The organism is Deltaproteobacteria bacterium (genome assembly GCA_026388415.1).
Taxonomy (GTDB): domain Bacteria; phylum Desulfobacterota; class Syntrophia; order Syntrophales; family JACQWR01; genus JAPLJV01.
This window is the reverse complement of record JAPLJV010000017.1, coordinates 1-57671: the sequence shown is the minus strand read 5'-3', so window position 1 is coordinate 57671 and position 57671 is coordinate 1. Positions and strand designations below refer to the sequence as shown.

Here is a 57671-nt window from a genome sequence, read left to right as displayed (position 1 = left end):
TTGAAGATCCCCGAGCTCAAGGCCCTGGCTTATGTCATGGATGATTTTGATTGTAATCCTTGGAAGGCGCCTGAACCGAAGAAGAAAGAAGAAAAGCGGGTGCCGTGGGCATTCTGAGCAATGGCAGGAGACCGTTGAAATTGCACCAGACGGCTTACGCTTTGCCGAGTGTACGCTGTTATCTCCCCTTTGGGGATAGGGTTTGGTAGGTCCCGGGGAAGATTTCGCGCCCTGGGGGAGATTTGAAGGGATCTGAGGCCTTCCATGGATACAGAGAAACGTTATTCAGAGATCAAACAGCGAATCTCGGCAATCCATAAACAAATTGAGAAGCAGGGTAAAGAAATCGACCTGTTCTTGAAGATAGTGCGGGGTGCCGTTTTATATTTTGCGGTTCCGGTACTCGTTCTCAGCATCTTAGCCACCATTGCCAAAGCGTTATGGCGATAGCGATAATAGACAGCGCCGCCGACCATTTGGCGATCATGAGCATCTTGTCTGTTTGTTTTACAAGTGTTTCGGTTTCTTTTACCAGCGTCTCGGTCATTGTGAGCATTTCGTCTTCACGTTCTCTTTTGCGGCGCTCTAAGTCGCATATGCCGTCACAATACTCATCGCACCCGGGGCGGAGAGCGTAGGTTCTTTTAATTGCGTCATCGTGTGAGAGTTTGGGAAAATCTATGTTGCCCATAAGAGGAACCCTCATGGAGGAAAAAACAATGATTGAGTTTGTTACTTCTTGGGAAGTTGATTAACGACCCTCTCAACAGCATCAAGTTTCCGGAGAAGCTCCTCCACATTGCTTGAGAGCCTGCGCATGGCCTCATAATGCTCGTATTGTTCTGTATCCTTTGGATGAAGATCGCGCAACTTGAAAAAGATATTTGACGCAACAAACATAGTTCAATCCTTTCTTTGATGAAGGGCTTTCAGTAATTGACCATGGCAGCCCTCAGTTAAGGGTTATTTCTTGGGTTTGATATGACCGTGCTCTTTCAGCCATTCAATTATGATCATCTCGCATTCTTGCGACAGGGTCCTATAACCCTCGTCAGCGAGTTTTTGAAGGAGTTGCTTGATTTCTACCGATGTACGAAAGCCGATATATTCATCTTTTGCCATGTTTCTTTTTTTCATAAATGCATGTCCTTTGCAATGATAAATAATGTTTGACACTGTATATCATAAGTGCTATCAGCTAACAAAACAACTCTTCGAAACCATAGGCCCATGAAAACTATAACAGCAATAAGAACCCTTGAGTTTCTTTCAGCCGTGAGGCTGGAAGCTGGTCCTATGGCCAGGGAGAAAGCTCAGGGGTTTTTTGTTTATGGAGGTGTGAAGATGAAAAAGGAAACAGAAATGGTTAATGATGTCATGGAATGTTTATTGGATACAATAGAGAAAATCGAAAAAAACCGACGGAAATTAAGCGTGATTAAGGATCATTTCTTCATACCGCCGGGCTGCGACGGTTGGCATGAACCTGAATATCCGGTATTATTTGTAATGGGAGTGGATACGATACTGGGCGAAATCCTTCAAGAAAGTACAGATGCAAGTGACGCCCTCTCGGGTGTGCTTAGGCGCCTTGAATCAAATGTAAAGACGGTGGAGGTGACGGCATGAAAAAGGGAAAAGCAATTGAGCAGAGCGAAAAAGTCGAGGTCGATGTCACGGACAATCTAAATAGGTGTGCGTGGAAGCTTCAGGGAGTGGCCGGGTTGTTTTTTGCCCACGACGACGGAGGAAAGGATCTATCCCGCGATGAGGTGAACGGGATTTCTTTCCTTCTCGAACAGATCGCCGGCGACATCCTGGCGAACACGGAAAACCTTTAGGAGGTGATAGCATGAGCGGGAAAGTTGAAAAAACCGAGGGGCTTTTTAATGAAATATCGGATGAAACCAAAGGTGAACTTGAATCAGCATTATTTCAGCTTCATGGGCTTGCGGGCCTTTTACAAGCGGCTGCTGGAGATTACGATAGCATAATATTAGACGTTACTAATCCACTTGAAACCCTGGCAGATATTATCAGGGAAAAAACCGCTTTTTGCCTTAAAGCTTTGGGTAGTATTTAAACGCGCCAACCAGGGGCCGGAAACAATACCCCACGGATAGGCGCCGGCGCCATCAGATGAAACGACCGGGTAGCACTGAAAAGCTGCCCGGTTTTCATTTACCCGTTAATGGTCGGAAAAGCATCATGATTTTCCTTGACAGGCCCGATAGATAAGCCTACGTTTCGTACGTTGCTTCTACACTTGCACCTCTTCTCACCTCTCTTCTGTTACCTAAAACCCCATACTCGTAGGGGTATGCCGTGTAAAACGTGTGACTTGTCGGTTCAAGTCCGACCGTGGGAGTGCTGTAAGAGAGATAGGTACGCATCAACGGATGAACTAAAAAAAGGCGATCCCCTGGCTATCATGGCCGGGGTTTTTTATGGCCTAAAATTAAAAAAGCGGGACAGGAGCGGGACAAAATGACCGATAAAAGAAAAAGGGGAGGGGCTTTCAGACTGCTTGTGAAACCGCAAGTATTCGTTTTTCTTCTGGTGCCGGAGCCCGGAATCGAACCGGGATGCCCGTGCGAGCGGGGGATTTTGAGTCCCCTGCGTCTACCTGTTTCACCACTCCGGCACGGGGCGGATTATATAGAGGGAGCGCTAAATGTCAAGAAAATTCTGTTGACAAGGCTGGAAGCTCTGTGTTAAGGGGCGCACAAATTCGGAACACAAGCGAACTGGGGTTGTAGCTCAGCTGGGAGAGCGCTTGAATGGCATTCAAGAGGTCACGAGTTCGATCCTCGTCAGCTCCACCAAGTGAATGAACGGGTTAACGGATAACGCTAACCCGTTTTTGTTATTTATGTTATAATCGTCAAAATAGTTCAGAAGTCAGGAAGGGTTGAAGGAAAAAGTTATTATGAACAGCAATGAGAAAAAAGTCAGGAATATCGGTATCAGCGCCCACATAGATTCGGGTAAAACCACCCTTACGGAGCGCATCCTCTTTTACACCAAGCGCATCCATGCCATTCACGATGTCAAGGGCAAGGATGGCGTCGGCGCCACCATGGATTCCATGGAACTGGAGAAGGAACGTGGCATTACCATTGCTTCGGCGGCCACCTTTTGTGAATGGTTAGGCCATGAAATCAACATCATTGATACACCCGGTCACGTTGACTTCACGATCGAGGTGGAGCGGTCCCTGCGGGTGCTGGACGGAGCGATCCTGGTTTTATGTTCAGTGGGCGGCGTACAATCACAGTCAATTACCGTTGATCAGCAGATGAAGAGGTACAAGGTTCCCTGCATCGCTTTCATCAATAAATGCGACCGCAGCGGGGCCAATCCCGAACGGGTCATCGCGCAGCTCCGGTCCAAGCTGGGGCACAATGCCATTGCTTTGCAGTTGCCGATTGGTCTGGAGACCGACTTTACCGGGGTGGTTGATCTCGTAGCGCTCAAGGCCTATTACTTTGACGGGGAAAACGGTGAGAGGGTTCGCATTGAGGCCGTCCCGGAGGCCATGATGGCCGAGGCAAAGGCCAAAAGAGAAGAATTAATTGACACGGTCTCCCTTTATTCGGATGAACTTACCGAGGCCATCCTGGCGGAGGAAGAAATAACCGTGGCAATGATCCTTACTGCAGTGCGCAACGGGACGCTGGCGCGCAAGCTTACCCCGGTGCTGCTGGGCTCTGCTTACAAGAACAAAGGCGTGCAGCCGCTATTGGATATGGTCAACCTGTTGCTTCCCTGCCCTTCCGATGTGGAGAATGTGGCCTTGGACAGGGACAACAATGAAGCGCAGGTAGTCCTGGCCAGTGACTCCGATAAGCCGCTGGTAGCCCTCGCCTTTAAGCTGGAAGACGGGCAATACGGGCAGCTTACCTACATCCGCGTTTACCAGGGGCACCTGGCTAAAGGCGCCACGATCATCAACTCCCGCACCGGCAAGAAGGTCAAGATCGGCCGCTTAGCGCGGATGCATGCCGATCAGATGGAAGAGATTGATGCCATTCCCGCCGGTTACATCGGCGCTCTTTTTGGCATTGAATGTGCGTCCGGAGATACCTTTCTCTCGCCGGAAGTGAACTATACCATGACCTCCATGTTTGTTCCCAAGCCCGTTATTTCGCTCGCCATTGTTCCCAAGGACAACAAGTCGGAGACCAACATGTCCAAGGCCTTGAACCGGTTTACCAAAGAAGACCCCACGTTTCGCAGTTATGTAGACGGGGAAACGAATGAGACCATCATTGAAGGCATGGGCGAGTTGCATCTGGAGGTTTACGTGGAGCGCATGCGCCGTGAATACGGGGCCGAGGTAACCACCGGCAATCCTCGCGTGGCCTATCGGGAAACCATCACCCAGCGGGCGGAATTTAACTATACGCACAAGAAACAAACCGGCGGTTCCGGCCAGTACGGCCGCGTGGCCGGCTACCTCGAACCTACCTCCGAGGCGGATTTCGTTTTTGAAAATAAGGTTTATGGCGGTTCCATTCCCACCCAGTTTATTGCGGCCTGTGAGAAGGGCTTCCGGCAGTGCCTGGCCAAGGGGCCGAAACTCGAATTTCCCGTGACGGGGATCAAGGTTGTCATTAACGATGGGGCATCGCACGCCGTTGATTCATCCGATATTGCCTTCCAGCAGGCGGCGCGCGGTGGCTTTCGCGAAGGCTACATGAAGGCCAAGCCGGTTGTCCAGGAACCGATCATGAAGGTCGTGGTGGAAACGCCGACGGAGTTCCAGGGCGCTGCCATGGGGCTGTTGAATCAAAGGCGCGGGATGATCGTGGGCGCCCAGGACGAAGGCGTCATGACGGTCGTCGAAGCACAGATTCCTCTGGCGGAAATGTTCGGATTTTCCACCATTTTGAGATCAGCTACGCAGGGTAAGGCCCAGTTTACCATGGAGTTTGATCATTACCGGCTGGTTCCCCAGTCCATTGCGGAAAAGATTGCCGAAGAGGTTGCGGCCCGGAAGAAAAGCGCCGCTTAACAATAACCATAGGAGTAGCCGTATGCTGAAGAATAATCTGATGCTTTTGAGTCCTTTCCGGGTAATGGGATATGATAGCGAGAACATCATCCCGGAAGGAGGATTGGGCGCCGTGGCAGCTCAGGTCGGCGTAGGGAAAACGGCCCTTTTGGTGCAATTGGCCCTGAACGCCATGATGAGAGACCAGAAGGTCCTCCACATCAGCCTGCAAGATCCGGTAAATAAAGTAAGCCTCTGGTATCATGAGCTATTTAATAACATTGCCCAGCAGGCGCAGGTGGCCGAAAGCGCGGAGACCTGGGAGGCGATCCTGCCCAACCGCTTCATCATGACCTTCAAGGTGGAGGGTTTCAACTTCCCGAAGCTGAAAGAAAGATTAACCGATCTGATGGTGCAGAATATTTTTGTGCCCCAGATTATCATCATTGATGGTTTGAAGTTTGACGAAGACGTGCGGGAGACTATTGTCGCCCTGCAGGCTATGGCGAAAAGACATGCGATGCGTCTCTGGTTCACCATCCACGTGCATGGGTATGAAGAATTGACCATAGATGAAATGCCGGCCGGCCTGTTGCCCTTGGCGGATCTGTTTGATGTCATTTTTAAGCTGCAGCCGGAGAAAGGGGAGATCTGCATCAAACCCCTGAGATCCGAGGCAACGGGGTCGCCAGCGCTTTTCCTTGATGCGGCAACCATGCTCATTAAAGACCCCGATAGAGGGCCCAAAAAGCTGTAGATCAAGGTGAGGTGGCTGCACAGGGTGCCCGGAGGGTGAATGCCGATTTACGAATATCTGGCCCTGGATAATGGGGGCAGTAAAATAAAAGGCGTTGTAGATGCTGCCTCCGCAGTCGCCGCCCGGCAGAAATTGCGGGATAGCAGCATTTACCCGGTCGAACTTAATGAAACGGAGAGCAAGGGCAGGGGGAAATCTGCCCCATCTGGCAGGAGCGGGCTTTTTGGCAAGGTCCGGTTAAAAGATATCTCCATCATGACCCGCCAATTATCTACCCTGCTGAGCGCGGGATTGCCCCTCGTGCCATCGCTTACCACCCTTGTTTCCCAGACTACGCATCCCCAACTGAAAAAAACCCTGGCCAGGATCAAGGAAGAGGTCAACGAGGGCAATAGCCTTGCTGCCGGCATGTCTCTGTTTCCGCAAATCTTTTCTCCTTTTTACATCAACATGGTGAAGGCCGGCGAGGCTTCGGGGATGATAAATCTGGTCCTCGAAAGATTGGCCGATTTCAATGAAAGTCAGCAGGCGCTAAGATCAAAAATCAGGGCTGCCCTGGCTTACCCCCTGATCATGTTTTTGATCGGCGCCCTGGTAATCTTTTTTCTGGTCACATTCGTCGTACCCAATATTACCCAGATATTTGAAGAGATGCATCAGACTCTGCCGCTGGTTACCATAGTGCTCATTGCCGTCAGCAGTTTCCTGAAATCTTTCTGGTGGCTCCTGGCCGGACTCGTCGGGATCGCCTTTTTCACTGTTCAATATACGCTGTTGAGGACAGAAAAAGGTAAGTATCTCTGGGATAAAATCAAGTTCAAGGCACCTGTTATTGGGATTCTGAATCAGAAGATTGCGGTGGCCAGGTTCAGCCGCACCCTGGGCACCTTGCTGCAAAGCGGTGTGCCGCTCTTGACGTCATTGGAAATTGTGGCTAATGTGGTAAACAATCGCCTCATGGCCGATGCCATCAGGCAGGCTGCCAAGGATGTGGAGGAGGGGCAGAGTTTATCTCTACCTTTAAGGAAAAACAAGCTTTTCCCGCCGCTGGCGAGCGAGATGATCGCTGTGGGCGAGCAAAGCGGCACCGTGGAAATAATGCTGCAACGGATTGCTGACGCCTTTGAAACGGAGACGTCGGCCAGCATCATGACCATGACCTCGCTTTTGGAACCGCTGATGATCCTGGTAATGGGATTTATGGTTGGTTTTATCGTAATTTCGGTGCTTTTGCCTATCTTTGAGATGAACCAGTTGGTAAAATAACGATGACCGGCAATATTTGTAACCCATAGGAGAGGGGAAATGGCAGCAAAAAGCAGCAGGAACGAGCGCGGTTTTACCCTGATTGAGCTGATGGTGGTCATTGTGATCCTGGGTATCCTGGCCGGCCTCATCATTCCCAGAATCATGGGGCGGCCTGATGAGGCGCGCGCCGCCAAGGCCCGGATGCAGATTGAAAGCCTGGAAACGGCTCTGAAACTTTATAAGCTCGATAACGGCAATTATCCCACCACCGAGCAGGGCTTGCAGGCTTTGGTACAGGCGCCGGCCGCAGGCGGGCTGGCCAAAAACTGGCGGCAGGGCGGTTATCTGGAGAAGGGCAAGGTTCCCAAAGACCCCTGGGATAGCGATTTTGTCTATATCTCGCCCGGCGTGCATGGTGATTTTGATCTCAGTTGCCTGGGCGCCGACAGTGAAGCGGGGGGAGAGGGCAAAAACAAGGACATCAACAACTGGGAAGTAGATTGAACCGGCACGGCTACACCCTGATAGAATTAGCCTTGGTCGTTTTCCTGCTGGGGTTGATGCTTTTTCTGGCCGCGCCCAGGGTCCGCGACGGTTTGATTAACGACGCGCTTTCAACCTCGGTGCGCAGGACAATCGGCGTCGTGCGGGGATTGCGGGCTGATGCCGTGCGGGAACAACTTGATTATGTCCTGCAATTGGACTTGCAAAACAATGCCTTCTGGACTTACAGCCTGGATATGACCCCGGAAAAGCGACAGGAAAGAAAAAAGTCAGCTTATTATTTACCTGCGGGCGTTAAAATTGCCGATATTGACCAGCCCGGTCTCGGGAAAAAAACGGATGGCGATGCCACGGTAAAATTCTATAAACAAGGCCACATCCAACCGACAGTTATTCATCTGGCCAGGGATAACCGTTACGCTACCATCGTGCTGGCACCTTTTTTGGCCACCATCAAGACATACGAGAAATATGTCGAATTCACCCCCGAGGGTGACGAGAAACAATAAAGTTGCCCTTTTTCTGTATTTCTTTTCTGTATTTCTCTTGACAAATTGGATTAGTTCTATTATGTAGCTACTTGATTGTGCCGGAAGAGAGAAATCGCGCTCATTTGATCTTCCCGGAGGGAGAAGTCGTATCTGCCCCTGTTGCTGTTTGCCGCACCCTAAATCAATGTGCCTTGAGTTAAGTATATATTGAGAGACGTTATGACCGACATTCCCCGGATGATAGTGGTAGAACCAGCGGCTGAGCAAAGTAAGCACCGGGCCGCCGGTATCTTCGTGCGCAAAGAGAAGCAGCCCGACATCGCTGCCATCAAAGAACGCCTGATAGAGATTCGCCGCGCAACGCGGGATAACCATGCTGAATTGCTGGCTCTCCTGCAAGGGACCCTGAGCCGATACGGCAAGGTGATGGTGACCACGGCGGGTGATGCCAAGGAAGCCGCCTCTCACATCAGGAGTATTGCCGCCGGGATAAATATTGTTTCCCTGAACAAATCGAATGTCGTGGTCAATGAACTCCGACCGGAGCTGGAGAAGGCTGGTTTCACGAGCTACCTCCGCTATTTCCGAGAGTTTCAGCATTTTGAAGCAGGGACATTTCAGAAACAGGTGCAAGACTACTGGTCACTGCCGGGCGTGCATGGCCGGGGACTGGTGGAATCTTTTGCAGCGCAGCAAACAATCGGTACTGGTCACGCCAGAGCGGCTCGTAATTATCTGGCGATCCTCGGTGTCAATGCCATCTCAGCCGATGATGGCGCCGTTTTCTTCCTGCAGCACATGTCGAATATCTCCAAAGACCTGGAACAGGCGCAAAAGGTGGTCTTGATTGTCAGTCTGGAGAAGATCCTGAAGGATAGCGAGGAGGCGCTTTTTCATACGCGGTGCATGGGCATCTTTGGCCTCGAGAGCATCCTTCTGGACCTTATGCCCCGGGAGGCGGAAAAATTTGATTTTGACAGCCTGCCGGTTCTCCCGGACAACCCTGATCTGGAGCTGCATGTAATTATCTTTGATAACGGACGCAGTCGGATCCTGGAAAATGTTTACAAGGATCTCTTCCTCTGCATTGATTGCCGGGCCTGTGCCCGTCAGTGCCCCATTGGGCAGCAACTGGCCATGGAAGAGGGCATGGTTTACAGTCCGAAAAATTACCTCTGGGGATTCCTCAATGGGTGGCTGCCTGCCGTGGATGCATGCCTGCATTGCGGTAGATGCGAGGTGGAATGCCCGGTGGATATTGACATCCCGACGCTGATCTGGAAGTCACAGTTCGAACATTACGCCAGACATGCGCGGAGTATAAAGAAAAGGATGCTCGACGACCCGGAGCTCCTTGCTAAGTTGGGTTCACTGTCCGCTCCCTTGTCGAACCGGCTGACGAACCTGGCCATTACCAAGTTCTTCATGCAGCTTTTCACCGGGGTGCACCGCGATGCCCATTTACCGACTTTTCACCGCATAACATTTAAAGACTGGTTCAAAGGAAGCAGGAGTGGCCAATAAGATAATCTACTTTACGGGATGTTTTTCCAATTATTACAGCCCGGCGATGGGCAAAGCCCTCGTTCACGTTATGGAGAAAAACGGCTTTGAGGTCATCGTGCCGGACCAGAAATGCTGCGGCATGCCGATGATGGCTAACGGCAACCTGGCAGGAGCCAGCAAGAATTACAATTACATCGTCAAATCCCTCAAGGAGGCTGCATTCCCCGATTCCGACATCGTTACTACCTGCCCGAGCTGCAACATGATGCTGCGTAAAGAAGGCCTGCCTTTTTTTGACAGCGAAGAGGCGCGTTTCGTGGCTGACCATATTTACGACGCCGGCGAATATCTCTGGCGGCTGCACGGTGAGGGAAGGCTGAATACGGATTTTAACGCCATGCCTTTAAAGGTTTTTTACCACAATCCCTGCCATCTGAAAGTGCAGAACATTATTGATGCGCCCGTGCGGCTCTTGCAGTTGATACCCGGCCTGACCATAGTGAAGACCAACATCAATTGCTGCGGCATGGGAGGTTCATACGGTATGAAGAAGGTAAATTTTGCCCGTTCCACAGCAATCGCGGGCAAGGTTTGGGAAGAGGCCAAAGCCTCCGGCGCTGAAATTGCGGTGACGGAATGCGGGGGCTGCGGTTTGCAGATTGAGGCTGGTACGGGGATGAAGGTTGTCCATCCCATGGAGCTTTTGAGTCGGGCCTACCAAGGTTCATCCAAATAATACTTCTAAAGAATGGAGGAAAAAGAATGGCAGAAGACAAAATGTCAACAGCGGAAAGTCTCAGGTCAACAAGGACATATGGACAGGTAAGGTGCCATAATCCGAGTTGCACCGCCAGAATAACCCCGCCGCCCGGGCAAAAAGTGGTCAAGTGCGAGCTGTGCGGTTCTGAGTGGCGCATATTCTGGGTCAATGCAGGTTTGCCCCGCATACAAGGCCCCGTATGGGAGACGAGCCAGAAGCTGGCGCAGGAGATCCTGGCAAAGGGACCTAAAAAGAAGAAGAAGGAGGAAAAATAACATGGCTTTAGACAGAAAATTAGCTGTAGTAGACCTGACGACAGGTGTAATCGAAAAAAAGGTTATTCCCCTGGCGGTCAGAAAAGCTTTCCTTGGCGGCAGAGGGCTTGCCTCATATTTACTGTATAAATATGCAAAGCCGGGTTGCGACCCCTTAGGCCCTGACAACGTGGTAATATTCAGTGCCGGCGTCTTAGGCGGAACTTTGGCATCGGCGCCTGCCAGAACGGATGTCATGTGTAAAAACCCCCTCACCAATCTGCTGGGAAGTGGCAATATGGGAGGCTTCTTCGCTCCGGAGCTGCGGTGGGCTGGATTTGATCATATCGTGGTGAAGGGCAAAGCTGCCAAGCCCGTCTATCTATGGGTGCACAACGGTGAGATAGAGATCAAAGACGCGAAAAACCTCTGGGGAAAATCGGTTACGGAAGCCCAGTGGGCGGTACGGGAAGAGTTAGGCGATCCCGATATCAAGTGCGCTGTATGCGGTGTGGCCGGCGAGAACCTCGTCAGATACGCCAATGTCATGACGGGCATCAAAAACGCTAACGGACGAGGCGGAGGCGGTTGCGTAATGGGCTCGAAGAAGCTGAAACTCGTGGCGGCCCGTGGTACCATGGACATCAAGATCGCCCATCCCAAAGAGGCACTGGAATTCGACAAGCGGTTCATTGAACAGATCGCGAGTGCGAAAGTTAACCAGACCCAGGGTGCATTGGGAACGCCTTTCATCTGGGGGGCGACAAACTCCTGGGGTGGCATCAGAACAAATAATTTCCAGTACAACCAGCTCCTCTACGCCGACGATGTCGAGCCGGAACACGTGGATGAGGTTTCCAAGGAAACAGTCGGCGAGCACAACATGACGGCCTGTTTCGGTTGTCAGGTACATTGCCGGGCAAAATACAAGATTCCCCACAGCGCGCTGGCGGAGAAATTCGGCGTGGTAGGAAAGTACGAAGAAGGTCCGGAATACACATCTCAAGGCGCTTTCTGCGGCGAACCCGGATGCACGAAACTCGAAACGCTTCTGATCGGTAACCACCTGGTGGATCAGTTCGGCGTGGATAACCTCGAGATTGGCAGCCTCATCTCCTGGGCCATGGAGCTCTACGAAGAAGGTATCCTCACCAGCAAGGACACCGGCGGGCTTGACTTGCGCTTCGGCAACGATGAAGCCCTGCTCGAGATGGTTCATCATATCTGCAAGAGAGACACCCCGTTAGGCGACCTGCTGGCCGAAGGCGGCATCAGGGCGTCCGAGAAGATCGGCAAGAATTCATTCAAATACCTTATTCATGTCAAGGGCATGAGCAATCTTCATTCCGATGAAAGGGCAACACCGGGGCTGGCATTAAACATCGCTACGGCGTCCAGGGGTTCCGACCACCTCCGGAGCCGTCCGGCCATTGACCTTTACCATCTCCCCCAGGACGTCATGAGGAAGATATACGGCAGTCCGATTCCCTACGACGGACCATTAAGCTCGGATCACCGGGAGTATATCGGCAAACCGTGGCAGGTGTTCTGGCACGAAAACTGTTATATGGGCGTGGATTGTCTCGGCATCTGCAAGTATCACACAACATTCCTGGGTGCGACCTTGCCGAATTTCGAAGACTGGTCCAAGGTGCTGTATTACAACACCGGGCTGGAAATGACGCCTGCGGATATCTGGTATGTAGCCGAACGGTGCAATATGATTGAGAAACTGTTCAATATCCGGGAAGGATACAAGAAGGACGATCCCCACAAGGGCGACGTTCTCGCCGACCGGTATCACGATGAACCGGCCCGGCGCGGGGCGCCTGACGTAATAGGCTCAGTCATTGAAAGGGACAAATTCCTGAAGATGAGAGCGGAGTTTTATCAGCATAAGGGATGCGATGAAAACGGCATACCCAAACCTGAGACGCTCAAGCGGCTTGGTCTCGACAACTTTGACAAGGAGCCCTCAAGAATATAGGAGGCCAGAGAATATAGGAGGAATTGAATGGAAACAAAAGTTCTCATGATCAATCATGAAAAATGCACGGGCTGCAGAAGATGCGAGCTCGTATGTTCAGTGTGGCACGACGGCGTGTCAAATCCCGCCAGGTCACGTATAAAAGTGGAAAAATGGGAATGGGAAGGTCTCTATATACCAATGGCCTGCCGGCAGTGCGTGGACGCTCCCTGCCTGAACGTCTGCCCCGTGAAAGCGATTTCCCGGGACGAGGAATTGGGCAAGGTACACATTGACCATGACCTCTGCATCGTCTGCCGCTCCTGTGTGGCTGTGTGTCCCTTCGGCGCCATGAACTTCAATCCCTGGGATAAAAAGGTCTTCAAGTGCGACCTTTGCGACGGTGACCCCCAGTGCGTGAGGTTCTGCGATGTAAAAGCGGTTGATTTCGTTGAGCCGGCAAAAGAAAGCCTCGTGAAGAAGAGAGACGCGGCGTTTAAGATATCGGAAGCCAAAAAACTTGGCGATACAATACGGTATGAGGGATAATTAGCCAGTACCAATAAATAATCCCGGCGGTTTATTACCCAAGTGACTGGGCAATAAACCGCCGGGACTCCAACCATCAGGGAAACCGTTTTTTTGATCTACCGTCTACTCCTCTACCGGCCAGTCCGGGCCAGCGATTTAACCCAGCCGCACATCTAAGACTTGATGTACTCTGTGCCTTGTTTACCGAACCAATCAACTGGGTTTACCTGAGCTACCGCTTACGGATGTTACGTCAATATCTGGTGAATGTCAGATTTTTATTAAACACGCTTAAGTCGTGCAAATACAAGTCATCGGTTTCGATAGGCGGGCCAGATGATTGAATTCCGATTGAAACGTAGTAAAGCTTCGGATTTTTCTCTACGTCATAAGATACGAGTATATGATTATTCCCGCAAATTATTGTTGCCACTTTGGCACCACTATGATATATCGCTCGGTCAGGGAGGAAATGATTATGGAAACTGCGCAGGCAAAGAATAATGGGATGGCCGATGATCGGATCACGGCCAGGGTGCCTCACTCCACACGGAGAATCATAGAACGCGCAGCGGCAGTTTATGGAGCGACGATCAGCCAGTTTGTCGTTCAAGCCTCCGTGGAGCGGGCAAATGAAGTCTTGCACAGTATGGAAATGGTTAAACTATCGTCACGGGATGCGCAGATTTTCATTGATTCATTGACCAGACCGCCGGTGCCGAACAAAAAACTGCAGGAAGCTTTTCGCGCCCATAAGCGCCTTGTCGAATCCCGAGATTGAGATGACAGCGAATTTAATCATTTGCCTGCTGGATACCAATCACCATGACCGCGATGCCTTCGACTGTGGAGAACCGGCCCTCAACGAGTATTTACAAAAGATGGCACGCCAGCATTTGAAAAAGGGGATCGCCAATACCTATGTATTGGTAAACCAGTCAGAGTCTCAGAGAATCCTGGGATTCTTTACACTCTCTTTTTTGGAGGTGGACTTGTCAGAAGTACCGGAAAAATACGGGAAGAAACTTCCAAGGCTACATCTCCCCGCAGTTAAACTGGGCAGACTGGCCGTTGACAAAAGCTGCCAGGGCAAGAATTATGGCAGACTTCTCCTGGTTGATGCCATGCGACGGGTGGCCGCTGCCATCAGGAATACCGCAGGCGTTGTTGGATTGTTCGTAAATGCGAAGAATCAGAATGTTGCAGCTTTCTACGAAAAGTTCGGATTTATCCCGCTGAGGTACAATCTTTTTTCCCTGATGATCCCCCAGCAAACAATTCTTGGATTATTTCCTGATAAAACCCCTTCCGGACATCCCGGAGAAAGCCTTTGTTATTCTCAAGCTCGAGAGAATCAGGATCGCCTTTAACAAAGACCAGCAGTTTCTGAGCGGTTGGATGTACCTCGATGCAAGCAAAATTTTTGATCCGCTTGAAGGCAAAATAGAACAGCATGGTTTTCAATCAGGGTCTGTAGAGATTTTTCGATGTCGGCGGAGGTACCCACGATTTCATTGACCTTATCTCCGTTAAGTTGGGATATTTTGATATCACTCATAATGATGACTCCTGCGATTGTTTTAAAAATGCCATGGCTGCCTCTTCATTCTTTTCAATCGCGATCTCGACGGCTCGTTTCGCCTGATCCAGGAGGAAGTGGGCTCGTTTGCGGGCGGCTAAGCTTTGTTCAACAAGATCAACAAAAGATTGCTGCCATCTAAGGTTTCCTATCGGAATGCAAATATTTTCGATTGCTTCTATAGTTAGGTTCATTTGCACGCCGCCGGTGCTTTTTTGATGCACCTGCAACTGACCGGCAAGTGAGTTAATGAATAGCGACATAAATTCTGGATGGATAACCTTACGATCCGGACGTGTACGTATAAAATAACTGCCGAATACGGCGTTATTAAATGGTTCTGTAATCGGTACGGCAAGGCCAAGGGTACCGCTTCTGGAAACGAGTACATCTCCGAGGGATACTCGATCCGAAATGCTAGACGCCTGGGTCTTTGAAATATATTGTACCGATTGAGGATTGAAACGTTTGTTGTCAAGATCGGCTATACGTAAAAATGGAATACCCTCAGCCTCATAAACAAGCTTTTCCGACGTACCGTATTTCAGTGGTTCGGAAAAATATTTAATTGGCCGTAGGTCCACGCTATTTACTATTGACAGCTTTCGGATTAGTTCATCGTATTTAGGTTGAAAATGTTCCGCATCCAAACGTCCGGCGGCACAGACATCGCCGGCCTTGCGTTCATAGGTCAAAACTTCCGGCGGCTGCCAATCCTCAAGGCCGAGAGCGCGGAGGAGTGTTTGTTCGGCATGCCGGTAGTACCTGATACTGTTATCAAGAAATATTTTTGCTCCATGGACACTCTTTTCTATGGCCTCCTCAAGCTCAACGGGAAATCTTGGGATATTTATCTGATCCATGTCCTCCAGTAAAAGGCCCATTTGCACAGCGCCCCGCGTGAGGCGGTGTATTTGATATTGTCCGTACCGAGACTTGAGAAAAACTGATAGATAACCAGATTTGATAGTTTGAGGACGAAGAATTGCCAGCTTGCAACTACATGTTGCCTCGGATTCTGAACTGACAAGGCTTAACTCACCGATTGTACCGACTATGGAAAGCAGAGCATCACCCTTACGCAGGTGAGAACGCCTCATATAAGGTAAGGCAAATGCCTGATAAGGTATATAAACGGGCTGCGCCTGTTCTATAAAGAAGTGCCCGGTAGCGTCCTGACCGCGATAGTAGGGAATCCCTTCTTCTTGAAATTCATCGCTGATGCTGAAATGATTGCCATCTGAAATGCTGGCCACTTTCGTTAGCGCTTCCGTTTGTATTTGTTTTAAGCATCCGGCAACATCCAGAAACGATTTGCCAAAGAACTCCGCATCTATCCTCATAGTTCGTTCAAGTTCCGATAGATGTATCTCCGCTACTTCCAGCCCCTCCAACAAAGCCCTGTACTTGGCCTCGTCAAAGGGGCTTGTCAAAAAAAACTTAGGCCCTCTTTCTTGGCAAATTCGGCGAAGGCCTCGGTGATGCCGTCCTGGGTCAGGCCGTCGTGATTGAACAGGTCGTGTTGGACGATCCAATGGCCGTGGGCGTCCCGGACCCGTTCTTTGGTCTCGATGGGCATGACCATGTTCAGGGATTTTTCAACTTTATCCAAACCGCCGAAATCGTTTTCAATGCCTTCCAGATTCATCGTTGCGTTTTGGCCGCCTTCCTTGATCCTGTAGATGGTGGCCCTCTTTACGGTGCCATATTTTTTCAGGAAATCAGGGCGATCATACTTGTTTAACGTGCTTTTGTTTGACGTTTCGTCCGTCTCGAAGATGGAAACCTTTGGCCTTTCGACAAAGATCTTGTCGCCCGAAGAATCCTTGGAAGGCAGCTTCTGGGTGGCGAAGAAGATATTGTAATCTTGAACCCGAGGACAGAGGGGACCGGCGGCGGGATCGTCATTCCACTTCTGGACGAACAGGACGCTGGTCTTCGTGCCTGTGTGGGGTTTGAAAGTGCTCGGATGGAGGCCCACGACGGCCAGGATGCGGCACTTTTCCGCGATGAACTCACGCACCCTCTTGTCGCTTGCATTGTTGAACCGGCCTTGCGGCAAAACAATGGCCATGCGCCCGCCGGGCCTCAGAAAATCAAGGTTACGTTCGATAAACAGCAGGTCGCGACCAACGGCGTTCTCCAGTTTTCCCTGAGAGCCGTCCTTACTGAGCTTGTGGGCAAGTTCATAGGAGGACAGCATGTCCGTCTGTTTAATATCCCCGGCAAAGGGCGGATTCGCCATCAAAATATCAAACTGGAAGGCCCGGAAACCATCTTTTGACGCGCGCAGCTTGCGGATCTTTTTCCAGCCCTCGTTGTAGGTGTCCACCCAGTCCTGCTGCTTGATCGTTTCGTCCCACTTGCGCCAATCCAGGGTGTTGAGGTGGAGGACGTTGGTCTGGCCGTCACCGGCGATGAGGTTCAGGCAGCGGGCGACACGGACGCTTTTCTCATCAAAGTCTACGGCAAAGACCTTGTCACGGACATAATCCTTACAGCGTTGCGGCTTTTCTTCCATCGTAAAGAGGTGGGACGCCTCAATCCCTTCATCCACCATAATTTGCCGCCAGACATGAAAGATGCCATGCACGGTGAAGCCGGCAGAGCCGCAGGCAGGATCGATCAGCGTTTCGTCCTCCTTGGGGTTAAGCATCCTCACACACATGTCGATAACCCAGCGCGGTGTGAAATATTGTCCCTTCTCTCCCTTGGCCGACTTCGTGACCAGATACTCAAAGGCGTCGTCAATGACATCGAGGTTGGAGTTGAAGAGCTTCCATTCTTCCAGGGAACCGACGCAGACCTGAAGATGATCGGGTGTGAGCTTGATCTTTTCGTCATCGGGAAAGACGCCTTCCCACTCCTTTCTGGCATCATCAAAGAGATTCTGGATGTTGGCCTTGAGCTGGGCGGCCGTATTGGCGTTGCGGAAGCGCAGATATTTGTAATGGCCGCGATAACAGGCCAGTTCGTCATACAGCTTGGTGAAAATGAGTTTGAAGACCTCCTCAAACACATCCACGCCGGCATTGGCCAAAACTTCATCTTCCATATCTTCGATAAGCTGACGAAGCGATCGGGCGCGCAGCCCATCCTTTTCACGGGCCTGTTCTTTATCGATAAGCGTCTGGATGGTCCACGGCTGTCCGATGATGTCGTCAATGATTTGCGAGCTTGTGGGGATGTCAGGAATCTCAATAAAATAATTAGGATTTTTTCGATGCCAGACGATGATTTGGGCCCCATCGCTCCAAAGGGCAAGGGGGGCGCCCGTGGCATGGGTATAGGATTTGAGCTGTTCTTTTCCGCCTTTCGCGGTGGGCTGTTTTACTTCGATGATCAGATAGGGAACGGTGGGCCGGTCGGCGTCAAAGATCACTATATCGGCCCTTTTCGACGTATCTCTGCCGAAGGTGATGGGATACTCGACGGCCAAGCGGGAGAGGGAATAACCATAGTCCAATAGGAGGCGTTGAATCCACAATTGCCGGACAACTTCCTCCGGCTTGACCTGGATCTCCTTCCCCCGTACCGGGCATTTGAGATAGTTTTTGCCGTTCTTCTCCAGCAGGCCGGCTTCAACGGCCTTGATCGTTTTGACGTTGAATAAACTTAATGATGACAAGGCCTTTGCGGTGTTCAGCGTATCGGTAAGTTTCATTGGGTTGGACCTCTCAGGGGGAAACAAGCCAGTTCCCTTTCCTGCATGGTTACATGATAGGATGGCCGTTTATGCAGCAGGGCCGAAAGTAACAAAAAAAGGAAATAGATTCAATGTAGATCTTTAATATTTTAAAACGTCACCGATCTTGAGTCTGCCTGAGCATTACACAAGGAAAGCTGCGACACAAAAGCATCAACCTCGTTTATTGAGTTCAATAAATAACCAGTGATCAAGAGAGATTATTTCTCGGGATCGGCAACATATCCTGGTAAAAATTTCATAAATTGCATGATCTTGCCCGCATCCGTTCCGAATACTCTCTTGACCCGGTAATGTTACTCGGTCAGATGATCTGGCTGATATGCATGGCCTTGAATTTGTGGCCACTGTTATGCGCTGCCTTGGTAAGCTGGATCAGGCAGCCGGGGCAGGCGGTCACAACGATGCCGGCGCCCGTTGCCTCGATGTGTTGCTGTTTCTTCGCGAGGATGTTTGCTGCAATACCGGGATAATCCATATGGAATGATCCTGCCCCGCCGCAGCAGGTGTCGGCTGCGTCCATCTCGACGAAAGTTCCGGCCGCTTGCAGGAGATTGCGCGGCTGCTTCCTGATGCCCTGACCTCTCACGAGATGGCAGGGGTCATGATAAGTGAAGGTGACGTCCACGTGCTGCCGCGGTCGGTAGCCGACGCCGTCCAAGTATTCCGTCAGGTCCATCGCCTTGCGGCTGAAGGCGGCGGCCCGCTCTTGCCAGTCCGGATCGTCGTCAAGATATGAACCGATGTGCTTGAGCGTGCCGCTGCAGCTCGCGCAGTCGCTCACGACGACGTCATAGTCCTCGTAAAGCCGGATGTTTTCTTTGGCGAGGGACAGGAACTCATTGCGCATACCGTGGGCGAGGTGCGGCAGCCCGCAGCACACATTATCCTTTATTATTAATGGTGTGGTGGCCTGTAGAATTTTACGCGTCTCGGCGGAAGCCGCGGGGAACATCATCCGCATGCCGCATCCCTGGAAATAAGCCACTTTTGTCGTTGCCGTGACAGCCACGCTGGTGGGCGGCGCCTGCCATCCGAGGGCGGCCGGTCCAGCGAAAGCCGCCAGGAATTGCACCCGAGTATACTCTTCCGGCACAACGCCGTAGGGAAGCAAGTTGTTGAGGGAAAACCTGCGCAGGAGCGCAAGCGTGCCGGCCGCGAGCTTCACTAAGGAGCGATTCTTGAGGATACCGCCCAAGGCCCTGTATTTTACGTTCTTCCCTCCGGCCCGGTTCATGAGGTACTGGCGCAGGTTGATCATCGCCTCGTCAGTCCTGATCCTGTTCGGGCATGATTCAACGCAGGCCTGACACAACAGGCAGAAATTCACCACCGCGAGCACCTCCGGCGTCGGCTCGACGCCACCCTCAGCCAGGGCCCGCGTCAGCGCGTTCTTGCCCCTCGCACTCGCGGTTTCGACGTCCCGTGCTCCGAAGAGGGGGCAGACAGGCAGACAGGCACCACAGCGATCACACTGGCTGACCGTCATTTGCGCTTTTTGCAGCAATTTGTTGTCTGTTTTCTCTCCCGTCATCACCATATTTTTCCGGGGTTCAAGATACCCTTCGGGTCGAGTGCCTGCTTGATGGCTTTCAGGGTTTGCACACCGGCAACGCCCAGGGCCTGGGAGAGATACGACTGCTTGGTGACGCCGATACCGTGTTCGCCGGAGAGTGTTCCGCCCACGGCCAGGGCCGCCGCAAAAATCTCGTCCACTGCCTGGTGGACTCGCTCGGCCTCTTCCTGGTTGCTCAGGTCGCAGAGGACCGACGGATGAAGGTTGCCGTCGCCTGCATGGCCGTAAACAGCGATAATAAGCTTGAATTTTTCGGCGATGGCGCGGATGCGGCGCACTACTTCGGGGAAGGCGTCGCGGGGGACGGAAATGTCTTCGCCGAGCCGGTTGGGCGCGAGGCCGGCGACGGCCGAACTTAATCCCCGCCGGATGGCCCACAGCTCGTCGGCCTCCTGTGGCGACCGGGCTAAACGGAACTCGAGGGATCCGCACTCTCTGGCTATAGCCTCGATCCGTCCGGCCTGCCTGGCGAGAACATCGTCTTCGTCGCCGTCAATTTCGATGACGATGCAGGCTTCGCCGGCCGGGGCGAAGTCGCTTTGTCCATGCCGCGCCACAGCGTCGAGACAAATCTTGTCCATGATTTCGGCGGCGGAGGGCACGATTCCCGCGTGCAGCATCTTATGAATCATCATGCAACCGTCGTCGAGGGATTGAAACATAATCCGGAGCGTGCCGCGCCGCTTCGGCATGGCAATGAGTTTGAGCAACACATTGGTGATGATGCCGAGGGTCCCTTCGGAGCCCGTCAAGAGGCTCGTCAGATCGTAACCGGTAACGTTTTTTATCGCCTTGCCGCCGGTTTGGAGTACCGTACCGTCGGCCATAACTACTTCGAGGCCCATAACGTAATCGCCGGTCACACCGTACTTGACGGCCCGCATACCGCCGGCGTTCTCCGCTACGTTGCCGCCGAGGGTGGAAACCTTCCAGCTCGCCGGGTCAGGTGGATAGAAGAGACCTTGGGCGGCGCAGCAGTTGTAGAGATCGAAAGTGCGAACCCCGGCCTCGGCAGTGACCATCATGTTTTTTTCATCCAATTCGATGATTTTCGTCATGCGGTCGAGGGAAAGGGCAATGCCGCCCCTCAGGGGTACGCTGCCGCCCGTGCGGCCAGTGGCAGCGCCCCGCGGCGTGACGGGAAGGGCGTGTTCGTAAGCGATGGCCATCACTTGCGATACTTCCGCCGTCGTCAGCGGCCGCACAACGAGGTCCGGCCTATGCGCCGGCAGCAGCGGCATAAATGAGGCGTCATAAGAATAGGAAAAGCGGTCCACATCGGACTCGAGAACATTTACCGGTCCTACGATAGTGCGGATTTCTTTCTTGATTTCCGGGGTGATCATTGGTTTATTATTGCAGCAGACGTCCCAACCGGTTCCATCTGACACTTATATCCTCGTTGTTCCATGACCAGTATATGATAAAAGCCTTGCCCAGCACATCGCGCTGTTCAACAAAACCCCAGAAGCGGCTGTCGTAACTCTGGTCCCGGTTGTCTCCCATCACAAAAAGGCTCCCTGGCGGAACAGTCTTGGGACCAAAGTTATCACGGGGCTGGGCTGCGCCCGGAATGACCATGTCGTCCACATAGACCCCATAGCTGTCTTTATAAGGCATACTGTTTAGATAGATTTTCTTGTCCTTGATCTCTATCGTGTCGCCGCTCACGCCGATTACCCGCTTGACAAAATCCTTGGAACGATCTTCCGGATAGATGAAGACGACGATATCCCCGCGCTTCGGGTCACTGATCGGGATCAGCATCTTTCTGATAATGGGTATCTTGATTCCGTAGATGAATTTGGTTACCAATAGATGGTCGCCAATCTGCAGGGTCGGCTTCATGGAGCCGGAGGGAATCTTGAACGCCTGAATAATAAACGTGCGGATAAAGAAGGCGATCACCACAGCGATGACAATCGCCTCTACGTATTCACGTAATTTTGATTTTACATCCATCTTGCTTCAATCCTTTGGTGAAATCAGGAATAGATACTTAAAAGTGTAACGATAGCCATGACTAAGGCGCAGGAGCCTTTCGCAAATATGGCCGCCGCCGAGGTCAGCATTGTGCGTGCCGAAGTACGGTGTACGGGCTTCCGCTTGCTTTGCCGGATCAGCTCCACCATGAAAAAGCCGGCAAAACCGCCTAAAAATATCCCCAGCAGCGTTCCGAGTCCCCAAAGCAGCGGAGTCAGACACATTGCGCCCAGCAGGCCACCGGCCAGAGAAGCCAGGATACCGGACAACGAAGGTCCGAAGCGGATTTTATTCTTAAATTCTACGGTAAAACCTATCCCTTCGGCGACGATCGAAAGCAGTATTAAAAGCACGATCGTCCCCACGCCAATTGTATGAAAGCCCGTCAGCAAGGCATAAAAAAACACGCTGCCCAGGATGAGAATTGTGCCGGGCAGACCGATTACGGCGCCATAAATGCCGGCAAAAAGCAGCAGGATGAAAATGGTTAAGCCGGCTAATTCCAGAGGCGGCACGCTTATTTTCTCCTCATCTTGGAAGGGCTTATCTTTTCCCAGGCCAGGACGATCGGGGTCGCTATGAAAATGGAAGAATAGGTCCCCACAAAGACTCCTACCATCATGGCAAAGGCAAAGTCGTGGATGACCTCTCCGCCCAGGAAAAATAAAATGACGACGACGATAAAGACCGTGAGGGAAGTAAGAATGGTTCTGCTTAAGGTTTCGTTAATGCTGCCGTTGATAATCTCGCCGAAATCTTTTTTGCTGCTTTTCCGGAGATTTTCCCTGATCCGGTCGCAAACGACGATGGTGTCGTTGATGGAATAGCCGATGATAGTTAGGAGGGCCGCCACGATCGTTAAAGTGAATTCTTTATCCAGCAGGGAAAGCGCGCCAATGGTAAGGATGACATCATGGATGAGGGCGACGATCCCGCCCACGGCGTAACGGAATTCAAACCGCCAGGCGATATAAATCAGCATGCCGATCCAGGAAAAGACGATTGCCAGGACCGCCTTCTGGGTGAGATCCTTGCCTACCTTTGGTCCCACGACTTCCACCCGTCGAATGTCAATGCTTCCTTTACCGTAAGCGCTGCTTAGGGCTTCCTCAATACGGGTGGATAGTCCTTTGAGATCGGTACTCGATTCTGCCGTGCGGATCACCACTTCCCGGTCACTGAACTGCTGGATAATACTGCTTCCCAGTTTGATCGTATCCAGTGCTTGCCGTAGCTTTTCCGTCGTCGTTGCCTGCTGGAATTTTACCTGCACCAGGGTGCCGCCCGCAAAGTCAATGCCCAAATTCAAACCGCCGTGCAGGATTACCGAGGCAAAACTGATGACGATTCCGGTGATGGAGATGGCAAACCAAAGCTTCATGTTGCCCACAAAGTTGATATTAATAGATTGTTTTATAATTTCCATGCAGGTCTCCTCAAGCACTGCCCCTCAAAGGCAGCTTGTTTATACGCTGATCGTCTGGATTTTTTTGTTCCAGATGAAATAATCAAAGATGATCCTCGTGACAAAGATAGCGGTAAACATGCTCACCACGATACCGATGCTGAGGGTGACCGCAAAACCTTTGACCGGTCCCGTGCCGAACTGAAACAGGAACAGTGCGGCAATCAGGGTGGTGACATTGGAATCCAGGATGGTCGTAAAGGCCTTGCTGTAGCCGGCTTCAATGGCGGCGCGAGCGGTCTTCCCCCCCCGCAGCTCTTCCCGGATGCGTTCAAAGATCAGCACGTTGGCGTCTACCGCCATACCGATGGTCAGCACGATGCCGGCAATGCCGGGTATGGTCAGGGTGGCGCGAAAGGCCGCCAGGGCGCCCAGGAGAATGATGATGTTCATCATCAGGGCGGTGTTCGCAACCAGACCGGACAGCTTGTAATATACCACCATGAAGATGATGACCAAAACCGCGCCGATAATGGTAGACCATACGCCCTTTTCGATGGAATCCTGCCCGAGGGAAGGTCCGACAGTCCTCTCCTCAAGGATATTTACGGGGGCAGGCAGCGCGCCGGCCCTCAGCACGATGGCCAGGTCCTTGGCCTCATCAATGGTGAAGGAGCCCGTAATCTGGGCTTGACCGCCGGCAATCCTTTCCTGGATCACAGGCGCCGAGTGCACCGTGCCGTCCAGGACGATGGCCATGCGTTTTTTTACGTTTTCTCCCGTAATACGTTCAAAGTCAGTGGCGCCTTGGGGATTGAACTTGATTCCTACATAGGATTCCCCAAAACGGTCGCTGATCTTGACCTGGGCGCTTTCCAGGGATTCGCCAGTCAGCAGGGTTTTGGTTTTCAGCAGGTAGGGGACACTGTTCTTGCGGCCCGTTTCCCTGTCCTGACTGAGACCGTAAACAATGGCGCTTCCTTCGGGGATGTTTCCCTTCAGGGCTTCATCCAGACTTTGTTCGTCGTTTACCATTTTGAATTCCAGCAAGGCCGTTTTGCCGATCAGGTTTTTAGCCCGGGCCGTGTCCTTGACGCCCGGCAGTTGCACGATAATGCGATCCATCCCCTCGGGGATAATCTCCGGTTCCGAAACACCGAATTGATCAACCCGGTTGCGGATCGTCTCGAGGCTTTGTTCGACGGCCAGCTTCTTGATTTCCGCTACCCGCCTGGGCCTGAACCGCAGGGTGGCCGTTTCTTTGCCGGCCGTGGTTTGCGAAGCGGCAATCTCCAGATCGGGAAAATGTTCCTTGAGAATATTCTCCATGGCGCCGCCCGGCGCTCCATCCTGCATCTCGATGACAATATTGCCTTGCTTGCGCTCCAGGCTCCGGAAACGGACCTTATTTTCCATCAGCGTTTCCTTGAGATTATTCGTTGTTCTTTCCAGGGTGCTTTCCACGGCTTTTTCCGTGTCCACCTCAAGGACTAAGTGCGTACCACCCTGCAGGTCAAGGCCCAGATGGATCTTTTCCTTGGTCAGGTGTTCTTTCCAGAAGGCGGGAAGGTTGTCCGTCAAGGAAGGCAGCAGGTAAAAGATCGCCACCAGGCAAATGGCTGCGGCCAAGGCTGACCTCAATTTTATGCTCTTAAACATGGATTACCCCTATTCTTTGGCTGCCTTTTGCAGGATTGAGACGACGAAGCTTCTGGAGACCTTTACCCGTACCTTATCAGCTATCTCCATGGTTACGACTGTATCGGTAAGACCGGTGATCTTCCCCTGCAGTCCGCCGGAGGTTAGTATTACGTCACCATAAGTAAGGTTGGTAAGCATTTCTTTGAGTTCTTTCTGTTTCTTTTGTTGCGGTCTGATGATCAGAAAATAGAAAATGGCGAAAAGAACGGCCATCATGACGAAAAAACTGGGATCCGCGCCCCCCGCCCCAAATCCGCCCCCCCCGCCCATGGCGTAAGCTGTACTTAGCAATGTTGTATCCTCCTTGTTATTTTAAAAACTCTTTGCTGAACTCCCCGTAACGGTCCTCGCTGATCGCGGCCCTGATATTTTCCATCAGACGCATATAGTATCTGACGTTGTGAATGGTGCACAGGATCATGGCCAGGATCTCCTTAGCTACAAACAGATGCCTCAGATACGCCCGCGAATAGTTGCGGCAGGCATAACAATCACAGGCTGGATCAACGGGGCCTTCATCATTCCGATAACGGGCGTTCCTTATAACAACCTTTTTCTCATTTGTAAATAGCAATCCGTGGCGGGCGCAGCGGGTCGGAATTACGCAATCAAACATGTCAATCCCCTGACCTGCGCAGCATACGATGTCTTCCGGAGTGCCGGCGCCCATCAGGTATCTCGGACTTTTTTCGGGCAACAGCGGCGTAATCTCCCGAACCAGGTCAAACATGATCTCTTTCGGCTCGCCGACGCTTAATCCCCCCAAGGCATAACCGTCAAAACCGATCCCTATCAGCTCTGCCACCGCACGCTGTCTTAATTCCCGGTAGCAGCCTCCCTGCACGATGCCGAAAAGCGCCTGCTGTCCATCTTTTTTCGCGGCACGGCATTCTCGCGCCCATCTGGTGGTGAGCGCCAGGGATTTTTCGGCCGCCGCCAAGGTGGTCGGATAGGGCGGACACTCGTCGAAACACATCATGATGTCGGAACCGAGGGCTTCCTGAATTTCTACGGCCAGGCGCGGGCTGATAAAATGTTTGGCGCCGTCAAGATGGGAACGGAAGACAACCCCCTCCGAGGTGATTTTCCGCAGGGGAGCCAAACTGAAGACCTGAAAGCCGCCGCTATCCGTCAAAATCGGGCCACGCCACTGCATAAATCTGTGCAACCCGCCGAGATTGCGGATTAATTCGTGCCCCGGCCGGAGGTAGAGATGGTAGGTGTTGCTCAAAACCATCTCTACCCCTGCCTCCTGCAGCATTTCCGGCAGCAGGGCTTTCACCGTGCCCTGGGTGCCCACGGGCATGAAGACCGGTGTCTGCACCTGGCCATGGGTGGTGCTGATCCGCCCCAGCCGTGCCCTCGTGGCAGAATCTTGTTTGATTACCTCGAACTCCATCAGTTATATTTCACGCTTCACCTTTCTCTTTCCACCCTTTTTTATCCGTCAGAGAATCAACATGCAGTCTCCATAACTGTAAAAACGGTAACGTTCCGCAATCGCCTGGCGGTAGGCCTCCCGGATGAGCTCCCGGCCGGCGAATGTACAGACTAAGAGATAGAGGGTGGATTTGGGGAGATGAAAATTGGTCAGCAACGCATTAACCCTTTGGAAGCGGTAACCCGGATAGATGAAAATGTCGGTAGCGGTCCGACCTGCTTGCACTATTCCTTGCTCATCCGTCGCCGCTTCCAGGGTGCGGGCCGAGGTGGTGCCCACGGCCACAACACGTTCGGCATGATTGATTATCGCTGCCGCTACCGCGCTTATTTCATACTGTTCTTCGTCCATGCGGTGGTCTTCCACATCTTCCTCTGCTACCGGACTGAAGGTGCCGTAACCCACATGGAGCGTGACCCGCGCCACGGGAATCCCCTTGCCCTCCAAGGCCGTCAGGACTTCCGGGGAAAAATGCAGGCCGGCGGTGGGGGCGGCCACCGAGCCCGGGATCTGGGCGTATATCGTCTGATATCTCTCCCGGTCTGTAAGCGCTTGCCTCCCCGTTTCCACGCCGCGGCGCTTGATGTACGGAGGCAGAGGAGATGCGCCCTGCTGCTCCAGGAATTCTGCAAAGGGGAGGGACAGCGTAAAGTCCAGCAGCCATTTTTTCTCACTGATCCGGCTGACGATGCACGCCTCACAGCCCTCGGCAAACCGTAATACCATCCCCGGGCGGATACTCTTGGCTGGTCTTAACAGCGCCTCCCAGCACTGCTGTCGGGACGTCCCCTGGTTCTGGCGGGAGAGGAGCAGTATCTCGACCCGGCCGCCGGTCGTTTTTTTACCTGTCAACCGGGCCGGAATAACTCGCGAGTTGTTGACGACGAGGACATCCCCCGGCTGCAGATATTCGGGCAAGGTATTAAAAATGCTGTGCCTGATACTGCCGCTTTGACGGTCAATGATCATCAGACGGGACTGATCTCGTGCCGGCGACGGTTCCTGGGCAATCAGTTCCTCCGGCAGGGAATAATCAAAATCGGCTAATTTCATCGTAGCTTGGCTTCCTCCCACAAACGGTCCATCTCGGCCGGCGTCGTTGTTGCCGGTTGTTTGCCCACCTTGAGCAATGCTGCTTCGATATAGGCGAAGCGTTGGACAAATTTGTGCGAGGCGCCGCGCAGGGAAGCCTCGGCGTCAACATCCAAGAAACGGCAGAGATTTACGAGAGAAAACAGCAGATCGCCCATCTCCTCGGCGATGAGCTCCTGACGGCAAGTCTGCATGGCTTCCTTAAGCTCTGCCAGCTCCTCTTCCACCTTTTTGAGAACACCTTCAGTGTTTTCCCAGTCGAAACCCACCTTGGCTGCCGTCTGCGTGATCTTTTGCGCCCTGATCAGGGCCGGGAGGTCCTTCGCTATCCCCTTCCATTGTTCCTGGTAAGTACCGAGGTTTTTGCCTTCCTGCTTTTTGATAATATCCCAGTTTTCCTTGATTGCAGCCACACTGGCAACGGACTTGGCGCTGAAAACATGGGGGTGACGCCGGATCATTTTTTCTGTAATTCCGGCCATGACGTCGGTCAGGTCAAATTCGGCCTTCTCCTGGGCCAGGTCGGCCAGAAAGATAATGTGAAAAAGCAGGTCGCCCAATTCTTCCTGCAATTCCGCCGGTGCCCTATTTTCGATGGCGTCCACGACTTCATAGGCCTCTTCCAGGAGATAGCGGGCAATATCCTGTTTGTTCTGTTCGCGGTCCCAGAGGCACCCGGACGGCGACCTCAACCTGCTCACAATCTCCATGAGGCGTGCGAGGTTCTGTCCGGCCCCGGCACTTACCTGCATGGATCGGCCTGATTAATTTTCCCGGTGGGGACGCGCCGGAGTGCTATTTTATACATACGCGGCGCACCTGTTTGAAATCTGTAATGCCCTGAATGGCCTTAAGGATACCATCCTGCAGCAGGGTCGTCATGCCCTGTGCCATCGCCATATCGCGCATCTCCTCGACGGTGGCATGCTTCTGGATCAGCCTTTTCACTTCGTCGGTGCCGACCAGAAGTTCGTGGATGCCTACCCGGCCTTTGTAGCCTGACTTATCGCATGCGTCACAGCCTTTCGGCCGATAGAGGGTCAGATCGTCGGTGTAGGGGATGTTTTGCTTGGCGAACAATTCCGGGCCGAAACTCTCCGCCATCTCCTCATACTCCGCCAGGGTCGGATGATAGGCCTCCTTGCAGCTCTTGCATAATGTCCTTATCAGTCGTTGTGCCAGGATGCACAGCAGGGCGTCGGCAAAGTTCAGGGGATCAATACCCATATCCAATAAACGGGTAATGGTTTCCGGGGCGCTGTTGGTGTGAAGGGTACTGAAAACAAGGTGGCCCGTGAGCGACGCTTCGACGCCCGTCTTGGCCGTTTCAAAATCCCGCATTTCACCGACCATGATCACGTCCGGGTCAGCGCGCAGAAAGGCACGCATGGCGGCGGCAAAGTCAAAGCCGATCTTGGGCTGCACCTGTACCTGCCGTAGACCGTATTGCGAGATTTCGACCGGATCTTCAGCCGTCCAGATCTTGCGGTCCGGCGTGTTGATGTGGTGCAGGGCCGCGTGCAGGGTGGTGGTTTTACCGGAACCTGTGGGGCCCACAACCAGTATCATTCCGTATGGTTTTTCCAGTATTTTCAGCAGCTCCGTATAGTTTCTTTTCAAAATGCCCATCGCTTCGAGGGGCATGGCTGCTCCCTTGGCCAGGATACGCATGACCACGTCCTCCACATTGCCCTGCGTGGGGATGGTCGCCACGCGCAACTCTATTTCATCGCCTCCCGGCCGCTTGAACTTTATCTTGCCGTCCTGGGGAATCCTGCGGATCGTGATGTCCAGATTGGACATGATCTTGATGCGGGAAACGAGGGCGCCCCGGTAACTAAACGGCAGGGTTTGGTAAATGGCGCAATCGCCATCCACGCGAAAGCGTACCTCCACGTTTTTCTTGCCAATGTTGGGTTCGACATGGATGTCCGAAGCGCGGCGTTGATAGGCATCGTTGATGATCTTGTTGACTAATTGCATGATGATGCTGTCCGATTCGGTGACTCCCTCCTCATCTTCTTCTCCGGCTTCTTCCTCCACGTCCATACGGCCCAGAATATCGCTGATTGACGACTCATCTTCCGGCGACCGGAAAAAGTAAGTGATATATTTCTGGATATCCTCGGGGAAGGCCACATCATAGCGGACCGCCTTCGTCTTCAGGAGACTTTCAATCATGTCCCTTTTCAGGATGTTGTTGGGGTCATCAACGATAATCTGAATGTTGCCGTCCGGCTTGCCGATGGGCACCCATAATTCCCGGAGCAGATATTCCCTTTTCAGGTTTTTCAGCAGATCTCCCGGGATGGGGAGTTTGTCATTGAATTCAATGAACTTGCAGCGGAAGAACGCCTCAAAGGATTTGCCCATTTCATCCCGGGAAATCGTGTATTTCTTCATCAGGAAGGTTTCGACGGATTCTTTTGCCTCGCGCGCCTCCTCCCAGGCGTTGTCGAGATCTTCCTCCTTGAGCAGGTCACGGGTAATCAGTTGGTCAAACCTTGTTTTTCGCCTGCGGGCATAGCGCTCCTGATTGTAGAAGGCCACACCCAGCACCTCGGCAATCTCCTGGAGGAAACCCTCTTCGTCGGCGGAAAACCTGCCAGCGCCCGCCCCTTTTTTATTAATGATCTGGATGACGCCCATGAGATTGTTGTTGTGAAAGATTGGGGCCGCCAGGTTCTGAGTGGTTTTAAACCCGGTTTTCTTATCCCAGCTGGAGTCAAAGGACAGTTCCTTGTCAATGTTTTGCAGTTCTTTCGTATCGTATGCATCGGCGATATTGACCATTTTTCGCGAATTGGCCACAAAGCCGGCAATGCTCCTGTTACTGACGGGCACCCGTATTTCTCTTACCTGCGTGCCCACAAGGAACATGGAATAGATTTCGTTGCGGGGCTTGTCAACGACATAAATGGTGATGGAGTAGGCATTGAAGAGACTCATGATCCCGTCTTTCAGGTCCACGAGGATCTGCTTGATATTCTGGGCGGCATGGATGCGATTGGTGATGTCCTGGAGCGCCTTGCGGATCAGCAGCTTCTCTTCCAGCTCGCTGATTTCTTTACTTTTGATTTCGTCCGACATTTTCCCCCCCCGTTTGCGGAGTTAGTAACGGCAATTAATTAAATAAATGAGAAACGGGTATGACCATAGATGATAATAAGAAAAAATTCAATAAAGACTTTGCAACTCTCTGGGCCCCGATAAACGGGATAAGTAAGTTTACGAAATCATATTCTGCAAGAATACGCAGAATATGATTTCTAACTTTCTAAGCAGTTACAGCGTGACAATGTCCGGGCGGTTGTGTTATGAGCAGCATGAGAACGCACTTATCCAGTTTATCGCGGTCAGGGTCCGTTTGCGACCCTTCGGAACGCAGATGAAGCTTACGAGATCAAGACATGGCGGACGATTTAAAGAACTTCATCATTGACTGGATCAGGGCCGCCGGTCGCGTCACGTTTGCCCGCTTCATGGACTGGCTCCTTAGTGGCCCGGCAACTTTGCCAGATGAGTGAGATACTCGCAGGAGAAGAAAGATGACCGCTTTAAACATCATGGCTTTGTACGGATCGCCACGGCAGGGCGGGAATACGGAGATGCTGCTGGATGAATTCCTTAAGGGTACTCAAGGCGAGGGTGTCACAGTGGATCGTCTTTATGTTCACGGTACGGCGATTTCTCCCTGCCGTGGATGTCAGGCCTGCTTCCAGAACGGCCGGTGCATTATCACCGATGACATGGAGCAGATTTATCCCCGGTTGTTGGCGGCCGATATCGTTGTCCTGGCTTCCCCCATTTTTTTTTATGGGGTCGCCGGCGGGACCAAAGTCCTGATTGACCGCGCCCAGGCGCTCTGGGGACGGAGATACGTGCTGAAAGATCCTGCTCTGGGCAAGGAAGGCAAGAAAAGGACGGGATTCTTTATTGCCGCAGGCGGGACTAAGGGCCCGAAGATGTTTGAGGGAGCAATCCTGACCGTGAAATATTTTTTTGATGCCTTCAATGTCCAGTATGCAGGAGAGCTGCTCGTCCGGCAGGTGGATGCGAAGGGTGATGTCCTCAAACAGCCGCAGGCCCTGACTGATGCTTTCGCGGCAGGCAGGAGCCTCGTTCAGGAGTTTCGAGGACAGGTTTAAACGTTAAGAATTCATCAACCTTGACTCGCAAAATCGGCTGTGTTAGTTTGTCGCGGGTTTTATATCGCACGATGTAGAAGAAATTTTTTATGGAGAATCGGATGGGCAAATTATCACATATTGATGAAAAGGGCCGCGCACGGATTGTGGATGTGACGGCGAAGGCAACGACCATCCGGGAAGCCGTGGCCGCAGGGAAGGTGCAAATGATGCCGACGACTCTGGCCCTTATCGAGAGCGGGGGAGTGCCCAAAGGGGATGTTTTGGCCGTGGCCAGACTGGCCGGCATTATGGCGGCTAAAAAAACCAGCGACCTGATCCCGCTGTGTCATCCCCTTCCCCTGACGGGCGTGGAAATCCAATTTGTCAGCCAGGCCGAAGTCGGGGAGATTGCTATCACGGCGACCGTGAAAAACGTGGGTCAGACGGGCGTGGAAATGGAGGCCCTGACCGCTGTCAGTGTCGCCGCCCTGACGATCTACGATATGTGCAAGGCCGTGGACAGATTGATGACCATAACGGATATCAGGCTGCTTTCCAAGCGGGGCGGTAAGAGCGGCGTCTTTATACGTGAGAACTCTCAACAACAGTGAAAGGTAAAAGATGAAAAGAAAAAAGTAACACTTTTCACTTTTTACCTTTCACTATTCACTTTTTCGGAGGTTTTATGAAGGCCAGGAATGCTAATGGAATGGTGAAGGAAAAGGCGGCCACTGCTTCGGTCGTCGAAGACGTGATAGAACAAAAGCTGGCCGATATAACTACCCTGCTGCATTCGTTCAACGGAGGGAAATGCAGGTTGCATGAAAATATTCTGGCGATGGTGGAGAGAAGTCTTTTCAAGATAGCCTTGCAGCGCAGCAATAACGCCAAGGGCGCGGCGGCGGCCTATCTGGGGATCAACAGGAATACCTTTCAGAAAAAAATGGTCAAACTGGGCATAGACAATTCACAGGAATAGGGTACAAGGTTCATGACATTACCGGTCAAGGTAAGGGAAATAATGGCGAAAGGAGTCCGGATGGCCGCACCCTTTTCTGTGGAAATCGGTGCGGAGGTATCGGTAGACAGAATTTCCGGCCAGGAGGTGGTGTTTTACAGCGGAACGAAAATATTTGGTTCCCAAACCCTTATTTCTGCCGGCGTGAAAATAGGCGCGGAGGGACCGGCCACAGTCGTTGATTGCCGGTTGGGGCGTCAGGTGGAGCTGAACGGAGGATTTTTTCAATCCTCCGTTTTTTTAGATAAGGCAAGCCTGGCCGACGGGGCGCATGTGCGCGAGGGGACGCTCCTGGAGGAGGAAACCAAAGCCGGGCATACGGTGGGCCTGAAGCAGACCATCCTTTTTCCCTTTGTCACCCTGGGCAGCCTGATTAATTTTTGCGACTGCCTGATGGCCGGAGGTACGGGCCGCGATGCTCATAGCGAGGTCGGCAGTTCTTATGTGCATTTCAATTACACACCGCAACAGGATAAGGCCACCCCTTCCCTGATCGGCGATGTTCCGCAGGGAGTCATGCTCGACCAAGCCCCCATTTTTCTCGGCGGCCAGGGGGGGATGGTTGGTCCGCTCAGGATTGATTATGGTACGGTCATTACCGCCGGTACGGTCTGGCGACGCGACAGTGCAGGCGCCAAGTTGCTGCACGGTGGGGAAGGCCGACCGCTCCGGCAGGATTATCAGGCCGGTTTCTACGGGGATATAAGAGGGAAAGTTTATAATAATATCAACTATATCGCGAACCTCTTGGCCCTGCAGCAATGGTATCTGCACGTGCGCAGTCCTTTCTTCCGGAAACGGGAAATGGGCGAGGCGCTCATGGCCGGCGCCCTTGATCTTATCGAGTCGGCCATCGGGGAACGGATCAAGCAATTGCGAGTATTTTCCGAAAAGATGCATAAATCCGCGGCTCTTGGTAAGTCTAAGGGCGGCGGTGAAGTGGATATGCTCCGCCGGCAACTGGAGCTGGCGGAAAAATGGCCGGAGCTGGAGGTCTGTTTGCAAGCGCCGCTGGAGGCAGACGACGTGATGCGGCGATATCGTGACACATTTCTCGAGATGTTCCTCAAACAGGGGTCGCCCGGCGACGACTATATCGCCGTGATCAGGGCCTTGAATGCGGATGCCAGACAGGCCGGGACACAGTGGTTGCAACGGATTGTGGAGCAGGTTTCCGGCCGGGCGCTCGCAGTTCTGCCCTCCTTACGTTTCTTTAACAGTGAATAGTGAAAGGTGAAAAGAACAAATTATTCACCTTTCACTCAACTTAGGATAATTCATGTGGTTTAAATACATTGCGCAAACCTTCCAATCGTTAAAAAAATACCGGATATACATAGGCCGCGATACCCGCAAGGTATGCGGGCCGGCCATCATTATTTTCCCCTTGCGCCGGCAGCTCCTGTGTTGCGGTTTGGCCGGCGTCGTGACTGTCAAGGGCGCTCCTGTCCAGCCTGATGGCGATTGCCTGGAACGTATGGGCGATCTCCTGCAAAAGATCCGCGCCAGGGGCCTGTCGGCCATTATGGCCGGTTCTTTGCCGCCGACACATTACCTGGATGGCGACGGTTGCCTGGAGGAGATGGAGCAGTGTATCCGTTCTTTGCAGGAGGATAACAACTTCCTTCGCCTCTTTGGCGATACCGCCCTCGTCATCCAGTTAACCGGAATTGTTAAAGAAATTAAAGAACTATTGTCCCGGGAGGAGAGACTTGTCGAGGAAAAGGCGGGTTTCTTTTCCACCGTCAAAATGGAGGCGATCAATGGCCGCTTGGTTATGCTGCGCGATATTGCCTGGATGGCCGAGCGCGATGTACTGGGGAATGTGGGAAAAATACTCGCGCTTGCTGGCGCCCCCCAGCGGCAGGAAATTGGCTCTGCCGCTTTGCGGAAATTTAAAAAGATCAATTTTCTTTTCAATTGCCTGGACCGGCTGGAGGTGCGGGGCAGGGATTCGGCGGGCCTCCAGATAGCCTGGGCGTTAAATCCTTCCGGCCGCGATCAGTTGCAGGCCATCCTGGCCACGCCGGGTCTTCAGGAAGAATTTTCCCGCCGGAGCCAATGCGGCGACCTGGTAAATGGTTCCGTCAATGCTGCTTCCTTGCCGGATAGGCCAGGCCGGGCCGCAGGGGGAGGGAACGACTTTCTTTCCTTCACCTATAAAACCTCCTCCATCGTGGGGGAGCTGGGGCGCAATGCGGCGAATTTAAGAAAGGCGATTCAGGAGGATATCATCTTCAATGCCCTGGCCGGGATCGAGGCGGTCCTGGACACGGCCTTCGTTCACACCCGTTGGGCTTCCGTAGGTTCCATCACGCAGGAAAACTGCCACCCGGTAAACAATTTTATCCTGCGGGATGACGGCGCCGATGTCACCGTCAGTACTGAGGAAAACTATCCCCGCTACGGGAAAGGCGCCTGGACGATCAGCGTGGTCCTGAATGGCGATATTGACAACTATCTGCGTCTGCGGCAGGACATGGAGCAGGGAGCGGGATCTATTGCCCCGGCAGTGACGACGGATACCAAGATCATTCCCCTGACCATCCAGAAATATCTGCAGGGCGGCGATGACCTGGCAACGGCCTTCCGGCGGGCCGTGAATGATTTTGAAGGCTCGCACGCCATTGCCATGGTGAGCAACGTGGAACCCGGCAAGGTTTTCCTGGCCTTGAAAGGGAGCGGCCAGTCTCTTTATGTGGGAATTGCTCCCGATCAGTATGTATTTTCCTCGGAGCTCTACGGTCTGGTCGAAATGACGCCTTTCTTTCTCAAAATGGATGGAGAAAAACGCTCCCGGAACGATACCGATGGAACGGCCGGTCAGATCTTTATCCTTGCTCAGGAATCTGCGGGAGGACTGGCCGGCATCAGCGCCTGCTTCTATGATGGTACGCCGCTCGTCATTCAGGCGGAGCAGATCAAGAGGGCCGAGATCACCACGCGCGACATAGATCGAGGGGATTACCCGCATTATTTCCTGAAAGAAATTACGGAAGCCGGGCTGTCCGTGCAGAAAACGCTACGCGGCAAATACCTCATTGCCAGGCAGGAAACGGGCCCGGCAGTCACCTTCAACCTCGGCGAGGATGTTGTTCCGCCCGCATTGAAAGAGGCCCTGCTTGCCGGCCAAATTACGCGGATCGTCGTTACGGGGCACGGCACAGCGGCGGTAGCCGGTGAAGCGATTGCCTGCGCCCTGGAAAGGTATCTGGAAGGCAGTTCCATCAAGGTTAATGCCAGGGTTGCTTCCGAGCTCAGCGGTTTTTGCCTGGCCGATCGCCTGCACGATACGATGATTATTGCCATCACCCAGTCGGGAACCACGACAGACACCAACCGTGCCGTGGCGATGGCGGTGGAACGCGGCGCGATGGTAGTGGCGATCGTCAATCGCCGGCAATCCGATATTACGACCAAGGCGCAGGGAGTATTTTATACCAGCGACGGGCGGGATATCGAGATGTCCGTGGCTTCCACCAAGGCCTTCTATTCCCAGATAGTGGCCGGTCACATCCTGGCCCTTTATCTGGCCCTGTTGCTCGGAACCCGGGCCGACGCGTTCATTGCCGAGGAGTTGGGCATTCTGGAGCAGGCGCCCGCCCTGATGACGCGCGTGCTGGAAAAGAAAGAGCAAATTCAACTGGCAGCGCAGCAGGAAGCCGGACAGAAGAAATACTGGGCCGTGGTGGGCAGCGGCCCCAATAAGGCGGCCGCCGACGAGATCAGAATCAAGCTCTCCGAACTTTGTTACCGCACTATTTCCTCCGATGTGGTGGAAAATAAAAAACATATAGACTTGTCTGCCGAACCTCTGATCATTGTTTGTGCGTCCGGCACCCCGGAAGCCGTGCTGGGCGATATTATCAAGGATGTGGCCATTTTTAAGGCCCATAAGGCCGGGGTGATCGTTTTTACCGATGAGGGGGAAGATCGCTTTCACGGCATCGCCGACGCCGTCATCGAGCTGCCGCGTGCGCCGCTGCCTTTGCCCGTCATTCTCAATACCGTTGCCGGCCATTTATGGGGATATTTTGCGGCCCGCGCCATTGATGAAGAGGCCGTTTTCTTCCGGGCCTTTCGAGCTCGCCTCAATGCGGCCCTGACGGATCAGATTCGGGATAAATATTCCCTCTATGAAAAAATGGCCGACCGCCGGTTCCATCGGACGGTAAGGGAATTTTATCAGGAATTTAATCAGCGCCGGCAGCAGGGGGCGTTTTCTTTCTCGCACGTGAAAACGATTTCCGATCTCGTGCTGCTCCTCAAGTATGCGGCGGGAAAGCTGCCGCTTGATGATTTCTGGCATGAGTTTCCGGGCGCCGAAGGTTTTACCTGGCCCGGCGAGCTCCTCGACATTACGCTGGGTCAGGCCATAGATGAGCTTTCCCGGCCCATAGACGCCATCAGACATCAGGCCAAGACGGTAACCGTGGGTACCAGCAGAAAAGAACCGCCCGTCACGGGCATTATTTTCGAGCTCTTGAAAGAGTTGAATTATTCCACTCATTCCCTGACCACCAGGAATATTTTAGCCTTGACGGTCCTGCAGCCGGCTATCGGGGAGATCAAGGGCTACACCCTCTACGATATCGGAAATTTGGATGCAGGAGGAAAACCGGCTGATTTCTCAACCATTTCCATTCGTAAAAGAGCCGGTATTTCCTTAGGCATGAGATCGCGGGCGGAGGCGGGGGGCGTCCTCATGGGCACCAAGCGGACCATCGTCAGCACGAACCATCTCTACGTTGGTTACGGCAAAGCGGACGGCGCGGCCATTGTTATTCTGCCGCTGCAGGATGCGCGTGCAGGGGCGACGCATGCGTCGTCACTACTCCTGATGCATGTGGCCTTCAACGAAACGCTGACGCTGCGCGCCAAGCAGGACGTTCTCGGCTACCGCTATAACGACATCCGCAATCTCATCAATGAGTACAACCTGCCCTGGGATGACCGCTACCTTTCGCTGCTGCCGATGGCGTCCCTGCTGGGTGAACCGGTGGAGGTGCTCGCCGAGCGGATCAGGCAGGAAGCAAAGGAGAAATTATGAAGACGAAATTCATTTTTGTGACCGGCGGGGTGCTTTCCTCTCTGGGAAAGGGACTGGCGGCCGCTTCCATATCGGCCCTGCTGGAATGCCGGGGCCTGCGGGTGACCAACCAAAAGCTCGATCCTTATATCAACGTGGATCCCGGGACGATGAGCCCCTTCCAGCACGGCGAAGTCTTTGTGACGGACGACGGCGCGGAAACAGATCTGGATCTGGGCCATTACGAACGCTTCTGTTCCACACGCATGAGCAAGGGAAATAATCTCACCACGGGCCAGGTGTACTTTTCCGTGATTACCAAGGAGAGGAAAGGCGATTATTTAGGCAAGACCGTACAGGTAATCCCCCATATCACGAACGAAATCAAGGACTATATCAAGGCGACGGCCACGGGATTTGATGTGGCCATTGTGGAGATCGGCGGCACCGTGGGAGATATAGAAAGCCTGCCCTTTCTGGAGGCGATCCGGCAGTTTCGCAACGAGGTGGGTGGAAAGAACGCCATTTTCATTCACCTGACCTGGGTTCCTCACCTCAAAACCGCCGGCGAGGTCAAGACCAAGCCGACCCAGCACAGCGTCAAGGCCCTGCGGGAGATAGGCATACAACCGGATATCCTGCTGTGCCGCACGGAAAATTTTCTATCCGAAGAGATCAAGGCCAAGATTTCCCTTTTCTGCAATGTGGAAGTGGCGGCGGTCTTTACGGCCAAGGATGTGGAATGCATCTACGAGGTGCCCCTTGTTTTCCATCGCGAAGGACTGGACGAAAAGATCGTGGAGTTGCTGAACATCTGGACCGGCCGGCCGCACCTGGAAGCTTGGGAAGATGTGGTCAGCAAGTTCTGCCACCCTTCTGCCGGGGAGGTTTGCATCGCCATCGTCGGCAAGTATGTCAACCTGACCGATTCCTATAAAAGCTTGAACGAAGCGCTCATGCATGCCGGGATTGCCAACGATTGCCGGGTAACCCTCCGTTTCGTGGATGCGGAAGGAATAGAAAAGGAAGGGTACGGAGCGCTTTTGACCGAAGCAGATGGCATCCTGGTTCCCGGCGGGTTTGGCGCCCGCGGGATTGAAGGTATGATCTGCGCTATAGAGCAGGCGCGGGAACACAAAATCCCCTTTTTCGGCATCTGTCTGGGGATGCAGATGGCGGTCGTGGAATATGCCCGGCATGTGGTCCTGCTGGATCAGGCCAATAGTTCCGAGTTCGATGAAAATACTCCGTACCCCGTGATTGATCTCCTTCCCGAGCAGAAGCAGATCAAGGAAAAAGGCGCCTCCATGAGGTTAGGCGCTTTTCCTTGTGTGCTGGACAGGGATTCTTTGGCCTATGATGCCTACCAGGTGCCTGAAATCAGTGAACGGCACCGGCATCGCTATGAATTCAATAACGATTTTAAGGACGCCATGATGGCCAGGGGATTGCGCATTACGGGTAGCTCACCTGACGGCAGTCTGGCGGAAATCGTGGAAATCAAGGATCATCCCTGGTTTCTGGGCTGCCAGTTTCACCCGGAATTCAAATCCCGTCCCACCAACCCGCATCCCCTGTTCACCAGTTTTATCCGGGCGGCACGGGAGTATAAGCTGCGGAAGCAATAATCAGTGAACCCTTCGACAGGCTCAGGATAGGCGGACGCCGTGCATGGTGAGCCTGTCGAACCATCACTTCTTTTCCGCCACCACGACGTTTCCTTACTCCTCCCTGCTTTGAACCCATTTTTACCACTTTATTTAAATTAACTTGGCTTGATACTGTGCCTCCAAAGTGGTAGGGATAGCTTATAAGGAAAGATCATGCCGAAAAGGAAGGATTTAAACAAAATACTGATCATCGGATCCGGGCCGATCATTATCAGCCAGGCCTGCGAATTTGACTATTCGGGCACCCAGGCCTGCAAGGCGCTGAAGGAGGAAGGCTGCCAGGTCATTCTCATCAACAGCAATCCGGCCACCATCATGACGGACCCGGAGACGGCCGACCGGACCTATATTGAGCCTATTACACCGGAAGCGGTAACCAAGATCATCGCGCGGGAACGGCCCGACGCCCTGCTGCCCACGCTGGGCGGACAAACGGGTCTGAATACGGCGGTCGCCGTGGCGGAGAGTGGCGTCCTGGAACGCTATGGCGTGGAAATGATCGGGGCGTCGCTTGAGGTCATTCACAAGGCTGAAGATCGTGGAAAATTCCGCCAGGCCATGGAAAACATCGGCCTCCGGGTGCCGCGGAGCGGTTTTGCCCGGACGATGGAAGAGGTTTTTCCCGTCGCCGCCGAGATTGGTTTTCCCATCATTATCCGACCCTCCTTTACCCTGGGGGGCACGGGCAGTGGCGTTGCCTATAACCGCGAAGAACTGGCGGAACAGGCCAAAGCGGGGATGGATGCCAGCATGATCCATGAAATCATGCTCGAAGAATCTATCCTGGGCTGGAAGGAATATGAACTAGAGGTGATGCGCGACCGGGCGGACAATGTGGTTATCATCTGCTCGATCGAAAACTTTGACCCCATGGGCGTGCATACGGGCGAATCCATCACTGTAGCGCCGGCCCAGACCTTGACGGATCGGGAATATCAGCAGATGCGCAACGCGGCTATCGCCATCATGCGGGAAATCGGCGTGGAGACGGGTGGCTCGAACGTCCAGTTTGCCGTCCACCCGCAAACCGGTGAAATGACGGTTATCGAAATGAATCCGCGCGTTTCCCGCTCCTCCGCCCTGGCTTCCAAGGCCACGGGTTTCCCGATTGCCAAGATTGCCGCCAAACTGGCGATCGGCTACACCTTGGATGAGATACCCAACGACATCACCAAAGAGACGATGGCCTCTTTTGAACCGACGATTGATTATTGCGTCGTCAAGATCCCGCGCTGGACCTTTGAGAAGTTTCCCGAAACGGAAGATGTGCTGACCACCTCCATGAAATCGGTCGGTGAAACCATGGCCATTGGCCGGACTTTTAAGGAGGCGCTGCAGAAAGCCGTCCGCTCGCTGGAAACGGGCCATTTCGGACTTTCCATTATCTTGCCTGATCATCCCAATCCGGAAGAATTTCTGCGGAGCAGATTATTGAAGCCCAATTCGGAGCGCCTCTTTTACGTAGCCACGGCCCTGCAACAGGGTATGGCTATGGAGCAGATCCACGCGCTGACGAGGATTGATCCCTGGTTTTTGAACCAGCTCCGGGAGATTATTGATGCCGAGAGGCTGATTGCCGCGGCGCCGCCCTCCGACGCATTGATTACAGAAGCCAAAAGTTGGGGCTTTTCCGATCGCCGCTTGAGCGAACTGTGGCACAAAACGGAGGCGGAGATCCGGCAAATGCGTTTTGACCGCAACATCCTGCCCGTCTACAAGCTCGTTGACACCTGCGCCGCCGAATTCGAGGCCTATACCCCTTACTATTACTCGACCTATGAAACGGAGGATGAAGCCAATCCCTCCCGGCGGCGGAAGGTGGTCATCCTGGGCGGCGGCCCGAACCGCATCGGCCAGGGCATCGAATTTGATTATTGCTGCGTCCATGCCTCCTTTGCCCTGCGGGAAGAGGGCGTGGAGAGCATTATGGTCAATTCCAATCCCGAAACGGTGAGCACGGACTACGACACGTCGGACAAACTCTTCTTCGAGCCCCTGACCCTTGAGGATGTGCTGCATATCATCAAGCGGGAAAATCCCGACGGGGTCATCGTCCAATTCGGAGGGCAGACGCCCCTCAATCTGGCCCGGGGATTAGAAGCGGCGGGGGCGAAGATCCTCGGCACATCGCCCGATGCCATTGACCGCGCCGAAAACAGGGAGCGTTTTCAGGAGATTGTGCGGGTACTCAACCTGAACCAGCCCGATAACGACACGGCCACCGACGTCGCCGGGGCGGTCCGCGCCGCCGAGCGGATCGGCTACCCCGTTCTCGTCCGCCCTTCCTATGTCCTGGGGGGGCGCTCCATGGAAATCGTCTATGATGCCGATACCTTGAGTCAATTCATGGCCAAGGCTATCATCACCTCGCCCGATCACCCCATTCTCATTGACAAGTTTCTGGAAGACGCCATCGAGGTGGACGTGGACGCCATCAGCGACGGGACAGAAACAGTGGTCGCCGGCATCATGGAGCATATCGAAGAGGCGGGCATCCATTCGGGAGACAGCGCCTGCGTCCTGCCGGCAATCACCTTCTCACGGGAACTTCTCGATACCATTACTGTTCAGACTAAGATGATTGCCCGGGAATTGCACGTGGTGGGCCTCATGAATATTCAATATGCAGTGAAGAACGGCGTTCTGTATGTCCTGGAGGTGAATCCCCGGGCCTCCCGCACTGTCCCCTTTGTCAGTAAGGCAATCGGCGTCCCGCTGGCCAAGCTGGCCACCAAGGTGATGCTAGGAAAAACGCTCAAGGAACTGGGTTTTACGGTCGCCCCGCAGCCGGCGCATATCTCCGTGAAAGAAGCGGTTTTCCCCTTTAACCGCTTTCCCAATGTAGATATCCTGCTGGGGCCGGAAATGAAATCCACGGGCGAGGTGATGGGTATAGACCATTCCTTCGGCCTCGCCTTTGCCAAGTCGCAGATGGCGGCCGGATTTACGCTGCCCCGCGCCGGGAAGGTTTTTATCAGCGTCCACGACTCTCATAAGGATAAAATAATTCCCATCGCCCGCACCTTTCAGGAACAGGGCTTCCAGATTCTGGCCACCCGGGGGACGGCATCCCATCTGTGCGCACACGGCGTGACTGCGGAAACCATTTTGAAGGTAAGCGAGGGGCGACCGCACGCGGTGGATTATATCAAAAATGGTGAAATCAAGCTCGTGATCAACACCAGCGTTGGACGTAAATCCAGCATGGATGCTTATCATATCCGGCGTGGCGCCCTGGTTTATAATGTGCTATACACCACCACCATTGCCGGAGCCAAGGCGCTGAGCGAGGCGATAGCCGCCCTGCAGCAGGAAGAGTGGCAGGTGATGTCGCTTCAGGAATACCATGCAAATCTCCCCTACCCCTCTATGCCAAAGAGGGGAATCATCAAATTCCCTTTGCCAAAGGAGAGGGACAACAACGTCCCCCTTTAGCAAAGGGGGATTCAGGGGGATTTGTTAATACATTCTCAGGTGAAAGATGAGGGATAGCTTGGACGACGATACATCAGAAAGCCCGCGTCATGAATGTGGGGTCTTTGCCGTTTACGGGCACGAAGATGCGGCCCGGGTGGCCTTTTTTGGCCTCTTTGCCCTCCAGCACCGGGGGCAGGAAAGTGCCGGCATTGCCACGGCGGACGGCTGCCAGGTTCTGGAGCGCAAGGGTATGGGACTGGCCCTGGAAGTCTTCAAGGAAGATACCCTGTCCAAACTGCCCGGTCATCTGGCCATCGGTCATGTGCGGTACTCCACCACGGGTTCTTCCGTCATCTCCAATGCCCAGCCGTTCCTCGTGCATCACGGCGATGAATATTACGCCCTGGCCCACAACGGCAATCTCGTCAATGCCTACCTTCTGCGGGCGGAGCTGGAAGCGCGCGGCTCCCTTTTTCAGTCCACCATGGACACGGAAGTCATCATCCACCTGCTGGCCGCCCATCTCCAGGACGGCCTGGAACAGGCGTTAATCCATGCCTTGGGCCGGGTTGAAGGCGCCTACAGTATTGTCATGCTGACCCGGACGCAGGTCATTGCGGCACGCGATCCCCGCGGCTTTCGGCCCCTGGCGCTCGGGAAGTTGAACGGCGGCTGGGTCATTGCCTCGGAAACCTGCGCCTTTGACCTAGTGGGGGCCACGTATATCAGGGATGTGGCGCCCGGAGAAATTATCATCATAGACGACCAGGGCCTGCACAGCATCATGGCCTTCCCCAAACTGCCGCCGGCGCATTGCATCTTCGAACTGATCTACTTTGCCCGGCCCGACAGTCAGATCTTCGGTCAGAATGTCTATCTCTGCCGCAAGCGTCTGGGACATCACTTAGCGAAGGAATATCAGCCCGACGTGGACCTGGTCATGCCCTTTCCCGATTCGGGCATCTATGCGGCGCTCGGTTACGCGGAGGAAAGCGGCCTGCCTTTTGAATTGGGCATGATCCGCAATCACTACGTGGGCCGGACCTTCATCCAGCCCACCCAGCCCATGCGTGATTTCGGCGTGCGGGTCAAACTGAATCCGGTGCGCCCTCTCTTGCAGGGCAAGCGGGTGATGATCGTGGAAGACTCCATCATCAGGGGTACCACCAGCCGCAACCGGGTTAAAAACCTGCGGGAAATAGGCGTCAAGGAGTTGCACATGGTGGTCAGTTGCCCGCCGACAACCCATCCCTGCCCCTATGGGATCGATTTTTCCTCAAAAGGCGAACTACTGGCCGCTCAAAATGAAAATGTCGCGGAGATTGCCAAATTCATCGGCCTGGACTCCCTGCACTACCTGAGCCTGCCCGGCATGCTGGAGGCAACGGGAATGGCTCTCGACAGCTTCTGTCTGGCCTGTTATGATGGCCGGTATCCTCTCGCCCCGCCGGAAAATATGGATAAACTCTGCTTTGAAGAACGCCGCTGAGACACAACCAGCTGATGGCGCTTCTCCTGTCTTTCCCCTTGCGTAAAGATTCAAGCCACCTGTTTTTCCGGGACGGCCTCACTTACTTAATCGATTGCGTCCTCGTTTCTTAGCGCGATAGAGCGCCTTGTCTGCGGCCTTGACCACGGAGATCGGCGTGGTAAGCTTTTCGGTGCGTTCAGCGACGCCGATGCTGATGGTGACTGATACCGATTTTGCGGTGTGGAACGCGCCGCGCTTCCGTTGGAATGACTTTATTTGCTCCGGGCGGTCAGATGCGCGCAGCGCCAGCTCGTAGTCGGCAATGGACTTGCGCAGTGCTTCAAGATGCGGGATTGCGTGGTCAATGTCTTTGCCCGGAAAAAGCAGGGTGAATTCCTCGCCTCCATAACGGTAGGGTTTGCTGTCGCCACCCACTTCCGCGATTTTCCTTGCAACAATCTTCAGTACTTGGTCGCCGAGATCATGACCGTAGGTGTCATTGAAATTCTTGAAGTGGTCGACATCGAGCATCGCAATCGTATAACGCCGGCCGAGTTGCATCATGCTCTCATTCAGATCGCGCCGGCTCGGCAGCCCGGTAAGTTCGTCACGGAACGCCATACGGTACGTGGTCTGCAGCACCGCGACGATGAGTATCAATCCGGCTGTCATGATGAACACGGGAAATAAATTCGGCGTGGCGATGCCGTTCATCCCTATGCCGAAGGCAAGCACTGCTGCAGCTAAGCCAATATCCAGCGGCGAGCGCTTTATGTACCACACGATCAGGCAGGTTGTGAGGCTCAGCGCGATTATCGTAAGTCCAAGCTGCGGAATCGGCGATCCCGCAAACAACTTGGTATCACACAGCGGCGCATAAGCCCCAGCCGTGGTTTCGGTTTTAGCTGCCATCACGATCCACCAGGTAAAAGCGGCTTCAAGAGCAATTATTGATACCCGTCGCACGCCGTAAATGTTGAACGTGCCGCGCTCTTTGATGAGACTCAGGGCCGCAAAATTGAATGGTATGAACACGCTTAAAGCTATGAACACCGTGCGTGCCTGAAAACCGGCAAGCCCTTTCTGCAGCAGCAGTGCGTAACATGCGTAGGCAATGCCGAGTGTGAGCAGTGCCAGCACGACGCGTCCGCGCCGGAATGCGAGGCTTACGACGAAGCCGAGTGCCAGCACGAAATGCACGCCATAGACCCTGATGCCGACGAGCGAAGATGGTAATTCCGCAAGGAGCGGAACGAGCAACCAGGTAGCGGCGAGCACCGCGGCCGGCGCTGCGATGCCAAGTGAGATTCGTGCTGGCTTCACGATGAGTGAACCTTGTGAAAACAGAAATTAGGCAGAAAAATCGGCGCAGGCAGAGTGAATAAGCCTACAGGCCGTGGAACTTGTGTCATGTAGCAGGTGATTTCGGGCATTGCATGCACATCCGATATGGTCCATGGAAAAGCGCACACGCCCGATAGGCGAAGAATGATCACCGACTACAGGAGCGGTGCGACTGAAAAGCACGGGCTTAATGATTTGGGACAATAAGAAAAGCGGCCTTGCATGTCAAGAAGATTTTGCCATAACATATTGCATTGCCTACTCCTGATGGAGTGTCCTGACCCGTATTTGACTTGACAGACACCGTCAAAAGCAGCCCTGACTTGATTATCACTTCAGTAGAGTAGAGAGCTGGCGTAGTAGCTCTGAGGGCTCTATCTCCAGCTCCCCCTCGTCAATTCCGTACGTTCGGTTTTCCCGAATACGGCTTACCGATTATCTTCATCCGGTTGCCTTCACATTTTGTACCCAAGGAGCCTTGATTGGAACTTCATACAGGCCCAGGGAATCATAATAATACCTGTCCGGAAAGCCTCCAGACCAATCCTCCAGCGTGACAAGGATTCAATCGATCCAACCAACCTATTATGGTTCATAGAAGCTTGGGACGTACTGAAATAAGGGCTCTAATGCCCAGGAAGAAATGAGTCCTCCTGCCTTCCCATGAACAAATACCTAAATCCGCACAAACCTATTATACATCATTCTATACGAATTCATGGTAGGAGGAAGACGGTATTTCATGTCCCTAGTATTGCCTGGGCACGAGAAAGGTTTGACATCTCTCCGTTATTGGAATAAAGTGCAAACCACAGTTTGGCCCATTCCAGAACAGAGGCGGCATGCAGATACAGGACGTATTTCAGCGTTACAGCGACGATTTAAACCGCGTGGAGGAGTGCATGGAAGAGTCTCTTCGCTCGGACATCCACCTCATTCCGCAGGTTATCCATCACATCATCGGCAGCGGGGGCAAGCGCTTTCGGCCGCTGCTCCTGCTCGCCGCCGCCGATCTCTGCGGCTACCGGGGGGAACGGCGCGACAACATGTCTGTCGTCATCGAGTTCGTGCATACCGCCACTCTGCTCCATGACGACGTTATAGACAGCGCCGAGATAAGACGGGGCAGCGTTTCAGCCAATAAAATCTGGGGCAATGCCGCCAGTGTCCTCGTGGGCGATTACCTCTATTCCACCGCTTTCAAACTCATGACCTCCGACGGCAACCTCGCCATCATGAAGCTGGTTTCCCAGACGACCAACACCATGTCCGAGGGGGAAATATTTCAGTTAGTCAAGTGCGGCAAAATCAACCTTACGGAGAAGGAATACCTGTCCATCATCGAGAAAAAAACCTCGCTCCTCATATCAACTGCCTGCGCCGTGGGGGGGATACTGGGCAATGCCCCGGACGCACAGATTGAGGCGCTGGCCAGATTCGGCATGCGGCTCGGTTCCGCCTATCAAATAACTGACGATACGCTGGATTACGTCGCCAAGGAAGATGATTTTGGGAAGGCGGTCGGCAAGGATCTGACGGAAGGCAAGATTACCCTTCCGCTTATCTGGGTCTTGAAACAATGTTCGGCCAAAGAAAAGAATCTGATTAAAAAAGTGGTGCAGCATAAAGCAGAGGGCGCCGATCAATTGCTGGAGATTGTGGACTTGATTCACAAGTATGACGGCGTGAATTATGCGCTCGCCAAGGCCAGGGCATACATAGACAACGCTGAAAACTTGCTGCAAGTTTTTCCTGATTCCGACGCGAAAACCGCTCTTCTGACAATTTCCCAGTACATCATTGAACGTCGGTTTTGAACAGTAAATAGCTGCAATTCGATGTTCGGTAACATCGAATTATGAGTCAACGATCCCTTTTTAACCCCTCCTTGGGTAACATTTTATTTGAGGCAATTCGGTGTTGTCAATAATCATTGACAATCATAAAATTATGCTTATAATGCCCACGATATTTTTTGGCGATAATTCCATTAGAGATTATGTCTTCTGAGCGACTGGGGGTTTTAGATGTTAAAAGAAAGCAAAAATAGAAAATCATTCATGATGTTTTTCCTGGCGTTTCTGGTCGCCTTTTTCATCGTTTCTCTGGTGGAAGTACTGCGCTCTGCTTTCGCTCCCAAAGTGCCTGATGTCCAATTGGCTTCTGCATTGGGCCCGGTTGACATGGTGCGGGCGCCCGTTTCGTTTGCCGATCTGGCGGAAAAATTAAAGCCCGCGGTCGTAAACATCAGTACCACCAAAACGCTTCGGCAACAAGGTGGCATGCAGAGAGCGCCCTTTGGCGGCGGCAACTCTTTCGATCGTTTTTTCGGGCGTGATGATTTTTTCGAAAAGTTTTTTGGTGATATCCCGCAACGCGAGTTCAAGCAAAAAAGTCTGGGGTCGGGATTCATCATCAGTCCCGATGGTTACATCTTCACCAATAATCATGTTGTGGAGCAGTCAGACAAGATCCTGGTTAAGTTACCGGACGGGGAAAAGGAGTATGAAGCCAAGATTATTGGCAAGGACGTAAAAACAGACATCGCCCTGATTAAAATCAAGCCCAATAAGAGTCTGACGGTCGTAGAGATAGGCGATTCCGATAAATTACGCGTCGGCGACTGGGTGATGGCAATCGGTAATCCCTTTGGCCTGGAACAAACCGTTACTGCGGGCATCGTCAGTGCCAAAGGTCGTGTCATCGGCGCCGGTCCTTATGATAATTTTATTCAAACGGATGCTTCCATTAACCCCGGAAACAGCGGGGGGCCACTCTTCAGTATGGACGGCAAGGTGATCGGCATAAATACGGCGATTGTTGCCCAGGGCCAGGGCATTGGTTTCGCCATTCCCATCAATATGGCCAACCGTATGCTGCCTGAACTGAAAACCAGGGGAGAAGTATCAAGGGGCTGGCTTGGTGTTTCTATCCAGGATGTCACTGAGGAAATTGCCAAAAACCTGAAGCTTAAAGAGCCCACCGGGGCCTTGATCGCGGAGGTGTTTGAAGGTGACCCGGCAGCCAAGGCAGGCCTGAAGTCCGGGGATGTCATCACGGCGGTAAATGGCCGGCCGATTAAGAACTCTCACGAATTATTGGTGATCGTGGCTGATTTCCGCGTAGGAGAAAAGGTGGAAATCAAGGCCCTCCATGACGGTCAGGAAAAGGTTTTTCAGGTGTTGATTGCGGCACGTACTGACAAAGCTGATCTGGCGGCCGGCGGCGAATATTTCGGTCTGGCCGTGCAGGAACTTACTCCTGAAATTGCCAATCGTCTTGGCATTTCACAAAAGGCAGGCGTTATTGTAGTCGAGGTAACGGATGGCAGTCCCGCCGATGAAGCCGGCATTCGCCCCCAGGATCTCATCCTGCAGGTCAACAAGGTAAAAGTCAATTCCCTGAAGGATTATCAGCGGGAGATTGGCAAGGCCGGCAGCAAAGAAGGCGTGTCACTTTTAATAAAAAGGGGGAAGTTCACCACCTGGGTGCCGATTCGTCCCTGACGGGTTCATCTGCAAGTGAGACGCCATGGAAACCGCTCGCGGCATTGCCAAGCGCCTCCTGACGATGTACGACAGGCTTGATGGCCATTTCGGCAACCTCCGCTGGTGGCCTGCTGATTCGCCATTTGAAGTCATTGTCGGCGCCATTTTAACGCAGAATACGGCCTGGCGCAATGTTACGTATGCTATTGCAAAATTAAAAGAGGCGGATATTCTCCATCCGCAAGACATATATGAAACCCCCATAGATACGCTGGCGGCGTTGATAAGATCGTCAGGGTATTATAACGTCAAGGCCCGGAGACTGGCAACTTTTGTCCGATTTCTTCATGATGAATATGATGGCCAACTGGACAAGATGTTTGCGCAAGATCACTGGCTACTCAGGGAAAAACTCCTTCAAATTAAAGGCATTGGAGATGAAACAGCCGACAGTATTTTACTTTATGCCGGTGAAAAACCGGTCTTTGTTATTGACGCCTATACAAGAAGAATTCTGGAGCGTCACGGCATTTTAGCAGGTAAGGAACGTTATGCAGAGATTCAGGCCTTGTTTATGGGCAACCTTCCCGTCAGCGTTTCTCTCTACAATCAGTACCACGCTCTCCTGGTAAATGCAGGCAAGTCATTCTGCGGGAAGGAAAGGCGTTGCGAGGCTTGTCCGCTGAGGATCTAACGGATATGGCAAAGTGACGGCAGTGTTTCACGTGAAACACTGCCGTTTGCACCCTGACCCCGATGCACGTGATATGATTACAGGTAATAGGAATGATACAGAGGTGTAAAATAAAGCAGACCGATTGCACTTGACTCTGCACTCTCATCTGTAATATAAGCCCCCCGGAACAACAGCCCGCTTTCTAAAATAAAATATTCAATGTCCCGGTATGTTGCAAGATATTTAGGCGGGCTGCAGGCGGTGGCGTAGGTATTTCCGTGCCGAGATATTCATGATGCCAAAATAGATATTTCTTTGATCTGGAGTTAAAAGAAGCGATGGGAAAGATTGTGGCAGCGGTATTCCCCGGTCAGGGCGCGCAGCGAACGGGCATGGGAAAGGATTTTAACGATGAGCTTGCCGTCAGCCGACAAACCTATGAAGAGGCGTCGGATGCTCTCGGTTGGGATGTGTCCCTGCTTTGTTTTCGTGACGATGAACGCTTAAACCTGACGGAGTTTACTCAGCCGTGCCTGCTGACTACGGAGATTGCCGCCCTGCGCGGCCTGCATTTTCGTTACGGCTTTGCTCCCAGCATATTCGGCGGTCATAGTCTCGGAGAGTTCACCGCCCTTACGGCGGCGGGAGTGCTATCTTTGGCTGAAGCCGTAAAAATCGTCCATATCCGCGGTCAACTCATGCAGCAGGCCGTGCCCGTTGGTGTGGGCGGCATGGCGGCCGTGATCTCCAGCAACATTGATCTGGAAAAAGTACGTCACGATCTGGCCGATCTGCCCCTGGATGTGGCCAACGCTAACTCCGCCCATCAGGTGGTTATCAGCGGCTATCTCAGCGCCCTGCCCGAAGCGGAAAGCCGTTTGCGTGCGACTTTCAGTTACGATCAGGGTTTTCGCTTTGTGCCGCTCAACGTCAGCGCCCCCTTTCACAGCCGCTTTATGCAGCCCATCGGAGCAAGATTTGCCGACACCCTGCGGGAGCATGGCAATAATATGCTGGCGGCTCACGCCGTTGACGTTACATCTAATTTCACGGGTCAATTCCATTCTGCCACACCGGAAGCAATTATGTTCAGCCTGGTATCACAACTCAGCAACACCGTGCGCTGGGTTGATAACATGAAATGTCTTGCCGCCAGGACAGATATGATCTATGAGATCGGGCCCAGTCGGCCGCTGCGTGATTTTTTCAAGACCGTAGATATTAGTTGCGCCTCTATCACGAGCCTGACAACGGCCGAGCGCACTTTTCGGGAAAGCAACGGCAGCACAGCGTAAGAAGGCAAGGAGATAAGAACATGGATTTTAACCTCACGGAAAGTCAGCAGATGTACGTTGACACGGTGCGGAGATTCGTCAAAAGCGAGATACTCCCCCAGGTTATGAACCTCGACAAGGGGCATGTCTTCCCCGGAGGCCTCGTCCATAAAGCCTGGGAGCTCGGAATCCTGAATCTATCCTTTCCGGAGGCTCTCAAGGGGTATGAAGTAGATGTCGTGTCCACGGCCTTGATTATCAAGGAACTCTCCTATGGAGATACGGGCATATCAACCTCGGCCATGTGCAATGATCTCGCGAACACGGTTATTGTCCAGCATGGCACCGACGCCCAGAAGAACGCCTTTTTAGCGCCTTTTATGGAGTTGCCGCTGCTGGCGGCATTCTGCCTGACTGAACCCGGCGCCGGTTCGGATAATCTGGCCATGACTACTTTTATTCAAAAGCGGGAGGACGGCAACTACGTCCTGAACGGTGCCAAATGCTTTATTACCAATGCGTCCCTCGCTTCCCAGTTTACCGTTTTCTGCAAAGTGGGCAAGCCGACCAGCCAATTGCTCGCCTGCGTCGTAGTTCCTGCGCCGCAGGTATTGATACAGGGGGATAACAATTCTATTCCGGCCAACAAAGAAATTCTGCTTCCCACGGGGGGCAGGATTATCATCGGCAAACCGGAAGACAAGCTGGGACAGCACCTCTCCAATACCGCCAGCGTGACCTTTGAAGACGTTCTGATTGAACCGCACCAAATCATCGGCGACAGAAGAAAGGGTTTCACCTACGTTGTGGATGTCCTTGATTTTGCCCGCCCCATGGTGGCCGCTATCGGCGTGGGACTGGCCCGACGCGCCTGGGATGTGACCCTGGCCTATACCAAAGAACGTCGCCAGTTTGGTCAGCGTCTCTGCGACCTGCCCATCGTCGGCGATACCCTGGTCCAGATGTGGAAAAAAGTTGAACTGGCAGAACTGGCCCTGATGAAGGCTGCCTTCAAAGTGCAGGAAATGGCGCCCGACCGGGGCCTCTATGCCTCCCTGGCCAAGAACGCCGCCGCCGAAGCAGCCCTTTTCTGCGCCAACGAAGGACTCCATCTCCACGGCGGCTATGGCTTCATGGCGGAATATGAAATTTCCAAACTCGTCAGAGATGCGCACATCATTGATATTTACGAAGGCACACGGGAAGTGCAAAACATGATCATGGGACGGGAATTGATTTAATATGTTATATCTCCACGGCATTGGACATTTCTTCCCGGAAAACGTCATTTCCAACCAGTTTCTGGGAGATTTGGATATCGGGACTACTGAAGACACACATACGTGGAGGAAGAAGGATGAAATATAAGGAATTCCTGGACAGCGATCACTTTGGTCAGGAAGAGTTGATAGCCTTTGCCTACGGAAAGTTGGTACAGGATCGGCCGGAGGGCTTCGATGGTCGCCTGCCGGCGCCTCCTTTTCTCATGGTGGACAGGGTAATCTCGATAACAAGCGACGGCCGGCACGGAAAAATTATCGCGGAGCAGGATGTAAAATTTGACGCCTGGTATTTTCAATGCCATATGCCCGGCGACCCCGTCCATCCCGGTTGTTTATGCGTAGATGCCGTCTGGCAATTGCTGGGATTTTATTGTATCTGGCGCGGCGCTCTGGGCGCAGGTAGAGCTTTAGGGTGCGGGGAGGTTTTTTTTAGTGGTCAGATACGTCCCTTTAATAAATGCGTGCGATATGAAATTTCGGTAAAGCGCTTTTCGCAGCTTAAGGTATCAGGCGCCTCTGTCGTTATTGGTGATGCCCAAGTCTTTGTGGACGGCGAACAGATTATGGAAGTCAAAGATGCTCGCAGCGGCGTTTTTCAGGGCATCGTGTATCCTGATTATCCTCTGCATTCACCAAACGCCATTGGCGGACAAATGAAAGGAGAAATATGACAGACAAGCCCGTAGCCATTGTAACCGGCGGCGCAAGAGGGATAGGTGCGGCCTGCTGCCATGCCCTATCACAGGAGGGGTTCCGGATAGGCATAAGCGATCTTCCCAGCAGTGCTGAAGCTGCGCATACCCTTGCAGAAATTGGCGATGGTTTTCTGCTTCCGGTGGATCTTGCGGATACTGATCAGGTGGAAAAGATGCTGACCAGCTTGAAAGACCTGACCAATCGTGTGGATGTACTCGTAAACAATGTTGGCCTGTCCGTAAATGCCGACATTAACTCCATGAAAATGGAACAATTTGACTTACAGCGGGCTCTGATGCGGGGGACCTGGTACCTTACCAAAAGGATAATCCGCTTATTTATGCTGCGAAGAAGCAGTGGCCGCATTATTAATATCTCCAGCGTCGTGGGGCATACCGGAAATGCCGGACAGATCCCCTATGCTATGGAAAAAGCCGCTATGGACGCCTTTACCAAATCTCTCTCCAAGGAGTTGAAAGGACGTAATATCTTAGTTAATTCGGTAGCCCCGGGCTTTATTGATACGGGAATGACCAAGGTATTGCCGGAAGAAGTCAAGGCTCAGATTCTGGCTAATGTTACTCTGGAACGGATGGGCTTGCCCCATGAAGTGGCGGAAGTAGTCGCTTTCCTGGCTACCAAAGGCAATTATATAACGGGAAGTGTCGTGCATGTGAACGGGGGGCTTTATGGCGGCTGATCAAGAGATGCGGGATCTGATTTTACACAGCGTTCCCCAGCAGCATCCGTTCCGGTTCATTGATGAGGTACTGGAATTGGACGAAAGCAATATAGTGGGGGCCTACCGCTTTCGCGCCGAGGAGTATTTCTACAAGGGCCATTTTCCTGACCGCCCGATTACACCGGGAGTGTTGCTGATAGAAACTATGGCGCAAACCGGGGTGGTTGCCTTGGGACTGTATCTTACGCTGTTGCAAGGTCAAAAGTCACCCCAGGAAACAAAAGCAATGATTACGCTTTTTACCCTGGCGGATGCAGTTGAGTTTTCCGGCATCGTACTTCCGGGCGAACGGGTAATTGTCAGGGGTGAGAAGCTCTATTTTCGGAGAGGGAGTTTGAAGACCAAGGTAAGTATGGAAAGGGAAAACGGTGAGTTGGTATGCTGCGGTATCTTAGCGGGGACGGGGGTGATGCTGAATGAGACCTAGGGTTGTTGTAACAGGCATGGGAGTCGTCGCGCCGAATGGCCACGGGCTGAACAACTATGAGGCCGCCCTGCGTGCGGGCCAATCAGGTATCCGCTTTATACAGGAACTCGCCACTCTAAACTTCGGCTGTCAGGTGGGCGGCGTGCCCCAGGGGTTTGATGCCGTTTGCCGGCAGTACTTTGATGAGGAAAAGATGGTGTCCATCAACGACAATATCGGCTATGCATCAGTTGCCGCAATAGACGCCTGGACCGACGCCGGCTTCAGCATTCCCGGTCCTGATGATGATACTGTGCATTGGGATACGGGAACTATCGTCGGATCAGGAATCGGCGGTATGGAGACGATTGCCAACACGGTGGTTCCCATGGTCAATGAGGGCAAGGTCAAACGCATGGGAAGCAGCATCGTGGAGAGGGTTATGAACAGCGCCACCAGCGCCCGCATAGCCGGTCTGCTGGCCCTGGGCAACCAGGTTACGTCCAACTCCTCGGCCTGCAGCACGGGCAATGAGGCGATCATTGAAGGCATGTTGAGGATTCGTTCCGGTTTGGCCAAACGTGTTTTGGTGGGCGGCAGCGAGGGTTCTTCTCCCTACATCTGGGCGGGTTTTGACTCCATGCGCGTGATCGCTCGCAAGTATAACGATCAACCGGAACGGGCCTCCCGGCCCATGAGCGCTTCGGCCAACGGGTTTGTGCCCGGCTCCGGGGCGGCAGTGCTGATCCTGGAAGACCTGGAGACGGCGCTCGCACGTGGGGCGCGCATCTATGTAGAAGTTCTGGGAGGTTATGTCAACTGTGGCGGCCAAAGACAGGGTGGCTCCATGACGGCGCCCAACCCGGAAGGCGTCAAGAGATGCGTTAAAGGCGCCATTGCCGACGCCAATGTTGATCCCGATGCTATCGGTGCCATTAATGGACACCTGACGGCCACTTTCGCCGATCCCTATGAGGTCCATAACTGGGCGGCAGCACTCGGGCGGGGACCCGCTGATTTTCCCTATATCAATTCTACGAAGGCGATGATCGGCCATTGCTTAGGCGCAGCCGGAGCGATCGAATGCGTGGCCGTTGTTCTGCAATTATACAAAGGCTTTATACATCCTTCGATTAATTGCGAGGACCTGCATCCGGACCTGGAGGCCTTCGCCGCCAAGATTCCTCACCGGCTGATTGAAAACCCGAATATTAAGGTCATCGCCAAGGCCGGCTTCGGTTTTGGCGATGTTAATAGCTGTTTGATCTTTCAAAGATGGGAACAATCACGGGTATGAATCCCAAAGCAAACTGCGGTATTATGCCCTCCGCTGCGCGGGATTGTTCAACTTGCCAATTCCAATGCGCTGCGCTTTCGGAATTGGAGTTTCACAAATAAACAAAAAAGGAGTTACAAATGGATGAAAAAAAGATTTACGACGAGTTTATGAACATTATCAGGCTCTACGCCAAAGATACCGCCCTGGTAGAAAAGGCCACCAAGGAAACCCATATCCTGAATGACCTGAAGGTTAATTCCGCCCGCCTGGTGGATATTATTATCAAATGCGAAGACGTCTTCGGCATCGAGATAGATGATGATGATGCAGACAGGATAAGAACGATCGGCGATGCCATCGAAGTTATCAAAAGTAAGGCGGCATAGTGGATCTCAGCGCAAAAGTCTTGCTACATTTGCAGTACGCAATAGGCAGATTGGCGGTGTTTTTAATGGCGCCGTTCGTCTACCTTTGCGTCAGGCTATGCGGCTACAGGATCAGGGACTTGCAAAAAATACGCAGCGAATATGCGCAGCTTTTTAAGAACCACCGCGGCCCCTGGATAATTTGCCCCAACCATTTAACCAATATTGATTCGGTTATTCTGGCCTACGCCCTCGCCCCCATGTATGCCTATATGCTGAACTTTCGCCTGCTTCCCTGGAATCTGCCCGAGCGCGCCAATTTTCAGCGCAACTTCTTTTCCACGCTGCTGTGTTATCTTGTGAAATGTGTTCCCGTCAGTCGGGGCGGAGACCGGGACGAAATGAAGCTCGTCATGGAGAAGTGTACTTATCTCTTACGCCGCCAACAACCTTTATTAATTTTTCCCGAAGGCGGCCGCTCGCGGACGGCCAGAATAAATGTGGAAAATCATACCTATGGCGTGGGCCGCTTCGTCAGTAGCGAAGAAGATGGCAAGGTCTTATGCATCTACCTGCGCGGCGACCATCAGGAAACCTACACCAAAATACCAAGGTTAGGTGAACGTTTTACCATCGCCATGGACGTGCTGACACCGGAAAGAACGGAACTAAGTGGACTGAGGGCGCAACGGCATTATGCAGAACAAATCATAGCCCGGCTGGCCCGGATGGAGGATGCTTATTTTGAGGCGCGTCGGCAACGACATAGTGGATTTGCTGCATCCGCATGTACAGGGCAAGAGCAACAATACACGCTTCCGGAAACGCATATTGCTCCCTGAAGAAGAACACCTGCTGCTGGCCGACAGCGAGCCCGACGCCATGCTTTGGGCCCTGTGGACAGGCAAGGAAGCCGCTTATAAAGCCATTCAGAAAGACCAGTGGGATGTTACTTCCAAACCACTGCTTTATAAAGTGCAATTTGGCCGGACAGAGGCCCGGATAGAAGCAAGGGAGCCGGTGGTCGCGCTGCTTCCGTGCGAGCGGCGTCTCCTCGGGGCTGTTGCTACTCCGAGGGGCAACATTAATCTGGAGACCATGATCACCGCCAGTTACGTACACAGCATCGCCACCTCTTTTGCTTCGGATTCCGGCACAAGGATTGCCTGGCAGGTGGCACGGATGCCCTTTGACAACCCGACGCCGGCCTATGAATCATCTTATGTACGCGCCGCCGCACAAAGGCATCTTGCCCAATACCTGCCCGGCAGCAGCCCGCAGGATGTCGAGATCAGGCGCGCTCAAGGGCCGCACGGCTTAGGCCCTCCCTTAGTCTATCTCCGGGGGCAGGCAACTGACATAGACATCAGCTTGAGTCATGAAGGCGCCTTTGCCGCTTATGCCTTTGCTGTTTCGCCGCTTCTTGAAGTATTGTAAATAAAGCTTGACAGGCACTTGTCGTCTGCATTAGGACGAGTTCCGAGGACTGAGTGCTGAGTAAAAAGCAACGATCAACAAATTTGGAGCACTTAGTCCTCAGCACTCAGACTATTTTTTTACAGGAGGTTAACATTGTCAGTAGAAACTAAAAATCCCCTCAAGATACAGGATAATACCTTAAGAGATGGGCATCAATCCATCTTCGCCACCCGGATGAAAACTGAAGACATGATTCCCATCGCCGAACAAATGGACGAGGTCGGTTTCTGGGCCATGGAGGTTTGGGGCGGGGCCACGTTCGATACCATGCACCGCTTTCTCAACGAGGATCCCTGGGAAAGACCCAAAACTCTGAAACGCTACATCAAGAAAACACCATTCTCCATGTTGCTGCGTGGTCAGAATCTTGTCGGCTACCGCAACTATCCGGACGATGTTGCCAAGGCC

General features: G+C 53.0%; 54 protein-coding genes, 2 tRNA genes and 1 pseudogene (1 of these 57 running past the window's edge). 38 read left to right on the top strand and 19 right to left on the bottom strand.

From position 1 onward, the window contains the following. Positions 1 to 117 carry the 3' portion of a hypothetical protein gene (locus NT140_04660; GenBank protein MCX5831167.1) on the top strand. It extends 543 nt beyond the left edge of the window, so only the last 117 of its 660 coding nucleotides appear in the window; its start codon lies off the left edge, out of view; its stop codon occupies positions 115 to 117. A 292-nt stretch (positions 118 to 409) separates the two neighbouring features. Here the strand turns inward: NT140_04660 and NT140_04655 are convergent, their stop codons facing one another. From NT140_04655 to NT140_04645, 3 genes are all read right to left on the bottom strand, one after another. Beyond that, positions 410 to 691, bottom strand: a complete 282-nt coding sequence (locus tag NT140_04655; protein MCX5831166.1) for a hypothetical protein — start codon at positions 689 to 691, stop codon at positions 410 to 412. 41 nt (positions 692 to 732) lie between these two features. Beyond that, positions 733 to 900: a hypothetical protein gene (locus tag NT140_04650; GenBank protein ID MCX5831165.1), complete on the bottom strand. Its 168-nt coding sequence runs from the start codon at positions 898 to 900 to the stop codon at positions 733 to 735. A 63-nt stretch (positions 901 to 963) separates the two neighbouring features. Further along, positions 964 to 1137 carry a hypothetical protein gene (locus tag NT140_04645; GenBank protein MCX5831164.1) on the bottom strand — a complete coding sequence of 58 codons (174 nt, stop codon included), beginning with the start codon at positions 1135 to 1137 and terminating at the stop codon, positions 964 to 966. 93 nt (positions 1138 to 1230) lie between these two features. Between NT140_04645 and NT140_04640 the strand changes: the two genes are divergently transcribed. Genes NT140_04640 through NT140_04630 form a run of 3 tightly spaced genes read left to right on the top strand, consistent with a single transcriptional unit; the run spans position 1231 to position 2083 of the window. Next, the gene (locus tag NT140_04640; protein MCX5831163.1) at positions 1231 to 1629 is read left to right on the top strand and encodes a hypothetical protein; all 399 of its coding nucleotides are present in this window, start codon (positions 1231 to 1233) and stop codon (positions 1627 to 1629) included. Next, positions 1626 to 1841 carry a hypothetical protein gene (locus NT140_04635; protein ID MCX5831162.1) on the top strand — a complete coding sequence of 72 codons (216 nt, stop codon included), beginning with the start codon at positions 1626 to 1628 and terminating at the stop codon, positions 1839 to 1841. The genes NT140_04640 and NT140_04635 overlap by 4 nt, the downstream gene beginning before the upstream one ends. Before the next feature lie 11 nt (positions 1842 to 1852). Continuing rightward, a complete protein-coding gene (locus NT140_04630) occupies positions 1853 to 2083 on the top strand; it encodes a hypothetical protein (protein ID MCX5831161.1) in 231 nt (76 codons plus the stop codon). Between the two features lie 474 nt (positions 2084 to 2557). Here the strand turns inward: NT140_04630 and NT140_04625 are convergent. Further along, positions 2558 to 2644: transfer RNA gene (locus tag NT140_04625), tRNA-Leu, on the bottom strand. 105 nt (positions 2645 to 2749) lie between these two features. Between NT140_04625 and NT140_04620 the strand changes: the two genes are divergently transcribed. From NT140_04620 to NT140_04560, 13 genes are all read left to right on the top strand, one after another. Further along, positions 2750 to 2825, top strand: a tRNA-Ala gene (locus tag NT140_04620). Positions 2826 to 2929: 104 nt separating this feature from the next. Continuing rightward, positions 2930 to 5017, top strand: coding sequence for an elongation factor G (gene fusA, locus NT140_04615; protein ID MCX5831160.1), 2088 nt, complete (start codon positions 2930 to 2932; stop codon positions 5015 to 5017). Between the two features lie 22 nt (positions 5018 to 5039). Further along, the gene (locus tag NT140_04610; protein ID MCX5831159.1) at positions 5040 to 5753 is read left to right on the top strand and encodes an AAA family ATPase; all 714 of its coding nucleotides are present in this window, start codon (positions 5040 to 5042) and stop codon (positions 5751 to 5753) included. Between the two features lie 39 nt (positions 5754 to 5792). Continuing rightward, positions 5793 to 7019 carry a type II secretion system inner membrane protein GspF gene (gspF, locus tag NT140_04605; protein MCX5831158.1) on the top strand — a complete coding sequence of 409 codons (1227 nt, stop codon included), beginning with the start codon at positions 5793 to 5795 and terminating at the stop codon, positions 7017 to 7019. Positions 7020 to 7058: 39 nt separating this feature from the next. After that, the gene (gspG, locus tag NT140_04600; protein ID MCX5831157.1) at positions 7059 to 7505 is read left to right on the top strand and encodes a type II secretion system major pseudopilin GspG; all 447 of its coding nucleotides are present in this window, start codon (positions 7059 to 7061) and stop codon (positions 7503 to 7505) included. Further along, a complete protein-coding gene (locus NT140_04595) occupies positions 7502 to 8014 on the top strand; it encodes a prepilin-type N-terminal cleavage/methylation domain-containing protein (protein ID MCX5831156.1) in 513 nt (170 codons plus the stop codon). The genes gspG and NT140_04595 overlap by 4 nt, the downstream gene beginning before the upstream one ends. Positions 8015 to 8215: 201 nt before the next feature. Beyond that, on the top strand, positions 8216 to 9520 hold the full coding sequence (locus NT140_04590; GenBank protein MCX5831155.1) for a 4Fe-4S dicluster domain-containing protein: 1305 nt from the start codon (positions 8216 to 8218) through the stop codon (positions 9518 to 9520). Beyond that, positions 9510 to 10238, top strand: coding sequence for a heterodisulfide reductase-related iron-sulfur binding cluster (locus NT140_04585; GenBank protein MCX5831154.1), 729 nt, complete (start codon positions 9510 to 9512; stop codon positions 10236 to 10238). The genes NT140_04590 and NT140_04585 overlap by 11 nt, the downstream gene beginning before the upstream one ends. A 26-nt stretch (positions 10239 to 10264) precedes the next feature. Next, on the top strand, positions 10265 to 10537 hold the full coding sequence (locus NT140_04580; GenBank protein MCX5831153.1) for a hypothetical protein: 273 nt from the start codon (positions 10265 to 10267) through the stop codon (positions 10535 to 10537). Position 10538: 1 nt separating this feature from the next. Continuing rightward, positions 10539 to 12503, top strand: a complete 1965-nt coding sequence (locus NT140_04575) for an aldehyde ferredoxin oxidoreductase (GenBank protein ID MCX5831152.1) — start codon at positions 10539 to 10541, stop codon at positions 12501 to 12503. 27 nt (positions 12504 to 12530) lie between these two features. Beyond that, positions 12531 to 13031: a 4Fe-4S dicluster domain-containing protein gene (locus tag NT140_04570; protein MCX5831151.1), complete on the top strand. Its 501-nt coding sequence runs from the start codon at positions 12531 to 12533 to the stop codon at positions 13029 to 13031. A 460-nt stretch (positions 13032 to 13491) separates the two neighbouring features. Continuing rightward, entirely contained in the window at positions 13492 to 13794 is a 303-nt protein-coding gene (locus NT140_04565) for a DUF1778 domain-containing protein (GenBank protein MCX5831150.1), read from the top strand. A 1-nt stretch (position 13795) separates the two neighbouring features. Next, on the top strand, positions 13796 to 14383 hold the full coding sequence (locus tag NT140_04560; GenBank protein MCX5831149.1) for a GNAT family N-acetyltransferase: 588 nt from the start codon (positions 13796 to 13798) through the stop codon (positions 14381 to 14383). Here NT140_04560 and NT140_04555 read toward each other — a convergent pair. The 14 genes and pseudogenes from NT140_04555 to NT140_04490 all read right to left on the bottom strand — a co-directional run bounded on the left by NT140_04555 (position 14322) and on the right by NT140_04490 (position 30586). Beyond that, positions 14322 to 14477 (bottom strand): annotated as a pseudogene (locus NT140_04555) (DUF91 domain-containing protein). The gene NT140_04560 and the pseudogene NT140_04555 overlap by 62 nt on opposite strands. Before the next feature lie 90 nt (positions 14478 to 14567). Further along, entirely contained in the window at positions 14568 to 15935 is a 1368-nt protein-coding gene (locus tag NT140_04550) for a restriction endonuclease subunit S (GenBank protein ID MCX5831148.1), read from the bottom strand. 86 nt (positions 15936 to 16021) lie between these two features. Further along, on the bottom strand, positions 16022 to 18256 hold the full coding sequence (locus tag NT140_04545; protein ID MCX5831147.1) for an N-6 DNA methylase: 2235 nt from the start codon (positions 18254 to 18256) through the stop codon (positions 16022 to 16024). Positions 18257 to 18602: 346 nt separating this feature from the next. After that, complete coding sequence (locus tag NT140_04540) at positions 18603 to 19838, bottom strand: (Fe-S)-binding protein (protein MCX5831146.1); 1236 nt, start codon at positions 19836 to 19838, stop codon at positions 18603 to 18605. Further along, positions 19832 to 21265, bottom strand: a complete 1434-nt coding sequence (locus NT140_04535; GenBank protein ID MCX5831145.1) for an FAD-binding protein — start codon at positions 21263 to 21265, stop codon at positions 19832 to 19834. The genes NT140_04540 and NT140_04535 overlap by 7 nt, the downstream gene beginning before the upstream one ends. Further along, positions 21228 to 21836 (bottom strand): signal peptidase I, encoded by a 609-nt coding sequence (lepB, locus tag NT140_04530; protein MCX5831144.1) that lies wholly within the window; start codon positions 21834 to 21836, stop codon positions 21228 to 21230. Before lepB ends, NT140_04535 begins: the two co-directional genes overlap by 38 nt. A gap of 23 nt (positions 21837 to 21859) precedes the next feature. Beyond that, positions 21860 to 22372: a DUF456 domain-containing protein gene (locus tag NT140_04525; protein ID MCX5831143.1), complete on the bottom strand. Its 513-nt coding sequence runs from the start codon at positions 22370 to 22372 to the stop codon at positions 21860 to 21862. A 2-nt stretch (positions 22373 to 22374) separates the two neighbouring features. After that, positions 22375 to 23283 carry a protein translocase subunit SecF gene (gene secF, locus NT140_04520; protein ID MCX5831142.1) on the bottom strand — a complete coding sequence of 303 codons (909 nt, stop codon included), beginning with the start codon at positions 23281 to 23283 and terminating at the stop codon, positions 22375 to 22377. Positions 23284 to 23322: 39 nt separating this feature from the next. Next, positions 23323 to 24921 carry a protein translocase subunit SecD gene (gene secD, locus NT140_04515; GenBank protein ID MCX5831141.1) on the bottom strand — a complete coding sequence of 533 codons (1599 nt, stop codon included), beginning with the start codon at positions 24919 to 24921 and terminating at the stop codon, positions 23323 to 23325. A gap of 9 nt (positions 24922 to 24930) precedes the next feature. Continuing rightward, complete coding sequence (yajC, locus tag NT140_04510) at positions 24931 to 25254, bottom strand: preprotein translocase subunit YajC (protein MCX5831140.1); 324 nt, start codon at positions 25252 to 25254, stop codon at positions 24931 to 24933. 16 nt (positions 25255 to 25270) lie between these two features. Then, positions 25271 to 26362 (bottom strand): tRNA guanosine(34) transglycosylase Tgt, encoded by a 1092-nt coding sequence (gene tgt, locus NT140_04505; GenBank protein MCX5831139.1) that lies wholly within the window; start codon positions 26360 to 26362, stop codon positions 25271 to 25273. A 48-nt stretch (positions 26363 to 26410) separates the two neighbouring features. Further along, positions 26411 to 27457, bottom strand: a complete 1047-nt coding sequence (gene queA, locus NT140_04500) for a tRNA preQ1(34) S-adenosylmethionine ribosyltransferase-isomerase QueA (GenBank protein ID MCX5831138.1) — start codon at positions 27455 to 27457, stop codon at positions 26411 to 26413. Further along, a complete protein-coding gene (gene mazG, locus NT140_04495) occupies positions 27454 to 28248 on the bottom strand; it encodes a nucleoside triphosphate pyrophosphohydrolase (GenBank protein MCX5831137.1) in 795 nt (264 codons plus the stop codon). The genes queA and mazG overlap by 4 nt, the downstream gene beginning before the upstream one ends. A gap of 43 nt (positions 28249 to 28291) precedes the next feature. Further along, entirely contained in the window at positions 28292 to 30586 is a 2295-nt protein-coding gene (locus NT140_04490; GenBank protein MCX5831136.1) for a GspE/PulE family protein, read from the bottom strand. 458 nt (positions 30587 to 31044) lie between these two features. Between NT140_04490 and NT140_04485 the strand changes: the two genes are divergently transcribed. The 8 genes from NT140_04485 (at position 31045) to purF (ending at position 44249) form a co-directional block, all read left to right on the top strand. After that, the gene (locus NT140_04485) at positions 31045 to 31644 is read left to right on the top strand and encodes a flavodoxin family protein (protein ID MCX5831135.1); all 600 of its coding nucleotides are present in this window, start codon (positions 31045 to 31047) and stop codon (positions 31642 to 31644) included. Between the two features lie 101 nt (positions 31645 to 31745). Continuing rightward, positions 31746 to 32237, top strand: coding sequence for a cyclic pyranopterin monophosphate synthase MoaC (moaC, locus tag NT140_04480; protein MCX5831134.1), 492 nt, complete (start codon positions 31746 to 31748; stop codon positions 32235 to 32237). Between the two features lie 74 nt (positions 32238 to 32311). Further along, positions 32312 to 32605 carry a hypothetical protein gene (locus tag NT140_04475; protein MCX5831133.1) on the top strand — a complete coding sequence of 98 codons (294 nt, stop codon included), beginning with the start codon at positions 32312 to 32314 and terminating at the stop codon, positions 32603 to 32605. A gap of 42 nt (positions 32606 to 32647) precedes the next feature. Next, positions 32648 to 33871 carry a UDP-N-acetylglucosamine pyrophosphorylase gene (locus NT140_04470; GenBank protein ID MCX5831132.1) on the top strand — a complete coding sequence of 408 codons (1224 nt, stop codon included), beginning with the start codon at positions 32648 to 32650 and terminating at the stop codon, positions 33869 to 33871. Between the two features lie 52 nt (positions 33872 to 33923). Then, entirely contained in the window at positions 33924 to 37694 is a 3771-nt protein-coding gene (locus NT140_04465; GenBank protein ID MCX5831131.1) for an SIS domain-containing protein, read from the top strand. Next, positions 37691 to 39301: a CTP synthase gene (locus tag NT140_04460; GenBank protein ID MCX5831130.1), complete on the top strand. Its 1611-nt coding sequence runs from the start codon at positions 37691 to 37693 to the stop codon at positions 39299 to 39301. Before NT140_04465 ends, NT140_04460 begins: the two co-directional genes overlap by 4 nt. Positions 39302 to 39496: 195 nt before the next feature. Continuing rightward, positions 39497 to 42778: a carbamoyl-phosphate synthase large subunit gene (gene carB, locus NT140_04455; protein MCX5831129.1), complete on the top strand. Its 3282-nt coding sequence runs from the start codon at positions 39497 to 39499 to the stop codon at positions 42776 to 42778. Positions 42779 to 42836: 58 nt separating this feature from the next. Next, on the top strand, positions 42837 to 44249 hold the full coding sequence (gene purF / locus NT140_04450; protein MCX5831128.1) for an amidophosphoribosyltransferase: 1413 nt from the start codon (positions 42837 to 42839) through the stop codon (positions 44247 to 44249). Between the two features lie 78 nt (positions 44250 to 44327). On the opposite strand, the gene NT140_04445 is transcribed toward purF, so the two are convergent. After that, positions 44328 to 45554, bottom strand: coding sequence for a GGDEF domain-containing protein (locus tag NT140_04445; GenBank protein MCX5831127.1), 1227 nt, complete (start codon positions 45552 to 45554; stop codon positions 44328 to 44330). A gap of 863 nt (positions 45555 to 46417) precedes the next feature. On the opposite strand from NT140_04445, the gene NT140_04440 reads away from it, so the two are divergent. The 13 genes from NT140_04440 to NT140_04380 all read left to right on the top strand — a co-directional run. After that, a complete protein-coding gene (locus NT140_04440) occupies positions 46418 to 47392 on the top strand; it encodes a polyprenyl synthetase family protein (GenBank protein MCX5831126.1) in 975 nt (324 codons plus the stop codon). Positions 47393 to 47602: 210 nt separating this feature from the next. Continuing rightward, on the top strand, positions 47603 to 49081 hold the full coding sequence (locus tag NT140_04435; GenBank protein ID MCX5831125.1) for a DegQ family serine endoprotease: 1479 nt from the start codon (positions 47603 to 47605) through the stop codon (positions 49079 to 49081). 25 nt (positions 49082 to 49106) lie between these two features. After that, positions 49107 to 49757: an endonuclease III domain-containing protein gene (locus NT140_04430; GenBank protein MCX5831124.1), complete on the top strand. Its 651-nt coding sequence runs from the start codon at positions 49107 to 49109 to the stop codon at positions 49755 to 49757. Between the two features lie 320 nt (positions 49758 to 50077). Beyond that, positions 50078 to 51034, top strand: coding sequence for an ACP S-malonyltransferase (locus tag NT140_04425; GenBank protein MCX5831123.1), 957 nt, complete (start codon positions 50078 to 50080; stop codon positions 51032 to 51034). A gap of 20 nt (positions 51035 to 51054) precedes the next feature. Further along, positions 51055 to 52254 (top strand): acyl-CoA dehydrogenase family protein, encoded by a 1200-nt coding sequence (locus NT140_04420; protein ID MCX5831122.1) that lies wholly within the window; start codon positions 51055 to 51057, stop codon positions 52252 to 52254. Between the two features lie 116 nt (positions 52255 to 52370). Next, the gene (gene fabA, locus NT140_04415) at positions 52371 to 52967 is read left to right on the top strand and encodes a bifunctional 3-hydroxydecanoyl-ACP dehydratase/trans-2-decenoyl-ACP isomerase (GenBank protein ID MCX5831121.1); all 597 of its coding nucleotides are present in this window, start codon (positions 52371 to 52373) and stop codon (positions 52965 to 52967) included. Further along, positions 52964 to 53692: a 3-oxoacyl-ACP reductase FabG gene (locus NT140_04410; GenBank protein MCX5831120.1), complete on the top strand. Its 729-nt coding sequence runs from the start codon at positions 52964 to 52966 to the stop codon at positions 53690 to 53692. The genes fabA and NT140_04410 overlap by 4 nt, the downstream gene beginning before the upstream one ends. After that, complete coding sequence (locus NT140_04405; GenBank protein MCX5831119.1) at positions 53682 to 54161, top strand: beta-hydroxyacyl-ACP dehydratase; 480 nt, start codon at positions 53682 to 53684, stop codon at positions 54159 to 54161. The genes NT140_04410 and NT140_04405 overlap by 11 nt, the downstream gene beginning before the upstream one ends. Next, positions 54151 to 55437 (top strand): beta-ketoacyl-[acyl-carrier-protein] synthase family protein, encoded by a 1287-nt coding sequence (locus NT140_04400; GenBank protein ID MCX5831118.1) that lies wholly within the window; start codon positions 54151 to 54153, stop codon positions 55435 to 55437. Before NT140_04405 ends, NT140_04400 begins: the two co-directional genes overlap by 11 nt. A 119-nt stretch (positions 55438 to 55556) precedes the next feature. Then, a complete protein-coding gene (locus NT140_04395; protein MCX5831117.1) occupies positions 55557 to 55805 on the top strand; it encodes a phosphopantetheine-binding protein in 249 nt (82 codons plus the stop codon). A gap of 65 nt (positions 55806 to 55870) precedes the next feature. Then, on the top strand, positions 55871 to 56626 hold the full coding sequence (locus tag NT140_04390; protein ID MCX5831116.1) for a lysophospholipid acyltransferase family protein: 756 nt from the start codon (positions 55871 to 55873) through the stop codon (positions 56624 to 56626). Further along, positions 56520 to 57221 (top strand): 4'-phosphopantetheinyl transferase superfamily protein, encoded by a 702-nt coding sequence (locus NT140_04385; GenBank protein ID MCX5831115.1) that lies wholly within the window; start codon positions 56520 to 56522, stop codon positions 57219 to 57221. Before NT140_04390 ends, NT140_04385 begins: the two co-directional genes overlap by 107 nt. 135 nt (positions 57222 to 57356) lie before the next feature. Then, the coding region (locus tag NT140_04380) for a carboxylase (GenBank protein MCX5831114.1) at positions 57357 to 57671 on the top strand (315 nt) is incomplete at its 3' end.

Excerpts from the sequence above, each read along its gene's own strand:
- NT140_04475 (MCX5831133.1), top strand. The coding sequence starts at position 32,312 with ATGAAGGCCAGGAATGCTAATGGAATGGTGAAGGAAAAGGCGGCCACT.
- NT140_04565 (MCX5831150.1), top strand. The coding sequence starts at position 13,492 with ATGGAAACTGCGCAGGCAAAGAATAATGGGATGGCCGATGATCGGATC.
- NT140_04550 (MCX5831148.1), bottom strand. The coding sequence starts at position 15,935 with ATGAGGATAGATGCGGAGTTCTTTGGCAAATCGTTTCTGGATGTTGCC.
- NT140_04400 (MCX5831118.1), top strand. The coding sequence starts at position 54,151 with ATGAGACCTAGGGTTGTTGTAACAGGCATGGGAGTCGTCGCGCCGAAT.
- NT140_04485 (MCX5831135.1), top strand. The coding sequence starts at position 31,045 with ATGACCGCTTTAAACATCATGGCTTTGTACGGATCGCCACGGCAGGGC.
- NT140_04545 (MCX5831147.1), bottom strand. The coding sequence starts at position 18,256 with ATGAAACTTACCGATACGCTGAACACCGCAAAGGCCTTGTCATCATTA.
- gspG (MCX5831157.1), top strand. The coding sequence starts at position 7,059 with ATGGCAGCAAAAAGCAGCAGGAACGAGCGCGGTTTTACCCTGATTGAG.
- NT140_04540 (MCX5831146.1), bottom strand. The coding sequence starts at position 19,838 with ATGGTGATGACGGGAGAGAAAACAGACAACAAATTGCTGCAAAAAGCG.
- NT140_04395 (MCX5831117.1), top strand. The coding sequence starts at position 55,557 with ATGGATGAAAAAAAGATTTACGACGAGTTTATGAACATTATCAGGCTC.
- carB (MCX5831129.1), top strand. The coding sequence starts at position 39,497 with ATGCCGAAAAGGAAGGATTTAAACAAAATACTGATCATCGGATCCGGG.
- NT140_04460 (MCX5831130.1), top strand. The coding sequence starts at position 37,691 with ATGAAGACGAAATTCATTTTTGTGACCGGCGGGGTGCTTTCCTCTCTG.
- NT140_04435 (MCX5831125.1), top strand. The coding sequence starts at position 47,603 with ATGTTAAAAGAAAGCAAAAATAGAAAATCATTCATGATGTTTTTCCTG.
- tgt (MCX5831139.1), bottom strand. The coding sequence starts at position 26,362 with ATGGAGTTCGAGGTAATCAAACAAGATTCTGCCACGAGGGCACGGCTG.
- NT140_04420 (MCX5831122.1), top strand. The coding sequence starts at position 51,055 with ATGGATTTTAACCTCACGGAAAGTCAGCAGATGTACGTTGACACGGTG.
- queA (MCX5831138.1), bottom strand. The coding sequence starts at position 27,457 with ATGAAATTAGCCGATTTTGATTATTCCCTGCCGGAGGAACTGATTGCC.
- NT140_04630 (MCX5831161.1), top strand. The coding sequence starts at position 1,853 with ATGAGCGGGAAAGTTGAAAAAACCGAGGGGCTTTTTAATGAAATATCG.
- NT140_04650 (MCX5831165.1), bottom strand. The coding sequence starts at position 900 with ATGTTTGTTGCGTCAAATATCTTTTTCAAGTTGCGCGATCTTCATCCA.
- secD (MCX5831141.1), bottom strand. The coding sequence starts at position 24,921 with ATGTTTAAGAGCATAAAATTGAGGTCAGCCTTGGCCGCAGCCATTTGC.
- NT140_04390 (MCX5831116.1), top strand. The coding sequence starts at position 55,871 with ATGGCGCCGTTCGTCTACCTTTGCGTCAGGCTATGCGGCTACAGGATC.
- NT140_04640 (MCX5831163.1), top strand. The coding sequence starts at position 1,231 with ATGAAAACTATAACAGCAATAAGAACCCTTGAGTTTCTTTCAGCCGTG.
- NT140_04430 (MCX5831124.1), top strand. The coding sequence starts at position 49,107 with ATGGAAACCGCTCGCGGCATTGCCAAGCGCCTCCTGACGATGTACGAC.
- NT140_04470 (MCX5831132.1), top strand. The coding sequence starts at position 32,648 with ATGGCGAAAGGAGTCCGGATGGCCGCACCCTTTTCTGTGGAAATCGGT.
- NT140_04410 (MCX5831120.1), top strand. The coding sequence starts at position 52,964 with ATGACAGACAAGCCCGTAGCCATTGTAACCGGCGGCGCAAGAGGGATA.
- gspF (MCX5831158.1), top strand. The coding sequence starts at position 5,793 with ATGCCGATTTACGAATATCTGGCCCTGGATAATGGGGGCAGTAAAATA.
- NT140_04610 (MCX5831159.1), top strand. The coding sequence starts at position 5,040 with ATGCTGAAGAATAATCTGATGCTTTTGAGTCCTTTCCGGGTAATGGGA.
- NT140_04655 (MCX5831166.1), bottom strand. The coding sequence starts at position 691 with ATGGGCAACATAGATTTTCCCAAACTCTCACACGATGACGCAATTAAA.
- NT140_04465 (MCX5831131.1), top strand. The coding sequence starts at position 33,924 with ATGTGGTTTAAATACATTGCGCAAACCTTCCAATCGTTAAAAAAATAC.
- NT140_04560 (MCX5831149.1), top strand. The coding sequence starts at position 13,796 with ATGACAGCGAATTTAATCATTTGCCTGCTGGATACCAATCACCATGAC.
- NT140_04635 (MCX5831162.1), top strand. The coding sequence starts at position 1,626 with ATGAAAAAGGGAAAAGCAATTGAGCAGAGCGAAAAAGTCGAGGTCGAT.
- fabA (MCX5831121.1), top strand. The coding sequence starts at position 52,371 with ATGAAATATAAGGAATTCCTGGACAGCGATCACTTTGGTCAGGAAGAG.
- NT140_04580 (MCX5831153.1), top strand. The coding sequence starts at position 10,265 with ATGGCAGAAGACAAAATGTCAACAGCGGAAAGTCTCAGGTCAACAAGG.
- lepB (MCX5831144.1), bottom strand. The coding sequence starts at position 21,836 with ATGGATGTAAAATCAAAATTACGTGAATACGTAGAGGCGATTGTCATC.
- NT140_04575 (MCX5831152.1), top strand. The coding sequence starts at position 10,539 with ATGGCTTTAGACAGAAAATTAGCTGTAGTAGACCTGACGACAGGTGTA.
- NT140_04645 (MCX5831164.1), bottom strand. The coding sequence starts at position 1,137 with ATGAAAAAAAGAAACATGGCAAAAGATGAATATATCGGCTTTCGTACA.
- NT140_04405 (MCX5831119.1), top strand. The coding sequence starts at position 53,682 with ATGGCGGCTGATCAAGAGATGCGGGATCTGATTTTACACAGCGTTCCC.
- NT140_04385 (MCX5831115.1), top strand. The coding sequence starts at position 56,520 with ATGCTTATTTTGAGGCGCGTCGGCAACGACATAGTGGATTTGCTGCAT.
- NT140_04590 (MCX5831155.1), top strand. The coding sequence starts at position 8,216 with ATGACCGACATTCCCCGGATGATAGTGGTAGAACCAGCGGCTGAGCAA.
- NT140_04570 (MCX5831151.1), top strand. The coding sequence starts at position 12,531 with ATGGAAACAAAAGTTCTCATGATCAATCATGAAAAATGCACGGGCTGC.
- fusA (MCX5831160.1), top strand. The coding sequence starts at position 2,930 with ATGAACAGCAATGAGAAAAAAGTCAGGAATATCGGTATCAGCGCCCAC.
- NT140_04490 (MCX5831136.1), bottom strand. The coding sequence starts at position 30,586 with ATGTCGGACGAAATCAAAAGTAAAGAAATCAGCGAGCTGGAAGAGAAG.
- NT140_04425 (MCX5831123.1), top strand. The coding sequence starts at position 50,078 with ATGGGAAAGATTGTGGCAGCGGTATTCCCCGGTCAGGGCGCGCAGCGA.
- moaC (MCX5831134.1), top strand. The coding sequence starts at position 31,746 with ATGGGCAAATTATCACATATTGATGAAAAGGGCCGCGCACGGATTGTG.
- mazG (MCX5831137.1), bottom strand. The coding sequence starts at position 28,248 with ATGCAGGTAAGTGCCGGGGCCGGACAGAACCTCGCACGCCTCATGGAG.
- NT140_04440 (MCX5831126.1), top strand. The coding sequence starts at position 46,418 with ATGCAGATACAGGACGTATTTCAGCGTTACAGCGACGATTTAAACCGC.
- secF (MCX5831142.1), bottom strand. The coding sequence starts at position 23,283 with ATGGAAATTATAAAACAATCTATTAATATCAACTTTGTGGGCAACATG.